56 protein-coding genes and 2 pseudogenes (2 of these 58 cut by a window edge) are annotated in these 55255 nt (G+C 70.7%); 28 read left to right on the forward strand and 30 right to left on the reverse strand.

From position 1 onward, the window contains the following. The 4 genes in view from KME78_RS24260 to KME78_RS24275 are tightly spaced (at most 32 nt apart) and all read right to left on the reverse strand, a layout consistent with a single transcriptional unit that may run on beyond the window. Window positions 1-970, reverse strand: partial view of an NAD(P)H-hydrate dehydratase gene (locus tag KME78_RS24260; protein ID WP_219531449.1) — the 5' portion only. It extends 491 nt beyond the left edge of the window; the window shows 970 of its 1461 coding nt (coding positions 1-970); its start codon is at window positions 968-970; its stop codon lies off the left edge, out of view. A gap of 9 nt (window positions 971-979) precedes the next feature. Beyond that, the gene (locus KME78_RS24265) at window positions 980-1330 is read right to left on the reverse strand and encodes a holo-ACP synthase (RefSeq protein WP_219531451.1); all 351 of its coding nucleotides are present in this window, start codon (window positions 1328-1330) and stop codon (window positions 980-982) included. A 22-nt stretch (window positions 1331-1352) separates the two neighbouring features. Then, complete coding sequence (locus KME78_RS24270) at window positions 1353-1892, reverse strand: hypothetical protein (RefSeq protein ID WP_219531452.1); 540 nt, start codon at window positions 1890-1892, stop codon at window positions 1353-1355. A gap of 32 nt (window positions 1893-1924) precedes the next feature. Further along, window positions 1925-3316 (reverse strand): aminotransferase-like domain-containing protein, encoded by a 1392-nt coding sequence (locus KME78_RS24275; protein WP_219531454.1) that lies wholly within the window; start codon window positions 3314-3316, stop codon window positions 1925-1927. Between KME78_RS24275 and KME78_RS24280 the strand changes: the two genes are divergently transcribed. Next, window positions 3315-4538, forward strand: coding sequence for an aminotransferase class V-fold PLP-dependent enzyme (locus tag KME78_RS24280; protein WP_219531456.1), 1224 nt, complete (start codon window positions 3315-3317; stop codon window positions 4536-4538). The two genes, KME78_RS24275 and KME78_RS24280, sit on opposite strands and share 2 nt — an antisense overlap. On the opposite strand, the gene KME78_RS24285 is transcribed toward KME78_RS24280, so the two are convergent. After that, a complete protein-coding gene (locus tag KME78_RS24285; protein WP_219531458.1) occupies window positions 4535-5953 on the reverse strand; it encodes an alkaline phosphatase PhoX in 1419 nt (472 codons plus the stop codon). The two genes, KME78_RS24280 and KME78_RS24285, sit on opposite strands and share 4 nt — an antisense overlap. A gap of 198 nt (window positions 5954-6151) precedes the next feature. On the opposite strand from KME78_RS24285, the gene coaA reads away from it, so the two are divergent. Further along, window positions 6152-7069 carry a type I pantothenate kinase gene (gene coaA, locus KME78_RS24290; RefSeq protein WP_219531459.1) on the forward strand — a complete coding sequence of 306 codons (918 nt, stop codon included), beginning with the start codon at window positions 6152-6154 and terminating at the stop codon, window positions 7067-7069. Here the strand turns inward: coaA and KME78_RS24295 are convergent. Further along, window positions 7041-7178 carry a hypothetical protein gene (locus tag KME78_RS24295; RefSeq protein WP_219531460.1) on the reverse strand — a complete coding sequence of 46 codons (138 nt, stop codon included), beginning with the start codon at window positions 7176-7178 and terminating at the stop codon, window positions 7041-7043. The two genes, coaA and KME78_RS24295, sit on opposite strands and share 29 nt — an antisense overlap. Before the next feature lie 63 nt (window positions 7179-7241). Between KME78_RS24295 and KME78_RS24300 the strand changes: the two genes are divergently transcribed. Genes KME78_RS24300 through KME78_RS24320 form a run of 5 tightly spaced genes read left to right on the forward strand, consistent with a single transcriptional unit; the run spans window position 7242 to window position 11597 of the window. After that, window positions 7242-8168, forward strand: a complete 927-nt coding sequence (locus KME78_RS24300; protein ID WP_219531462.1) for a DUF389 domain-containing protein — start codon at window positions 7242-7244, stop codon at window positions 8166-8168. Between the two features lie 40 nt (window positions 8169-8208). Then, entirely contained in the window at window positions 8209-9117 is a 909-nt protein-coding gene (locus tag KME78_RS24305; RefSeq protein WP_219531463.1) for an ABC transporter ATP-binding protein, read from the forward strand. Further along, window positions 9110-9970, forward strand: coding sequence for an ABC transporter permease (locus tag KME78_RS24310; RefSeq protein ID WP_219531465.1), 861 nt, complete (start codon window positions 9110-9112; stop codon window positions 9968-9970). The genes KME78_RS24305 and KME78_RS24310 overlap by 8 nt, the downstream gene beginning before the upstream one ends. Then, complete coding sequence (locus KME78_RS24315; RefSeq protein WP_219531467.1) at window positions 9967-10881, forward strand: ABC transporter ATP-binding protein; 915 nt, start codon at window positions 9967-9969, stop codon at window positions 10879-10881. The genes KME78_RS24310 and KME78_RS24315 overlap by 4 nt, the downstream gene beginning before the upstream one ends. Next, on the forward strand, window positions 10881-11597 hold the full coding sequence (locus KME78_RS24320; RefSeq protein ID WP_219531468.1) for an ABC transporter permease: 717 nt from the start codon (window positions 10881-10883) through the stop codon (window positions 11595-11597). The genes KME78_RS24315 and KME78_RS24320 overlap by 1 nt, the downstream gene beginning before the upstream one ends. Here the strand turns inward: KME78_RS24320 and KME78_RS24325 are convergent. The 6 genes from KME78_RS24325 to rplM are packed head-to-tail and all read right to left on the reverse strand — an operon-like array spanning window position 11581 to window position 17680. Continuing rightward, window positions 11581-13065: a class I adenylate-forming enzyme family protein gene (locus KME78_RS24325; RefSeq protein WP_219531470.1), complete on the reverse strand. Its 1485-nt coding sequence runs from the start codon at window positions 13063-13065 to the stop codon at window positions 11581-11583. The genes KME78_RS24320 and KME78_RS24325 overlap by 17 nt on opposite strands. Window positions 13066-13074: 9 nt before the next feature. Next, entirely contained in the window at window positions 13075-14178 is a 1104-nt protein-coding gene (locus KME78_RS67270) for a GNAT family N-acetyltransferase (RefSeq protein WP_219531471.1), read from the reverse strand. Next, on the reverse strand, window positions 14175-15284 hold the full coding sequence (locus tag KME78_RS24335; RefSeq protein ID WP_219531473.1) for an ATP-grasp domain-containing protein: 1110 nt from the start codon (window positions 15282-15284) through the stop codon (window positions 14175-14177). Before KME78_RS24335 ends, KME78_RS67270 begins: the two co-directional genes overlap by 4 nt. A 57-nt stretch (window positions 15285-15341) precedes the next feature. Continuing rightward, window positions 15342-16688: a phosphoglucosamine mutase gene (gene glmM / locus KME78_RS24340; RefSeq protein WP_219531474.1), complete on the reverse strand. Its 1347-nt coding sequence runs from the start codon at window positions 16686-16688 to the stop codon at window positions 15342-15344. Window position 16689: 1 nt separating this feature from the next. Beyond that, window positions 16690-17211, reverse strand: a complete 522-nt coding sequence (gene rpsI, locus KME78_RS24345) for a 30S ribosomal protein S9 (protein ID WP_219531476.1) — start codon at window positions 17209-17211, stop codon at window positions 16690-16692. Window positions 17212-17236: 25 nt separating this feature from the next. Continuing rightward, entirely contained in the window at window positions 17237-17680 is a 444-nt protein-coding gene (gene rplM, locus KME78_RS24350) for a 50S ribosomal protein L13 (protein ID WP_219531477.1), read from the reverse strand. 319 nt (window positions 17681-17999) lie between these two features. On the opposite strand from rplM, the gene KME78_RS24355 reads away from it, so the two are divergent. The 4 genes from KME78_RS24355 (at window position 18000) to KME78_RS24370 (ending at window position 22519) form a co-directional block, all read left to right on the forward strand. Beyond that, a complete protein-coding gene (locus tag KME78_RS24355; RefSeq protein ID WP_219531479.1) occupies window positions 18000-18752 on the forward strand; it encodes a CAP domain-containing protein in 753 nt (250 codons plus the stop codon). A gap of 24 nt (window positions 18753-18776) precedes the next feature. Further along, window positions 18777-19709: a hypothetical protein gene (locus KME78_RS24360; RefSeq protein WP_219531480.1), complete on the forward strand. Its 933-nt coding sequence runs from the start codon at window positions 18777-18779 to the stop codon at window positions 19707-19709. A gap of 424 nt (window positions 19710-20133) precedes the next feature. Further along, window positions 20134-22326, forward strand: coding sequence for a hypothetical protein (locus tag KME78_RS24365; RefSeq protein ID WP_219531482.1), 2193 nt, complete (start codon window positions 20134-20136; stop codon window positions 22324-22326). Window positions 22327-22363: 37 nt separating this feature from the next. After that, window positions 22364-22519 (forward strand): hypothetical protein, encoded by a 156-nt coding sequence (locus KME78_RS24370; protein ID WP_219531483.1) that lies wholly within the window; start codon window positions 22364-22366, stop codon window positions 22517-22519. Here the strand turns inward: KME78_RS24370 and KME78_RS24375 are convergent. The 7 genes and pseudogenes from KME78_RS24375 to KME78_RS24400 form a co-directional block, all read right to left on the reverse strand. Further along, window positions 22516-23139: pseudogene (locus KME78_RS24375) on the reverse strand (tRNA pseudouridine synthase A); the annotation flags it as partial. The gene KME78_RS24370 and the pseudogene KME78_RS24375 sit on opposite strands and share 4 nt — an antisense overlap. A 483-nt stretch (window positions 23140-23622) precedes the next feature. Next, a pseudogene (locus KME78_RS68450) lies at window positions 23623-23838 on the reverse strand (tRNA pseudouridine(38-40) synthase TruA); the annotation flags it as partial. A gap of 82 nt (window positions 23839-23920) precedes the next feature. Next, on the reverse strand, window positions 23921-24463 hold the full coding sequence (gene rplQ / locus KME78_RS24380; protein WP_219531485.1) for a 50S ribosomal protein L17: 543 nt from the start codon (window positions 24461-24463) through the stop codon (window positions 23921-23923). Then, complete coding sequence (locus KME78_RS24385; protein ID WP_246651763.1) at window positions 24426-24797, reverse strand: aldehyde dehydrogenase family protein; 372 nt, start codon at window positions 24795-24797, stop codon at window positions 24426-24428. The genes rplQ and KME78_RS24385 overlap by 38 nt, the downstream gene beginning before the upstream one ends. Then, window positions 24794-25600, reverse strand: a complete 807-nt coding sequence (locus KME78_RS24390; protein WP_219531487.1) for an acetoacetate decarboxylase family protein — start codon at window positions 25598-25600, stop codon at window positions 24794-24796. Before KME78_RS24390 ends, KME78_RS24385 begins: the two co-directional genes overlap by 4 nt. Window positions 25601-25613: 13 nt before the next feature. Then, window positions 25614-26822 (reverse strand): NAD(P)/FAD-dependent oxidoreductase, encoded by a 1209-nt coding sequence (locus tag KME78_RS24395; protein ID WP_219531489.1) that lies wholly within the window; start codon window positions 26820-26822, stop codon window positions 25614-25616. 2 nt (window positions 26823-26824) lie between these two features. After that, the gene (locus KME78_RS24400; protein ID WP_219531490.1) at window positions 26825-27013 is read right to left on the reverse strand and encodes a ferredoxin; all 189 of its coding nucleotides are present in this window, start codon (window positions 27011-27013) and stop codon (window positions 26825-26827) included. A 192-nt stretch (window positions 27014-27205) separates the two neighbouring features. Between KME78_RS24400 and KME78_RS24405 the strand changes: the two genes are divergently transcribed. From KME78_RS24405 to KME78_RS24420, 4 genes are read left to right on the forward strand one after another with little or no spacing between them, the layout of a single operon-like run. After that, a complete protein-coding gene (locus KME78_RS24405) occupies window positions 27206-28564 on the forward strand; it encodes a glutamine synthetase family protein (protein WP_219531492.1) in 1359 nt (452 codons plus the stop codon). 17 nt (window positions 28565-28581) lie between these two features. Next, on the forward strand, window positions 28582-29844 hold the full coding sequence (locus KME78_RS24410) for a cytochrome P450 (RefSeq protein WP_219531493.1): 1263 nt from the start codon (window positions 28582-28584) through the stop codon (window positions 29842-29844). Window positions 29845-29895: 51 nt separating this feature from the next. After that, on the forward strand, window positions 29896-30204 hold the full coding sequence (locus tag KME78_RS24415) for an ArsR/SmtB family transcription factor (protein WP_219531495.1): 309 nt from the start codon (window positions 29896-29898) through the stop codon (window positions 30202-30204). A 2-nt stretch (window positions 30205-30206) separates the two neighbouring features. After that, window positions 30207-30782: an SRPBCC family protein gene (locus KME78_RS24420; protein WP_219531497.1), complete on the forward strand. Its 576-nt coding sequence runs from the start codon at window positions 30207-30209 to the stop codon at window positions 30780-30782. 16 nt (window positions 30783-30798) lie between these two features. Here KME78_RS24420 and KME78_RS24425 read toward each other — a convergent pair whose 3' ends face one another. After that, complete coding sequence (locus KME78_RS24425; protein ID WP_219531499.1) at window positions 30799-31338, reverse strand: DinB family protein; 540 nt, start codon at window positions 31336-31338, stop codon at window positions 30799-30801. A gap of 51 nt (window positions 31339-31389) precedes the next feature. Beyond that, window positions 31390-31929, reverse strand: a complete 540-nt coding sequence (locus KME78_RS24430) for a CGNR zinc finger domain-containing protein (protein ID WP_219531500.1) — start codon at window positions 31927-31929, stop codon at window positions 31390-31392. A gap of 71 nt (window positions 31930-32000) precedes the next feature. Here KME78_RS24430 and KME78_RS24435 point away from each other — a divergent pair, with 71 nt between their 5' ends. Together KME78_RS24435 and KME78_RS24440 are read left to right on the forward strand one after the other, a co-directional pair. Then, window positions 32001-33404: a DHA2 family efflux MFS transporter permease subunit gene (locus KME78_RS24435; protein WP_219531501.1), complete on the forward strand. Its 1404-nt coding sequence runs from the start codon at window positions 32001-32003 to the stop codon at window positions 33402-33404. Beyond that, complete coding sequence (locus tag KME78_RS24440; RefSeq protein WP_219531503.1) at window positions 33391-34164, forward strand: SDR family NAD(P)-dependent oxidoreductase; 774 nt, start codon at window positions 33391-33393, stop codon at window positions 34162-34164. Before KME78_RS24435 ends, KME78_RS24440 begins: the two co-directional genes overlap by 14 nt. On the opposite strand, the gene KME78_RS24445 is transcribed toward KME78_RS24440, so the two are convergent. Beyond that, window positions 34161-35159, reverse strand: coding sequence for a phosphotransferase enzyme family protein (locus tag KME78_RS24445; protein ID WP_219531504.1), 999 nt, complete (start codon window positions 35157-35159; stop codon window positions 34161-34163). The two genes, KME78_RS24440 and KME78_RS24445, sit on opposite strands and share 4 nt — an antisense overlap. 317 nt (window positions 35160-35476) lie before the next feature. Here KME78_RS24445 and KME78_RS24450 point away from each other — a divergent pair, with 317 nt between their 5' ends. The 10 genes from KME78_RS24450 (at window position 35477) to KME78_RS24495 (ending at window position 47707) form a co-directional block, all read left to right on the forward strand. Further along, window positions 35477-35845, forward strand: a complete 369-nt coding sequence (locus KME78_RS24450; protein WP_219531506.1) for a hypothetical protein — start codon at window positions 35477-35479, stop codon at window positions 35843-35845. Beyond that, complete coding sequence (locus tag KME78_RS24455; protein ID WP_219531507.1) at window positions 35836-37041, forward strand: DUF6395 domain-containing protein; 1206 nt, start codon at window positions 35836-35838, stop codon at window positions 37039-37041. Before KME78_RS24450 ends, KME78_RS24455 begins: the two co-directional genes overlap by 10 nt. 41 nt (window positions 37042-37082) lie before the next feature. Further along, window positions 37083-37925, forward strand: a complete 843-nt coding sequence (locus KME78_RS24460; protein ID WP_219531509.1) for a M55 family metallopeptidase — start codon at window positions 37083-37085, stop codon at window positions 37923-37925. A 428-nt stretch (window positions 37926-38353) separates the two neighbouring features. Beyond that, the gene (locus KME78_RS24465) at window positions 38354-39904 is read left to right on the forward strand and encodes a flavin monoamine oxidase family protein (RefSeq protein ID WP_219531510.1); all 1551 of its coding nucleotides are present in this window, start codon (window positions 38354-38356) and stop codon (window positions 39902-39904) included. A gap of 59 nt (window positions 39905-39963) precedes the next feature. Further along, window positions 39964-40476, forward strand: coding sequence for a YbaK/EbsC family protein (locus KME78_RS24470; protein ID WP_219531512.1), 513 nt, complete (start codon window positions 39964-39966; stop codon window positions 40474-40476). Window positions 40477-40597: 121 nt separating this feature from the next. Next, window positions 40598-42652, forward strand: a complete 2055-nt coding sequence (locus KME78_RS24475; protein WP_219531513.1) for a serine/threonine-protein kinase — start codon at window positions 40598-40600, stop codon at window positions 42650-42652. A 16-nt stretch (window positions 42653-42668) separates the two neighbouring features. After that, the gene (locus KME78_RS24480) at window positions 42669-44459 is read left to right on the forward strand and encodes a serine/threonine-protein kinase (protein ID WP_219531667.1); all 1791 of its coding nucleotides are present in this window, start codon (window positions 42669-42671) and stop codon (window positions 44457-44459) included. A gap of 34 nt (window positions 44460-44493) precedes the next feature. Then, a complete protein-coding gene (locus KME78_RS24485; protein ID WP_219531515.1) occupies window positions 44494-45732 on the forward strand; it encodes a serine/threonine-protein kinase in 1239 nt (412 codons plus the stop codon). A gap of 220 nt (window positions 45733-45952) precedes the next feature. Continuing rightward, complete coding sequence (locus KME78_RS24490) at window positions 45953-46732, forward strand: electron transfer flavoprotein subunit beta/FixA family protein (protein ID WP_219531516.1); 780 nt, start codon at window positions 45953-45955, stop codon at window positions 46730-46732. A 21-nt stretch (window positions 46733-46753) separates the two neighbouring features. Continuing rightward, window positions 46754-47707, forward strand: coding sequence for an electron transfer flavoprotein subunit alpha/FixB family protein (locus KME78_RS24495; RefSeq protein WP_219531518.1), 954 nt, complete (start codon window positions 46754-46756; stop codon window positions 47705-47707). A gap of 2 nt (window positions 47708-47709) precedes the next feature. Here KME78_RS24495 and KME78_RS24500 read toward each other — a convergent pair whose 3' ends face one another. The 8 genes from KME78_RS24500 to KME78_RS24535 all read right to left on the reverse strand — a co-directional run bounded on the left by KME78_RS24500 (window position 47710) and on the right by KME78_RS24535 (window position 54715). Next, the gene (locus KME78_RS24500; protein ID WP_219531520.1) at window positions 47710-49146 is read right to left on the reverse strand and encodes a sensor histidine kinase; all 1437 of its coding nucleotides are present in this window, start codon (window positions 49144-49146) and stop codon (window positions 47710-47712) included. Beyond that, entirely contained in the window at window positions 49143-49850 is a 708-nt protein-coding gene (locus tag KME78_RS24505; RefSeq protein ID WP_246651765.1) for a response regulator transcription factor, read from the reverse strand. The genes KME78_RS24500 and KME78_RS24505 overlap by 4 nt, the downstream gene beginning before the upstream one ends. Window positions 49851-49907: 57 nt before the next feature. Next, on the reverse strand, window positions 49908-50675 hold the full coding sequence (locus tag KME78_RS24510) for a hypothetical protein (RefSeq protein WP_219531522.1): 768 nt from the start codon (window positions 50673-50675) through the stop codon (window positions 49908-49910). Next, window positions 50672-51571: an ABC transporter ATP-binding protein gene (locus KME78_RS24515; protein ID WP_219531524.1), complete on the reverse strand. Its 900-nt coding sequence runs from the start codon at window positions 51569-51571 to the stop codon at window positions 50672-50674. The genes KME78_RS24510 and KME78_RS24515 overlap by 4 nt, the downstream gene beginning before the upstream one ends. A gap of 123 nt (window positions 51572-51694) precedes the next feature. Next, entirely contained in the window at window positions 51695-52198 is a 504-nt protein-coding gene (locus KME78_RS24520) for an HIT family protein (RefSeq protein WP_219531525.1), read from the reverse strand. Then, window positions 52144-52818 carry a rhomboid family intramembrane serine protease gene (locus tag KME78_RS24525; protein WP_219531527.1) on the reverse strand — a complete coding sequence of 225 codons (675 nt, stop codon included), beginning with the start codon at window positions 52816-52818 and terminating at the stop codon, window positions 52144-52146. Before KME78_RS24525 ends, KME78_RS24520 begins: the two co-directional genes overlap by 55 nt. Before the next feature lie 77 nt (window positions 52819-52895). After that, window positions 52896-54086 carry an MFS transporter gene (locus tag KME78_RS24530; RefSeq protein ID WP_246651766.1) on the reverse strand — a complete coding sequence of 397 codons (1191 nt, stop codon included), beginning with the start codon at window positions 54084-54086 and terminating at the stop codon, window positions 52896-52898. Window positions 54087-54208: 122 nt separating this feature from the next. After that, window positions 54209-54715, reverse strand: a complete 507-nt coding sequence (locus KME78_RS24535) for a TetR/AcrR family transcriptional regulator (protein ID WP_219531530.1) — start codon at window positions 54713-54715, stop codon at window positions 54209-54211. Window positions 54716-54768: 53 nt separating this feature from the next. On the opposite strand from KME78_RS24535, the gene KME78_RS24540 reads away from it, so the two are divergent. Continuing rightward, a protein-coding gene (locus KME78_RS24540; RefSeq protein ID WP_308127117.1) for a cysteine desulfurase family protein crosses the window boundary here: on the forward strand, window positions 54769-55255 show its start. Its footprint extends 677 nt past the window's final position; 487 of the gene's 1164 nt are visible here — the first part of the coding sequence; its start codon is at window positions 54769-54771; the stop codon falls past the right edge of the window.

Here is a 55255-nt window from a genome sequence, read left to right on the forward strand (position 1 = left end):
CACTGGCCAGCACCCTGGCGGCCAGCTCGTGCGCCCAGTCGCCGGTGCCCAGACCCGGTCCCAGCACCCAGGCCTGCACGCGCCCGACCTCGTCGATCGACGGCTCGCTCAGCTCGGTGATGACCGCCTCGGGCCAGCGGGCGCGTACCTGGGTCACCGGCTCCCCCGGCCCCACGTAACGCACCATCCCCGCGCCCGCGCGCAGCGCCCCGCCCACGGCGAGCACGGCGGCGCCGGTGTAGCGGTCACTGCCCGCCGCCACGCCCAGGACGCCCCTGCGGTATTTGTCGGACTCGCCCATCGGGCGCTTCAGCAGGCCGTAGACGTCATGGTGGGAGAGCGACACCACGTCGGGGTCGGGCAGGTACGGGCCGAGCCCGATGTCGATCAGCTCGAGCTCGCCCACGTGGCTCGCGCCCGGATCGACGAGCAGCCCGGTCTTGCGGGCTCCCATGGTCACGGTCACCTGGGCCGCGACGGCCGCCCCGGCCACCTGACCGGTGCTCGCGTCGACGCCGCTGGGCACATCCACCGCGACGACCAGGCCGGGCGCGGCGTTGGCCGCCTCGGCCAGCCGTGCGTACGGCTCCCGCAACGCGCCGGTCGCCCCGATGCCCACCAGCCCGTCGACGATCAGGTCGGCCTGGTCGAGGGCGTCCGGCCCGGCGATCGTGCCGCCCGCCCGGCGGAACGCCTCCAGACCGGCCTCGTGGGTCTTGGCGCCCGCCAGGACGGCCTCGACCCGGGCGCCCCGTCCGGCCAGCCGGGCTCCGGCGTAGAGGGCGTCGCCGCCGTTGTCGCCGCTGCCGATGAGCAGCAGGACGCGCGTGCCGTACACCTTGCCCAGCAGGCCGGCGCAGACGGCGGCCAGCCCGGCGGCCGCGCGGTCCATGAGCGTGCCGTCGGGCAGCCGCGCCATCAGCGCGCGCTCGGCGGTCCTGATCTGGTCGGCGGTGTAGGCGGTAGGCATGACCCGAAGCTATCCTTCCGCGATCACGTAGGCCATCGCCACCCCGGCGTCATGGCTGAGCGAGACGTGCCAGCGCTTGACGCCCAGTCCGTAGGCGACTTCGGCGGCCTTGCCGGTGACGTGGAGCGAGGGCTTGCCGGTCTCGTCGCAGCGCACCTCGGCCTCCAGGTGCCCGAGCCCTCTCGGCGCGCCGAGCGCCTTGGCGACAGCCTCTTTGGCGGCGAACCTGGCCGCCAGGGAGTGCACCGCGAGCGGCCGTTCGACCTCGGTGAACAGCCGCTCGCGCAGCCCCGGCGTGCGCTCCAGCGCCGACTCGAACCGCGCGATGTCGACGACGTCCACGCCGATGCCCAGGATCATCCCCCCAGGTTAACGGGCGCGCCTACAACCAACTGGCCCGGACGCTGTCGGCCGGGCCGTCATCGGGCGGCGTGCCGAGCTCGCCCTTTCCCACCCTGGCGAGCAGGCGGCTGACGCTGTCGATGATCTCGGGCACGTACCCGCGCAGCTCGGCCACGTCCGCGGCGATCGACTCGTCGCGCTCCACCCCCGCCTTCTCCAGCACGGTGTCCAGGTCCGCCAGCTTGCCCGCCAGCCATTGAAGGGGGTCACCCGACAGTTCCCGGTCGAACACACGTGGGCCCGGGTTCCATTCGGTGAAGGCCGGATGGTGATGGGTCCGGTCGAAGCTGCCGGGGCGGCCGTCGACCGATTCCAGCAGATCGACGCGCCAGATGGGCCGGTCCACGTTGATGGGCCGTGCCGAATAGATGGACCCTTTCAGCGGCGCTTGTTCGAGCATCCGCACTTCGAGACGTACGCCGTGCTCGGCTCCCTCCTGGCCCTTGCCCGGGTTCGGGTCGACGAAGTACAGATCGCTCACGGCCACGCCGATCCGCTCGAAACCGAAGATGTACAGCATGCTTCGGAGTATGAACAACCGCTTGGCCGCCTTCAACCGACGCGTGCCAGCCTCCGTACGCCCTCGACCAGCTCGGCGGTGTCAGCCGTGGCGGCGAACCCGAGGCGCAGCCACGCGGCGGGCACCTCGGTGGCGAAGTAGCGGCTGCCCGCGCTGACCGCGACCCCGAACTGCCGGGCGGCGCCGGCGACCGCCGGGTCGCTCAGCCCGTCGGGCAGGCGGACCCACAGGTGCAGCCCGCCGGTGGGCACTCGCGTGATGGTCCAGCCGGGCAGTTCGCGCGCGATGGCGGCGGCCAGCTCGCCGCGCCGCTCGCGCAGGGCCGTGGCCAGCGTGCGCAGGTGCCGTTCCCAGGCCGGCGAGCTGACCAGCTCCAGCGCGGCCTCCTGGAGCGGCCGGGTGACGAAGAAGTCGTCGACCAGGCGGACCGCCCGCAGCCGCGCCATCACGGGCCCGCGGGCGATCAGCGCCCCGATGCGCAGGCTCGGCGCGGCCGGTTTGGTGAGCGAGGTCAGGTGGACGACGGTGCCGTCACGGTCGGCGGCCACCAGCGGAGGCGGCACGGGCCCGCCATGGCCGAGGTGCCGGGCGAAGTCGTCCTCGATCACGAACGCGCCCGCCGCCCTGGCCACCTCGACCACCTGGCGGCGCCGTTCGGGCGCCAGCACCGCGCCGGTCGGGTTGTGGTGGGCCGGCTGGCAGTACAGCACCCGCGCGCGGGTCAGCTCGAACGCCTCGGCCAGCAGGTCGGGCCGCAGGCCGTCGGCGTCCATGGGCACCGGCACCGGGCTGAGCCCGGCCGCGCGGGCGGCGGCCATGGCTCCGGGGTAGGTGGGGGACTCCATCAGCACCGGGTTGCCGGGGCCGGCGATGGCGCGGAACGCCATCGACAGCGCGCTCTGCCCGCCCGCCGTGATCAGCACGTCGTCCGGGGTGACACCGCCGCCCGCCATGGTGGCGAACACGGCGCGCAACGGCGACAGACCGGCCGCGGGCGCGCGGTCCCACGCGTCGGGGCGGCGGGCCGCGCGGCCCAGCGCCGCGGTCAGTGCCCGCGTCGGCTGCAGCGATCGATGCAGGTAGCCGCCGTCCAGCATGATCGTCCCGGCGGACGGCGGGCCGAGCGCGTCGGTCAGCGAGCGGGTGTCCACGGCCCGGTCGGTGAGCGCGACCGTCTGCCAGGCGGTGTCGGCGACCGCGGCGCCCGCCCTGGCACGCGGCGCCACGAACGTCCCGCTGCCCGGCCGGGTGATCACCGCGCCCTCGGCGGCCAGCGCGGCGATGGCCTGCGACACGGTCACCGGGCCCACCCGGTAGCGCTGGACCAGGTCGCGGCTGCTGGGCAGGCGGTCACCCGGCGCCATCCCGGACAGCAGGGCCCGCAGCCGCACCGCCAGCTCCGCCGAACTGCTACTATCTGACATGAAACTGGATAATAGCGCTTTCGGCAGAAACCTTGAACCGCTACTCGACGTCGAGGCCCTGCGGGCCGACACTCCAGGGTGTGAGCAGGTCGTGCACTTCAACAACGCCGGGTGCGGGCTGCTGGCCGCTCCGGTGCTGGCCACGATGCTCGACCACCTGCGGCTGGAAGCCCAGATCGGCGGCTACGAGGCGGCGGCCGCCCGCGCCGGCCAGGTCCGCGAGTTCTACGCGGAGCTCGCCGGCCTGATCAACTGCCATCCGGAGAACATCGCGTTCGCCGGTAGCGCCACCCACGCCTTCTCCACGGCCCTGTCCGCGATCCCGTTCGAGGCCGGCGACGTCATCCTGACCACGCGCAACGACTTCATCTCCAACCAGATCGCGTTCCTGTCCCTGCGCAAGCGCTTCGGCGTGCGCGTCGTGCACGCGCCGGACGCGCCGGAGGGCGGCGTGGACGTGGCGGCGATGGCCTGGCTCATGCGGAAGCACCGCCCCCGGCTGGTGAGCGCCACCCACATCCCCACGAACTCCGGGCTGGTCCAGCCGGTCGCCGAGATCGGCCGCCACTGCCGCGAGCTGGACCTGCTGTACATGGTCGACGCGTGCCAGTCGATCGGCCAGCGCCCCATCGACGTGGCCGAGATCGGCTGCGACCTGCTCACCGCCACCTGCCGGAAGTTCCTGCGCGGACCGCGCGGCTCCGGCTTCCTGTACGTGTCGGACCGGGTGCTGAAGGCGGGCTACGAGCCGCTGTTCATCGACATGCACGGTGCCCGCTGGACCGGGCCGGACCACTACCAGCCCGCCGAGTCCGCCTCGCGGTTCGAGGAGTGGGAGTTCCCGTACGCGACCGTGCTGGGCTGCGCGGCCGCCGCCCGCTACGCCCGCGGGGTCGGCGTCGAGGCCATCGCGCGGCGCTCGCCCGCGCTCGCCGCCCGGTTGCGCGTCCAGCTCGACGCGGTTCCGGGGGTACGGGTGCTCGAACAGGGCCCCGAACTGGGCGCCATCGTCACCTTCACCATCGAGGGCTGGCAGCCGGAGCCGTTCAAGGCGGCGATGGACGCGCGGCGGATCAACTCGGCGCTCAGCTTCCGGGAGTTCGCGCAGTTCGACTTCGGCGACAAGGACGTCGACTGGTGCCTGCGCCTGTCACCGCACTACTACAACACCGAGGAGGAGGTGGACCAGGTGGCCGCCGCGGTCGCGGAGCTGGCCGTCTAGAACGAGCCCCGCGACCAGGGTCCCCAGATGGCGAAGGACATGCCCTCTTTGGACTGGATGTTGACGTACAGGGTGTGACCGCCGGGGCCGAAAGTGGAGCCCGCGAACTCCGCGCCAGGGTCTCCTTCCACCGGCTCCAGGCGGGCGAAGTCGAAGATCTCTCCCTTTTTGGTGAGGCCGCGCAGGAAGTTGTCGCCGTCGCCGTCCTCGCAGAGCACCAGCGTGCCGCGGGGGCTGGCCGTCACGTTGTCGGGCAGGTCCAGCACGGACGAGCGCGGCGACTCGTACACGAGCCTGAGCCGCCCGGTCCACGTCTCGTACGCCCACACCTGCCCGCGTCCCTTGCCGAACCCGGACGGCGGCGTGTCACCCTCGGCGGTGGCGCCGCCCTGGGTGGAGCAGAAGTACACGACGCCCTGGTGGTAGATGGCCCCTTCGAGCCGGGAGAAGATCGCCGCGCCCTCGGCCCGGCCCTGCTTGCCGACGGCCTGGACGGCCTCGTCGTTCGCCGGCTTGCCGGTGAAGGTGGGGTCGGGGTCGTCGATGGTCACCCATACCGTGTTGTACGTGACGCCGGCCCGCTGTCCCTTGGACAGGTCCTTGCGCGGGGAGCCCTTGATCGCGAGCATCTGCAGCCGGCCGCCGTCGAGCAGCCGCCCGGCCTTGAGCGGGTGCTTCGGCGGCGTGTAGCGGTAGAAGCCGGAGGCGAACGCGAAGCAGTCCTCGGTCAGGTAGAGGGCCCCGGCCTGCGGGTCGAACGCGGCCGACTCGTGCGCGAACCGGCCGGCCGCCTTGATCGGCTTGGCGTTGGAGGTGCCCGACACCGGCACCTCGAAGATGTAGCCGTGCTTGCGGGTCAGCTTGCTGTTGTCGTTGCCGTTGAAGTCGTTGGCCACGTCGGGGCCGTTGACGGTCTCCTCGCAGCTCACCCAGGCGTTCCAGGGCATGGGTCCGCCCGAGCAGTTCATCATGGTGCCGTTCAGCGACGGCGCGCTCTTGAGCACCTCGCCGTAACGGGTGACGTGGAGGGTCGAGGTGCCGCCGCCGGCCGCCGGGTCGTAGGCCTTGTCCTTGTTCCCGAACGCGCCGACCGGCCCGGCCACCTCGTGGTTGCGCACCAGGATCGCGGTGTCGCGCGGCCCGCGGAACGCGGCCATCCCGTCGTGCTTGCCCGGCACGATGGAGCCGTCGGAGTATTTGCTGCCCGCCGGGCTGAAGGAGCGGTACTTGAACCCCTCGGGCAGGTGCAGCCGGACCTTCCCGTCACGCGCGTCGCGCACCGCCTTCAGCGGCCCGTACCCGGTCGCCTGGGCGACGCCGCCCCTGGCGCCCGCGCAGGCGACTCCGGCGAACGGCCCGGCGATGCCGGCCGCGGCGGCCAGACCTGCTCTGGTCAGAAAGCGACGACGATCCACAAGGCCTCCCAGGGCTAGGTATCCGAACAGTAGCCTCTGACAAATCGCCGCATGCCCCGTTTCACCGAGATCCCAGGCGGGAGCCGCCGTCCATACCCAGATCTGCGACAAAGTAATCCCATGTCTTTATCCACAGGCTGTGGACAAAGACCGGCACCCGTCGAGAACGCATTTGGACCTCGTCGCTACGCTGCCAAGGTGAACAACGGCTACGTTGAACTGAGCAGGGAGCAGTGGAGCGAACTCCGCAAGAACACGCCCTTGACTCTCACCGCGGCAGAGCTGGAAGAGCTGCGTGGCGTCGACGACCCCATCGACCTCACCGAGGTCACCGACATCTACCTCCCGCTGACCCGGTTGCTGAACCTCCACTTCACCGGGTCCAAACAACGCAGTAGCGTGCTGAGCGCGTTTCTCGGGCATCCGGGGCAGCGCGTGCCGTACATCCTGGGCATCGCGGGCAGCGTCGCGGTCGGGAAGTCGACGACGGCGCGGCTGCTGCACACGCTGCTGGCCCGCTGGCCGGAGCACCCGCACGTGGAGCTGCTCACCACCGACAGCTTCCTCTACCCCAACGCGGTGCTGGAGTCCAAGGGGATCATGCATCGCAAGGGATTTCCGGAGAGCTACGACCGCAGGGCGCTGGTCAGGTTCGTGGCGGAGGTCAAGGCCGGACAGTCCGAGGTGTACGCCCCGGTCTACAGCCACCTCGAATACGACATAGTCCCCGGCGCAAAACAAGTGGTGAAAAATCCGGATATCTTGATCATCGAGGGGCTGAACGTGCTTCAGCCCGCCCCACCCACGTCCCTCGCGGTCAACGACTACTTCGACTTCTCGATCTACGTCGACGCCAAGGTGGAGGACATCCGGTCCTGGTACGTCGACCGCTTCCACAAGCTCCGCCGCACCGCCTTCGAAGACCCGCAGTCGTACTTCAAGTACATCGCCGAGCTGTCCGACGAGGAGGCGACGGAGTTCGCGGTCAACGTCTGGCGCGACATCAACGAACGCAACCTGGTCGAGAACATCGCCCCCACCCGCGGCCGCGCCAGCCTGGTCATGCAGAAAGGCGCCGACCACTCCGTCAGGCGGGTACGGCTTCGCCGAACCTGAACGCCTCCTCGAACAGGTAGGCCGCGAACCTGCCGGCGCACCCCTGATCGTCGATGTCGGCGAACCAGCAGTCCTCGCCCTCGTCGTGGCACCTGAACGTCTCCCTCATGCGAGAAACCCTCGCGTACCACTGTCAACACATCATCAACATCCGATCGACAAGAATGACCCCGTGCTGCACCTGCGATTGATCTGCCCGTCCGCCCGTACCAGCGAGGTGACGACCGTGCTCGACGAGTGCACGGGCGTCACCAACGTCGCCGTGCTGCCCGGCGCGGCCCGCGAGCCGGCGGGCGATCTGATCCTCTGCGACGTCGCCCGCGAGGCGGCCAACGAGGTGATCAGCAGACTCAAGTGGGTGCAGGACGAGGGGTCCATCGCCGTCGAGCAGATCCACCTGGCCCTGTCCAAGGTGGCCGCGGACGCCGTCGAGGAGGCTCCCGGCGACCCCGACGACGCGGTCGTCTGGGCGGAGCTCGCCCACAAGGTGCAGGCCGAGTCGCGCATCACGTGGGCATACCTCGCCTTCCTCGCGATCGCCACGCAGCTCGCGGGCATCGGCGTCCTGCAGAACTCCCCCATCCTGATCGTCGGCGCGATGGTGCTCGGCCCCGAGTTCGGGGCGATCGCGGCCATCTGCTTCGGGCTGCTCCGCTTCCGCGGCCGTCTGATCATCACCTCGGCCAGGACCCTGGTCGTCGGGTTCGCGGTGGCGATCGCGATCACGTTCGCCTGCGCGCTGGTCTCGCGCTGGCTGGGCTGGATCGACCTGGGCAACCTGCGGGTCAACGAGGAGGTCCAGTTCATCGTCAAGCCCGACCGCTGGTCGTTCATCGTGGCGCTGCTGGCGGGCGCGGCCGGGGTGCTGTCGATCACGGCCGGCAAGTCGTCGGCCCTGATCGGCGTCTTCATCTCGGTCACCACGGTCCCCGCCGCCGGCTACGTGGCCGTGGCGCTGGCGCTCAGCGACTGGGGCGAGGTCGCGGGGTCGGTCGCGCAGCTCGCGCTGAACATCGTCGGCATGCTCATCGCGGGCACGGTCACCCTCGCGGTCCAGCGGAAATTCTGGCCTCAAGTAGGACATCGTTCATCCGTGTGAACGAGGCCACACCCCATCATCGGCCGGTAGGGTCCCGACCATGCACATCCTCGCTACCGAGGGGCTGACCAAACGCTTCCCGACCGTCACCGCACTCGACCAGCTGACGGTCACCGTCGGGGCCGGCGTCACCGGCCTGGTCGGGGCGAACGGCGCGGGCAAGTCGACGCTGATCAAGATCCTGCTGGGCCTGCTGCCACCGACCGGGGGCGGCGCGCGCGTGCTCGATCTCGATGTGACCACGCAGGGCGCCGAGATCCGCAGGTTCGTCGGTTACATGCCCGAGCACGAATGCCTCCCCCCTGACGTGTCCGCCACCGAGTTGGTCGTCCACCTCGCCCAGATGTCCGGGCTGCCGCGCACGGCCGCCCGAGAGCGCGCCGCCGACGTGCTGCGCCACGTGGGGCTGGCCGAGGAGCGCTACCGCGCCATCGGCGGCTACTCCACCGGCATGAAGCAGCGCGTCAAGCTCGCCCAGGCGCTCGTCCACGACCCCAAGCTGATCTTCCTCGACGAGCCGACCAATGGGCTCGATCCGCGTGGCCGCGACGAGATGCTGGCTCTGATCAGGCGCATCGGCACCGACTTCGGCATCAGCGTGCTCGTCACCTCGCACCTGCTCGGCGAGCTGGAGCGGATCTGCGACCACGTGATCGTCATCGACGCGGGCCGGCTGCTGCGCTCGTCCGCGATCGCCGAGTTCACCCAGGCCACGCAGACCGTCACGGTCGAGGTCGAGGAGGGCACACAGCCGCTCGCCGAGCGGCTGTCCGAGCTCGGCCACACGGCCACCCAGCACGGCCGCCTGCTGGTGGTCGAGGTGACGGGTCCGGAGACGTTCGACGCGATCCGCGACGCGACCGTCGATCTCGATCTCTGCCTGATCCGGCTGGAACAGGGCCGACACCGCATCGAGGACGTCTTCAGGGAGGAGGCGGCGAATGTCTGAGATCTATGACATCGGTTACCGCCACTACGACGGTCCGCGACTGGGCCGCGGCTACTCGACGCGCGCTCTGACCGTCCACAGCCTGCGCGGCGTCTTCGGCCTCGGCCGTACGGCGCGCAGCAAGATCATGCCGTTCGCCCTGGGCGTCATCATGCTGCTGCCCGCGGTCGTGTCGATCGCGATGATGGCCCTGATGAAGCGGCACGGAATGAGCTACAGCAGCCTCGCGGTCTCCATGCAGACGGTCCTGGCGATCTTCCTTGCCTCGCAGTCGCCGACGGTCGTCGCGCCCGACCTGCGCTACCGGGTGTTGCCTTTGTACCTGTCACGGCCGGTCACGATCGCCGAGTACGTGACCGCCAAGGTCATCGCCATGACCGTGGCGCTGTTCCTGCTGATCGCGCTGCCACTGACGCTGATCTACGTGAGCGAGCTGGTCATCGACCTCGACGGGCCGCCACAGACCAAGGAATACCTCGGGGCCATGGCCATGGCTCTGCTGCTGTCGATCCTGCTGTCGTCGTTCGGCCTGGCCCTCGCCTCGCTGACGCCCAGGCGCGGGCTCGGCGTCGCCTCCATCATCGCCGTCTACCTGCTGACCTCGGCCTCCGTCCCGGTCATCTACGGCACGCTGGAGTCGACGGGCAACGACTCGGGGGCCCTCTGGGCCTGGCTGGTCAACCCGTTCTGGCTGGTGGACGCCGTACAGGTGTGGCTGTTCGACACCACGCCCAACGCGCTGGACGGCAGCGGCTACCCGCCGGGGCCCGCCCCGGCGATCATCGTGGTGGTGCTCATCGCGATCGGACTGGGGGCGCTCGCGGCGCGCTACCGGAAGGCGGCCGCCCGATGAACATCGAGCTCGCACAGGTCTCGCGCTGGTACGGCAACGTGGTGGCGGTCAACGACGTCACGATGACGATCCGCCCCGGCGTCACCGGCCTGCTCGGCCCCAACGGCGCGGGCAAGTCGACGCTGCTGCACATGATGGCCGGGTTCCTGGCCCCCTCGGGGGGCACGGTGACGATGGACGGCACCCGGATCTGGAAAAATCATCACATCTACCGGAACATCGGCCTGGTTCCTGAACGGGAGGGTGTCTACGGGTTCCTCACCGGCTGGCAGTTCGTCCTGTCCGCCGCCAGACTGCACGGCCTGCCCGATCCGATCGAGGCCGCCCGCAAGGCGCTGGCCACGGTCGAGATGGAGGAGCCCAAGGACCGCCGCGTCGAGACCTACTCCAAGGGCATGCGCCAGCGGGTGAAGGTCGCCGCCGCGCTCGTCCACGACCCGCCGGTGCTGCTGCTCGACGAGCCGTTCAACGGCATGGACCCGCGCCAGCGGATGCACCTGATGGACCTGATCCGCTCCATGGGCACGGCGGGCAAGACGATCCTGTTCAGCTCGCACATCCTGGAAGAGGTCGAGCGGGTCGCCCAGCAGATCGAGGTACTGGTCGCGGGCAGGCACGCCGCCTCGGGCAACTTCCGCGAGATCCGCCGCCTGATGACCGACCGGCCGCACCTGTTCAGGATCCGGTCGAGCGACGACAGGAAGCTCGCCGCCGCCCTGATGCTCGACAGCTCGGCGGGCGGCGTGGCGCTCGGCCCCGACGGACTGGAGGTCCAGGCGGCCGAGTTCCGGCGCTTCGCGCGACTGCTGCCCCGCGTCGCCCGGACCGAAGGCATCCACCTGCACCAGGTCTCCCCCGCCGACGAGGACCTGGAGAGCGTGTTCGCCTACCTGATCAACCGGAGTACTTGATGAATACGGTGGTTGCAGGGATCACGTATAGGGCGCTGTTGGGCCGGCGCAGGATCGTTCTGCTGCTTCTGCTGCCGCTTGCGCTGATCGCCTTGGCGGTCATGCTGCGCCTGTTCGGCGGCAACGACCCGCACTCGGCCCAACTGCTGATGGACAACTTCGCCATCGCTGTAATGCTCCCGTTGCTCGGCCTCATCGCGGGAACCGGGGTGATCGCCCCGGAGATCGACGACGGCACGATCATCCACCTGATGTCCAAGCCGATCTCGCGGCCGGTCATCACGCAGACGAAGTTCCTGGTGGCCGCCTCGCTGATAGCGGTGTTCGCGGCGGTCCCGACGTACTTCTCGGCGTGGCTGCTGGTGGGCAACGAGGACGGCCTCGCGGCGGGCTACGCGCTCGGCGCGCTGGTCGCGGGCATCGCCTACGTCGCGGTGTTCCTGCTACTCGGCACCATCACCCGCCACGCGGTCACGATCGGGATCATCTACGCGCTGCTGTGGGAGACGGTGGTCGGCACGGTCGTGCCGGGAGCTCAGAAGTTCTCCATCCAGCAGTGGGGCAAGACGATCGCGATCCAGATCTCCGACAACCCGTTCCTGACGGCCAACGTGACGCTCGGCTTCGCCATCCCGGCGCTGATCATCGTGACGCTGGGCGCGGTGCTCTGGGCGGGACAGCGGCTGCGTGTCTTCGCCCTCACGGGCGACGAATAGCCGCACGCAGCGCCGCCCGGTCGAGCTTGCGCCTGCTGGATCGCGGGAAGTCCGCGAGCACCGCGATCCGGTCGGGCAGCGCGCCCGCGTCGACCAGCGCGGGCAGCCGGGCGCGTACGGCCGCCTCCTGGAAGCCGTCGCCGGGCACCAGCGCCAGCACGACCTCCTCGTCACCGGTGACCGGATCGGCCAGGCCGACGATCGCGGCGTCGGCCACGCCGGGCAGCGCCGCGATGGCCGGTTCGTACAGGCTCGGGTAGATGTTGAACCCGTCGCGAAGGATCATGTCCTTCTTCCGGCCGAGCAGCACGAGGCGGCCCTGTCCGTCCAGACGGACCAGGTCACCGGTGGCCACCTCGTCGCGCGGCGGCTCGCCCAGATAGCCGCGCGCCAGGTGCGGGCCGCTGACGACCAGCTCCTGGTCCTCGGTGAACCGCACGCCGACCCCCGGCAGCGGCGCGCCGAGCAGGTCTCCCTCGGCGCAGGCCAGCTTCTCCGCCGCGCTCGCCAGTGCGATCGGCAGCGCCTCCGTCATGGCGTAGATGCTCAGCACGTCCGCGCCGGGCGCGGCGGCGATCGCCTTCCGCAGTACGGCCGGCGGCGCGGGAGCCGAGCCGAGCAGCAGGTGACGCAGGCTCTCCGGCAGCCGCTCCACCCGCTCGACGAGGGCGGCCAGCTCGACGGGCACACAGTACAGGTGGGTCACCCCGCGCTCGAAGATCAGCTTGTCCGGGCCGGGCATCGACCAGGTGGCGCCGCCGATGAGCGCGGGCAGGCCCAGCATCAGGCCGTCGGTGTGGACGACGTCGCCGGGCTCGACGGGGAAGCGGTCCCTGAAGATCTCCAGCCCGGCGGCGAGGGACGAGCGGGTGTGCACGACGGCCCTGGGGTGCGCGGTGGTGCCGGAGGTGAAGATCACCGCCGCCGGATCGTCCGCGCTCGTGTCAGTGCCGGTGCCGGTCGGGGGTCCGTTCAGGCCGCGTAACCGTACGGCGTCCTTGGGCACGCCGGGCAGCCAGCGACCGGTGTAGGCGTGACGCAGCCCCAGCTCCGGCAACGGATCGCGGAGACCGGGCAGGAGCACACCCCGGCGCCTGGCCAGGGCGCGCAGTGGCGCGAACGACGTGACGGCGTACAGCAGCGACCCCGCCACCACCCAGCGCGGCCGGGCCAGCCGGAGCCGGGCCTGCAGGATCTCCGGCGCGAGACCGGGATCGGCGAGCACCAGCACCCCGCCTGCGGCGACCACGCCCAGCGCCACGGCGATCGCGTCCGGCGAGGGCTCGACGGCGTAGAGCACGCCGTCCCCGCGCGCGAGCCCCTCGGCCACCAGCCGGTCGCGGATGCGCAGCGCCCGCTCACGCAGCCCGCCGAACGTCAGCTCCCGTCCCCGCGCCCCCACGATCGCCGTCGCCCCCGGCGTACGCTCGCAGGCGGCGAACACCTGAGCCAGCAGATCGCTACCCATCCCACTCCCTCAAAGCTCGTAACGCCGCATGACCGGCACCGCGACCCGATCGAGCAGCCAGGCCAGCACCACCCAGCCCGTACGACGCCGCCACGGCAGATGCCCGACATGCACGGCCCGGTACTCGGTCTCCGGCACCCCGCCACGCAACCGCTTGAACTCCCCCGCACCAGCACTGTCGTTGACCGCGAGCCCCTCGTCCACCGCGATCTGGTAGACCAGCGCGCTCAGCATCCGATACAGCCCGACCTGCTGCGGCAGCGCGGTGTCGTACCCGAAGATCGGCGTGGTCAGCGTCCCGTCACGGTGGAAGTAGCCGAGCACCCCGGAGATCCGCCCGTCCCTGGCCAGCGCCCAGTAGGTGATCGTCCCCGCCCGCATGGTCTCGCGGACGAACCGCTCGGTGAACTGCGGATTGTTCCGCGAGTACTTATCCAGATAAAGCAGGTTATAAAGCTCGACCACCCGAGCCGCGTCATCCTCGCCCGGCCGCACCACCTCATACCCCCGGCGCTCGATCAGCCGCAGATCACGCCGCCACTTCTTGCGCTGCCTGGCCCCCTGCTCCCCCGGCCGCACCAGGTAGATCCGCCGCCCCGGCACCATCACACAGCCGTCGATCCGCCGGTTCACCGAGCAGAACCCGACGGCGTGCCCGGGGAACCGCTCGCGCAGGAACCGGATGGCCGCCTGCTCGTGGGCGGGCTCGATCGCCGGATAGAGGTTCGTGGACAGCAGCCAGTTGTTGACCAGCACCACCCGGTCCAACTCCGACCACCGGCACAGCGCCCCCAGCGCGGACAGCGCCGCCGCCAGCACCGCGCGCAGCACCCCGCTGCCGAGCACGCGCAGCTCCTCACCGGCATAGGTCACATAATGCGTGTACGGCGAGCACACCCACGCGTTCCCCTGCTCACCGTCGTTGACCGACACCGGCAGCACCACGCGCCCGTCCACCAGCAGAACCCCGTAGGTCGTGGCCACATTGCCGACGAACGCCTCGGTCCCGCCCTCGACCAGCGGCACCAGGTAGTCCCGCGCGTAGGCCCCGTCCTCGGTCTCGGGCCAGGGCAACTCGCCGAGGTCGTCCCTCGTGTACAGCTCGGCCTTCACTGACCGTTCCACTCGATGTCGTACGTCGAGCACTCGATCAGCGACCGCCGCGTCCACAGCGAGCGGATCCAGTTCTCCCACAGCACCCCGAACTGCGCCGCGAACGGCCCCCGATCGCCCTTCACCGCGATCACGTCGTCAGCGGACGAGACCACGCTCGCCCACCGGCGCAGCTCCGGCCAGGACCGCACGCCGGCCAGCCCGAACCCGAGCATCGCCAGCCCGATCATCGCCCGCGCACCGGGCGCGGGTCGCAACGGCTCGTCCGGCAGGTCACCGAGCAACACCCCGGCCAGCTCGTCACCCAGCAGATGGACCCCGCTGGTGGCCCGCGGATTGCACTCCATCGGCACCACCCGGTCACCGGCCATGAAATCGAAGGCGATCTGCCCGCTGAACCCGGCCCGCTCCACGAACCGCGTCACCCAGCCATCCACCTCGGCATGCTCCACCGGCTCAAAACTGACACAAGCCCCGGAAGCCGTGAACTCCACCGCGTACGCGGCATGAGCCACCACCCTGCCCTTGACGGCCACGGAGTACGTGCAGATCTGCTCCCCACCGAGCAACTCCTGAGCCACCCAGGGCCCCTCGCCCGCCCTTAACGCGATATTTCCCCGCACCACCTGCACCTTCGTACCAAAGCGCGAAAAAACCGGCTTCAGGACGAAGGGACGTTGAACCCCCACCAGGGCGTCCTGCGACGTCACCAGCACCGTCTCCGGCACCGGCAGCCCGAACCCCTTCGCCAGCTGGACGAACTCCCACTTGCTGTGCAACGCCCGCAGCGTCCCGAGCGGCTCGGCCAGCACCTCGCAGTGCAGCCGCTTCCGCCCACGGGCGACCCAGAAGATCTCCTCGCAGGTGGGTACGACCAGCCGCACGCCCTCCAACTTGACGATGTCGGCCAGCGCGTCGGCGAACGCCTCAGGGGCCCGGTTGGGCGGCGGCACCCGATGGCTCACCGCCACGGCCGCGGACCGCGCGCAGAGCTGCGCCCGCGAGCTCTCGGCCACCACGACCCGCACGCCCGACCTGGCGAACTTCCTGGCCAGGTCCAACGCCACAGGGGCCCGCCCACCGGTGATCAGCACAGTCACGCTCACCAGCCGCAGGATACGCGTGGGGGGCACGGCGGTGCCGTGCCCCCCACAGGAAGAACCTCAGACGCAGGCGACCCGCACCACGTCGGCCAGCCGGCCCGCGACCTCGGAGGCGTGCTCCTCGGACGAGGCCTCGACCATCACGCGGATCATCGGCTCGGTGCCGCTGGGCCTGATCAGCACCCTGCCGGTCTCGCCCAGCTCCTTCTCCGCCAGCGCGACGGCCTCGGTGAGCTCGGGCACCGACGCCTTGCCCCGGTCCACGTCCTTGACGTTGATCAGGATCTGCGGCAACGGTGTCATCACCGCGGCCAGCTCGCGCAGCGACTTGCCCGACCTGGCCACGACCGAGAGCAGGTGCAGCGAGGTGAGCAGACCGTCTCCGGTGGTGGCGTGGTCGAGCATGATGACGTGACCCGACTGCTCGCCACCGAGGTTGTAGCCGCCGGACTTCATGCGTTCGAGCACGTAGCGGTCGCCCACCGCGGTCTCCACCACGTGGATGCCCGCGTCACGCATGGCCAGCTTGAAGCCCAGGTTGGACATCACGGTCGCGACCACGGTGTCGTTGGCCAGCGTGCCCTCGGCGTGCATGTCGGCCGCGAGGATCGCCATGATCTGGTCGCCGTCGATGATCGCACCGGTGTGATCGACCGCCAGGCAGCGGTCGGCGTCGCCGTCGTAGGCGATGCCGAGGTCGGCGCCGCGTGAAACGACCACCTGCTGCAGTTTGGGCAGGTGGGTGGAGCCGTAGCCGGCGTTGATGTTGAGGCCGTCGGGCCGCGCGCCGATCGCCTCCACCCTGGCTCCGGAGCGCACCAGCGCCTCGGGGGCGACCATGTGGGCCGCGCCGTGAGCGCAGTCGACGACGATGTCGAGCCCGTCGAGCCGGCCGCTGACGGTGGTCAGCACATGGGAGATGTAACGGTCGGCCTCACCGTACGCGTCGCGCACCCGGCCCACGGCGGAGCCGACGGGAAAGGTCCAGTCCTCGCCGAGCCGGCGCTCGATCTCGTCCTCGACCGCGTCGGACAGCTTGAAGCCGCCGCGGGCCAGGAACTTGATGCCGTTGTCCGGCGCCGGATTGTGCGAGGCCGACAGCATGACGCCGAGGTCGGCGCCGAGTGCGGCGGTGAGGTAGGCGACGGCCGGGGTGGGCAGCACGCCGAGGCGCAGCACATCCACTCCGGACGACGCAAGGCCGGCGACCACGGCGGCCTCGAGGAACTCCCCCGAGGCACGCGGGTCCCGGCCTACGACGGCCACAGGACGACGTCCTGTGGCCGCGAACGCGCCCGCATCGCCGAGGACGTGAGCCGCCGCGACCGAAAGGTCCATGGCGAGCTCCGCCGTGAGATCGCGACCAGCGACCCCACGAACCCCGTCGGTGCCGAAAAGGCGCGCCAATTTAGCGCTTGCTGTACTGCGGAGCCTTGCGGGCCTTCTTGAGGCCGTACTTCTTCCGCTCCGTGGCGCGGGCGTCACGGGTGAGGAAGCCGGCCTTCTTGAGAGGCGCTCGGTTGACATCGACATCAAGGATCGCCAGCGCACGGGACAGGCCCATGCGGAGCGCGCCGGCCTGGCCGGTCACGCCGCCACCGTCGATGCGCGCGATGACGTCGAACGCCTCTTCGGCACCGAGCACCACGAAGGGCTCGTTGACGATCTGCTGGTGGACCTTGTTGGGGAAGTAGGTGTCCAGCGAACGACCGTTGATCGTCCACTTGCCGGTGCCAGGGACGATGCGCACGCGGGCGATCGCCTCCTTCCGGCGGCCGGTTCCGTACGAGTTGCCCGTGGTGACGGGCTTACGCACGGGAGCGTCAGCGCTGGCGGTGGACTCGGTGGTGTACTCGGAAGGGAACTCCTCGCCGGAGAAGCCTTCCACCTCGGCCTCGACGGCCGTCTCGACACCGGTGGGCTCAGCCACGGTTCTCCTCTAAATCTTTCGGAAACTACTGGGCGATCTGGGTGATCTCGAACGGCACCGGCTGCTGGGCCTGGTGCGGGTGCTCGGACCCCGCGTAGACCTTCAGCTTCTTGGCCATCTTCCGGCCGAGGGAGTTCTTCGGCAGCATGCCCTTGACGGCCTTCTCGACGGCCTTGTCCGGCCGCTTGTCCATGAGCTCGCCATAACTGACGGAACGCAGACCGCCCGGGTAACCCGAGTGACGGTAGGCCTTCTTCTGCTCACGCTTGTTGCCGGTGAGCGCGATCTTGTCCGCGTTGATGACGACAACGAAGTCACCGGTGTCGACATGGTTGGCGAAGATCGGCTTGTGCTTGCCGCGGAGCAGGATCGCGACGTGGCTGGCCAGCCGGCCCAGCACGACATCGGTCGCGTCGATGACGTACCACTGACGCTGGACGTCGGCGGGCTTCGGTGAGTACGTGCGCACGGTCGTAGCCTTCTTATGCTCGCGTCTTCGGCGCTGTCGGAAGTGACAGCTCTAGGGTCGGTCGGTGCGGGCACACGGCAGCCCGGACCTTCCGTCTCCCCGCCCGATGGGCTGATGATGGGAGATGACGCCGGACGCGCCGCGCATTGGTCACGCTGGACCTATGCACACAACGATTGATTAGGCTACCCGCACTTAAGGGTGCTGGTCAAAAGACCGGTAACCCGAAGGCGAGTCTACCTGACACAGAACGGTTCGATTTCGGTTCCCTGGGATCCCTTCTTTCCCAGGACCAGACATCTCTATCGTTGACTGCGGCATGTGGCACAACTCTCTCACCCGGCACACCCAGCGGAGCGCACGGCGCCGGAACCATCTGGGGGTGCTCGCCTGCCTCATGGCGGTTCTCTTCACGGGTGTGTTGATCGGGCGGATGACCGACGAGGCGGATCCCGCCGACCACATCTACCTCAACGAGACGGCCCCGCCCGCCGCCGCGGCCAAGGTCAAGGCCACACCCAAGCCCAAGAAGGCGCAGCCGTACGCCGGGCGCATCGCCAGGGAGACCACCACCGGGATCCCGCGCGGCCGGGCCAGCATCCGGCCCACCAAGCGCCCGGACAAGAACACGGTGCCCGGCTACACCGCGGAGGACCCCACGCGGGTGCTCGGCGAGCAGACCGTCGAGGTGTCGCCGGCGATGGGGGCCAAGGTCGTCAGCCTCACCAACGCCGCCAGGGTCAAGCGCGGCTGCGCCCCGCTCCGGACGGACGCCAGGCTGACCCGCTCGGCCCGCGCGCACTCCATCGAGATGGCGGAGAGCGGCCGCTTCACCCATGACTCCCCCGACGGCTCGTCACCGTGGGACCGGATGGAGCGCGCCGGATACCGGATGGGCGCCGCCGAGAACATCGGCCGCGGCTACACCTCGCCGGAAGAGGCGGTCCGCGGCTGGCTCGACAGCGCCGACCACCGCCAGAACATCCTCAACTGCCGCATCGAGTCCATCGGCGTCGGCGTGGTGGCCGGTCCCGGCGGACCTTGGTGGACCCAGGACTTCGGTTATTCATGACCACCTTCACGGTAATGTCGCCGCATGGGTTTTCCCGACGAACGTGACACCAGCACGGAGAGCACTCCCCGCCGTTCTCGCAGGGCCCGTGACACGGCCGAACCTAGCGGCACCCGCAACCCCTTCGAGCCGGTCGCGGCCAGCTCCTCCCGCAGGGCCAAGGACAAGGACAAGGCCCCGGCGGCGGCCGAGCCGGCCGCCGAGCCGGTGGCGCGCAGCCGCACCTGGAGCCCCTATGACGAGGGCAAACGCTCGCGCGGACCGCTCTGGGCCACGCTCGGCGGCCTCGCGGTGCTCGGCGTGTTCGTCGCGGGCCTCGTGGTGATGTTCAAGTCGGGCGACTCCCAGCAGGCACAGACCGAGGCGGCCCGCCGCACCTCCGCGCCGCTGCCGTCGGCGCCGCCCGGCAAGTACAGCTACGCGTCCGACCGCAAGACCGACCCCGACCCGCTCACGGTCAAGGAGCTCTTCGCGACCAAGAAGGTCACCGTCGCGGGCCGCTCGTACACGATGACGACCACCAGCAAGGTCAAGAAGTGCGCCGACGGGGCCACCGGCGGCAAGATCCAGAAGGCCCTCAAATCCGGCAAGTGCACGCAGATCATCCGCGCCACCTTCCGCGACAAGGCGGGCAAGGTGATGGGCACGGTCGGCGTGGCCAACCTCACCTCCACCAAGGCCGCGACCAAGGTGCGGTCGGTCGGCAGCAAGACCGACTACGTCAAGCCGCTGGCCGGCAAGGACTCGCTCACCAAGAGCCTGGGCACCGGCAGCGGCGGCACCCAGATCTGGATGTACGGCCACTACGCCGTCATGATCTGGTTCCAGAACAAGGACGGCAGCAAGCCCGACAAGAAGGGGCAGAAGAAGCTCTTCCAGGCGGTCGACGACATCACCAAGGCCACCGTCTTCAAGGCTCTCGACGCCCGCACGCTGACCGGTCACTCGGGTGCGTAAACGCGCTTAAACCTATTCATAAGTACTCAAATAGCATCGATGATCCAGTCGGGAACGCCCATACCGGCATAACGATCTCGCGACTCTCGCTAGGCTCCCCCTTATGCGTGGCCAGGAACCTGGGTCTGAGAACGATCGTAGGGAATCCGACGGCTCGGCCGCACCGGCGACGCCCCCGCCGAGCTTCGGCCAGCCCCTTCAATATCCCGAGTCCCGGGCGTCCCAAGAGGCGCCCGGGTCCCATCAAGCATCGCCGCCTCCGGCCGAACCCGGCTCGGGCGCTGATTCCGGCTCTGACAGCGCCGGGTATAGCGGTGACCATGACGACTCCGAAACCCGTCCGGGCGGCCACTCGCCCTTCGGCCCCGCTCCCACTGCGGAGCGGCTGCCTGCCTTCCCGGGCACACCGGATGCCGAGCGGACGGTGACCGGGGCATCGGCCTTCGACGGGTCGGCCGACTGGCAGCCGTTCGAACCACAGCCGGTGGAGCCGGCATCGGATGAGGCCGAGGACCGGCCCGGCCTGCCGGCCTTCCCCGGCGCGCAGCCGTGGGAGGTGGCCGGCGACGACGGCGCCCAGTACGACTGGTTCGCCGACCCTCAGGGCCCGCCCCGCCCCATGCGTGGCCGGCTGCCCCGCAACCTCGGCGCCCAGCCCGGCACCCCGTCGCCCTCCCCGCGACCGCCCGGCGGCCCCCAGTCCGCCGGCCCCGGAGCGCCACGACAGCCCGCCGCACCGGCACCGGGCGCGCAGCCCATCGCGCCGCAACCTGGCGCCCAGCCCCTGTCGCAACCCGGCGCGTCCCTGCCCGGCGCCCAGCCTCCGTCGCTGCCCGGCGCCCAGCCTCCGTCGCAGGCCGCGGAGCCGGAACCAGACCCCCAGACGCCCGGCCAGTCCGGCGTCTCGTGGTCGTCGACGAGCGGCCCGTGGCCCGCGCCCATCCCGGAGGAGCCCGCCACCTGGGCGGTCGATCCCGTGGTGCCCGGCGCGCCGGCTTGGGAGCCGCCGCCGGCCTTCACCGCCGCGGCCGCGGGCATGCAGGTATGGCCCGCGCCGGTCTCCGATCCACCCGTCATGCCCTGGCCCGCCGCCACGGGCGAGCTCGCCGTGGAGCTGGACGCCGACGACGCGGCAGACCAGATGTCCTCCTGGAACGTCCCATCGGAGAGTTCGGACGACCCACCGGACGACGCCCCCACCTATCCGGGCGGCATCATCCCACCGGTCACATCCGGCGACTCCCCGTCAGGCGCCAAGAGCTCCGTGTACGGCGGCCCCACCACCAAGGGCCCCGCATTCGGGGAGTCCGCACCCGACTACGACGAGGCCGACCCCTCGGAGGATGACGCCGAGGACTTCGAGACCGACCCGAACCTGACCGCCCCCCACCCCTTCGACGCGAGGGGCGCCTCCTCCCGGCCCTTCGCCGCCAGGGACGCGGCCCAATCCGGCTTCGACGCGAACATCACCGATCCCGACTTCGGCGCGAACACGACCGCACCCGGGTTCGACGCGACCACTCCGGTCGCCTCCACCCCCACCACTCCGGCGCCCGCGTTCGACCCCAATTCCCGGGCGCATGCCTTCGACACGGGCCCGGCTCCGTCCGCGTCCGACCCGCACTCCGCCTCCGCCGCACACCCGGTGGAGCCCAGCGATGTCCCAGTCTGGCCCCCGCTCCCCCACGGCGTACCCGAGCAGGAGAGCCGAGTCCCCGACCTCCCCTTCGAGGTATGGGGCCAGAAACCCACTCCCGCGCTGCCTCCGGGGTCGCAGGAGCGCGGCTCCACGCCACCGCAGGGCCTGCCCGTCGCCTACGGCGGACAAGGACCGTTCAAGCAGTCGCCGTTCCAGGCGACAGCGCCCGTCGGCAGCCCGCCCGGCAAGCCGGCAGGCCGCAAGGCGCTCTTCATCACCCTGGGCATACTGGCTCTGGCAGGCGTCGCCACAGGCGGCTTCTTCGCCTACAAGTCGGTGAGCGCGCCGTCCCCGCCCACCGCCACGGCGGTCGCCAAGCAGCCGCCGACGACGCCCCCGAGCATCGTCAGCACCGACACCACCACGACCCCGGTCGTCCCGGCCACCTCGATCCTCAACTCCGAAGAGACCGACCCGCGCAAGATGTCGCTCTCCGAGGCGTTCCCGCAGAAGAAGATCGAAGCGAATGGCGCGGTGTTCTCCAAGGTCAAGACCGACATGACGGCAAGCTGCGAGAAGGCCGCCTCCGGTCCCTTCGCCGACGCGCTGCGCGACCAGAAGTGCAGCCGGATCGTACGGGCGACCTATGTCGACTCCAAGCGCCGCTACGCCGTGACGACCGGCATCGCCGTGCTGCCGACCAAAGAGGCGGCCATGAGCGCCGACAAGGCCAAGAACCTCGGCCGCAACATCTGGTTCCGCGGCCTCCCCGCGGCGGAGGGCACGGGCGGCGAACGCGTGGAGATCGCCGGCGGCTACGCGGCGGGCCTGGTCTGGGGCCGGTACATCGTCTTCAGCTACGCCACGTACGCCGACGGCCACACGCCCGGCACCAAGGAGAAGACACTCGACAAGGTCAGCGGCGCCTTCCGCGACCAGACCTCACAGGTCCTGGAACGCCGCCTCACCAACGACTGACCGACCACGACTACGGCCCAGCCGGCGGCGGCCGGAGATGGGCTTAGTCGGTGGCAGGCGGGATGTCACCCGACGTGCGGACAGGCCGGGCCGCGAAGACGCGCTCAGCGAGTTCCGCGTCCGGCGGGAGACCGCCTTGATCGGTGGCACGCCGGAGATCGCCTTGATCGGTGGCACGCCGGAGATCGGCTAGCCGGTGGCGGGCGGGACATCGCCCAGCGTGCGGACACGCCGGGTCGCGAGGGCGCGCTCGGCGAGTTCCGCGTCCGGCGGGTAGCTCACCTCTTCCAGACACAGGCCGTGCGCGGGCGCCACGTGCACCCCGGAGTCCCGCACGGCCCGCGCCAGCACCTGGCCCGGCCACTCCATGGGCCGGCGCCCGTCGGCCGCCGACAGCAGGGACCCGACCAGCGAGCGCACCATCGAGTGGCAGAACGCGTCGGCGACCACGGTGGCGACCAGTACTCCGTCGCCCTCCCGCACCCAGTCGAGCCGTTGCAGCCGCCGGATCGTGGTGGCCCCCTCGCGCTTCTTGCAGAAGGCGGCGAAGTCGTGCTCACCGAGCAGGTCTCCAGCCGCCGCGTTCAGCGCGTCGAGGTCAAGCGGGCGGTTGTGCCAGACCACCTCCCGGCGCCGCAACGGATCCACCCCACCGGGTGCGTCACTCACCCGGTACGCGTACCGGCGTGACAGCGCGGAGAAACGCGCGTCAAAGCCCTCAGGAGCCACGGAGACCCGATGAACCCGCACATCCGACTCCAACACCCCAGCCAGCCGCCGCAACAGCGTAGCGAGCCGCTCATCCACGTCCAGCCCCCCTACGGCGCCCACCGACACCAAGCCGCTCGGCACCGCAGGCCCGGCCGATGCGGAACCGGTCACCGCAGGCCCAGTCACCCCGGACCCAGGCACCGCGGGCCCAGGCACCCCGGCCCCAGACACCCCGGCCCCAGACACCGCGGGACCAGTCGGCGCAGGGCCGGCCGATGCGGGACCAATCACCCCGGAGCCGGTCACCGCAGGGCCAGTCGGCGCAGGGCCGGTCGATGCGGGCCCGGTCGACACCGAGCCGGTCGGCGCGGGACCAGTCGCCGCAGGGCCGGTCGATACGGAGCCAGTCGCCTCGGAGCCAGTCGCCTCGGAGCCAGTCGCCTCGGAGCCAATCGCCTCGGAGCCAATCGCCGCGGAGCCGACTGGCGCCGGGCCGGTAGGTGTGGGGCCGTCAGGCGGGAAGGTTGCCGAGGGTTCGCGGACGGCGGATCTCCGGTGGTTGCGGTCGAGGGCGGAGAGCGCCTCCACCGGGAGATCCACGTGCGCCACCTGCCCGCGCGCGTGCACCCCGGCATCCGTACGCCCGGCGACGGTCAGCGCCGGCGGCTCGGTCAGCCGCAGGATCCGGCCGAGCGCCTGCTCGATCTCCCCCTGGACCGTACGCAGCCCCGGCTGCCTGGCCCACCCGGAGAAATCCGTCCCGTCGTAGCCGAGATCAAGGCGGAGCCGTACCACGATCATCCTCTCCCCAGACCACCTGAAACGCGAATGGGCCCGAACCCCCACAAGAGGGGTCCGAGCCCGATTCAACCGACCTGACGGATCAGGCCTCGTCCTTCTTCGCCTCGCCAGCCTCGCCGGCCTCAGCGGCCTCCGCGACGGGGGCCTCAGGGGCCTCGTCCGACGCGGCGGTCTCGGCAGCGGGCTCCTCAACAGCAGCGGGGGCCTCAGCAGCGGGAGCGGCAGCGGCGGCCGGAGCCTCCGAGCGCGAGACACGCACCGGGTTCAGCGGCTCGGTCACCAGCTCGATAACAGCCATAGGAGCGTTGTCACCCTTACGGGCGCCCACCTTGGTGATCCGGGTGTAACCGCCGGGACGCTCCGCGAACGTCACCGCGAGCTCCGTGAAGAGGTGGTGGACGACGCCCTTGTCCTTGACGACCGTGAGCACCTGGCGACGGTTGTGGATGTCGCCCTTCTTCGCCTTGGTGATCAGGCGCTCCGCCAGCGGACGGACGCGCTTGGCCTTGGTGACCGTGGTGCGGATCTTGCCGTGGCGGAACAGGTCCGTGGCGAGGTTCGCCAGGATCAGCCGCTCGTGCGCCGGGCTACCACCAAGACGTGCACCCTTGGGAGGCTTGGGCATTGCGTTCTCCTTGTGAGTTAACCCGCCCCGGCCGTACCAGGTACCGAAGTCGGGCCGGGTCGCAGTCGTTCTCTGTGCGACCCGTTATCGTCGCCCGCGCCGGGCGGCTGAGCCGTCCGGCGCGCGGCGTGGCGGCCCAGACGGGGAAGGCGGCCGCGGCCGCGGCGACGGCCGCCTGCGCCTCGGCCTGCCCGCCGCGGGCGATCTCGGCGAGGACGCGGCCGTCGATGGGCGACTCGTCGGTGAAGGTCGTGGGGGAAGCGACGCGCTCTCCGCCGATCCAGTGCCGGGTGTCGACGGCGACGCCGCCGACGGTCGCGATGTGCTGTGTCATGAACGGTCCTTCGCAGGGGATTCGAGCAGGGTGCCGCCGTCCCAGACGACGCCGACCTGGCGGTAGTACGCGGCGATGGGCTCGCGGACCTCCAACCTGGCCAGTTCCTCGGTGGGCGCCTCGAACAGCTCCAGATCGGCCTCGCCGCGCCAGGGCACGCCGCCTTCGACCGCCGCGGCTCCGGACTCGACGAGTTCGTCGAGCGCGAGCCCGCCGCCCTTTTCGATGGAGGGCAGGAGGCGGTGGTGCGCCATGGGGTGGCCGTTGACGAAGCCGTTGCTCCGCGCGGGCTCGCGCAGCGTCACCACGGCCTGGGCCAGCCTGCGGTCGGCCGCGGCGAGCGTGGCGCCGAAGCGGGCGCCCGCCTCGATCTTCGGCGCGGGACCGTACGGGTGGGGGCGGGTCAGGTGGATCGAGCCGAGCTTCTTGGGGTAGCCCTGGTGGATGCCGCGGGCGATGGCGAAGTCCTTGTCCACCCAGATGTAGACGCAGCGCGAGTAGGTACGCCCTCTATAGGAGCAGCGCACGACCGCGAACGCCTCCTTGTACTGGGCGCGCACCGGGTCGAGCAGCTCCTCCCGCGAGGTCGCGCAGGACTGCCAGTCCGCCCAGATCAGCGCCACCGCGCCCGGGTCGTCCTGGGCGAGCTCCAGCGGCTCGGGCAGCAGTTCGCGCACCCGGGCCGGGTCGGTGCGGTACTCGACGGTGAGCAGGTCACCCGAGTAGTGCCACGGCGGTGAGGGGATCAGGGAGGAGCGTCCCGTGGCGGTACGGGGGTAGAGGAAGCCGCTGACTGTGGTCATGTGGTGCGATTCCTTACGGAGTGAGGGCGGGTTGCTTGAGCAGGCCGGCGCGATGGCGGGCGGCCGCGGCGGTGGCGGCGGGCCCGCCGAGCGCGACGACGCCGGCCAGCCGTCCGCCGGCGTGGTAGCCGACGACGACGTCCCCGCCCAGGTCGCCCTCGAGCACGCGGATGTCGTCGAGGCCCAGCGTGGGGGCGCCGAAGGACTGCAGGCGGAAGTCGTGCTGGTCGCTCCAGAAGGTGGGCAGCGGTGCGAACGGCTCGGGGTCGGGCTCGGTGCCCGTGAGGTGGGCGGCGAGGGTTCTGGCGGCGCGCTTGGCGGTGTCGCCGGGGATCGACCAGTGCTCGATCCGGCGCGGCACGCCGTCGTAGCGGGCGTTGGGGAAGCGGGCCACGTCGCCGACGGCCACGACGTACGGCAGACCGCCCACGCGCAGCAGCTCGTCGGTGAGCACGCCGTCGGCGAGGTCCAGGCCGTTGCCGGCCAGCCACTCGGTGTTGGCCACCGAGCCGACCGCCTCGACCACCACATCGGCGGGCAGCGTCCGCCCGTCCGCCAGCACGACGCCCGTGACACGGTCGGCACCCTCGAAGGTGGTGACCCCCGTGCCGAGGGCGAAGCGCACACCGCGGGCCTCGTGCCGCGTGCGCAGCTCGCGGGCCAGCGGCTCACCGAGCGGGCGGAGCATGGGCAGCCGCTCCGGGTCGGCCACGGTCACCTCCGCGGCCCCGAGCGCGACGGCGGTGGCGGCGACCTCGCAGCCGATGAACCCGGCGCCGACCACCACGACGCGAACGCCGGGCCGGGTCAACTCCGAGCGCAGCGCGCGAGCGTCGGCCATGGTGCGCACGGTGTGGCGGCCCGGGGCGGGCCCGGGACAGCGCAGCCGCCGCGGCCGCATTCCGGTGGCCACGACCAGGCCGTCGAAGGCCAGCTCGGCGCCGTTGCCCAGGCCGGCGACACGGCGGGCCAGGTCGGCGGACGTCACCGCGGTGCCGAGGAGCCATTCCACGTCGGCGGTGCTCGCCCGGGGCCGGAAGGCCAGCGACTCGAAGGACTCCCGGCCGGCCAGCACCTCCTTCGACAGGGGCGGCCGGTTGTAGGGCATGGCCGGCTCGTCGCCGACCACGGTGATCGCCCCGGTCCAGCCTGCGGCGCGTAGCTGCTCGGCCGCGCGCAGGCCGCCCATCGACGCTCCGGCCACGACGACGCGAGGTGACATGGTCAGTCCTCGATCGTGATGGCCTGGAGCGGGCAGACGTCGGCGGCGTCCTCGACGTCGGCGCGCAGCGACTCGTCAGGCTCGGCGACGTACGCGAGGTGCCCGGCGTCGTCGAGACGGAAGACGTCTGGAGCGGCGAAGACGCACTGCCCGTGGTCCTGGCACTTGGTCAGGTCGACGACGACCTTCATGAGCCGCACCTCCTATCGTTTGGGTCCAAACAACATAAGAAGCCACCCAGGGCCTGGTCAAGAGCCTGGCCGGAGATGATGGATTTACATCGCCCCCTATTGCGGGGTCGATGGCCCGTCCGTATCGTTTGGCCTCAAACGAATTGTGGAGCAGTGCCGCCGTACCTCCACCGCCCGCCCGAGGGGACGCCGATGAGTGCACACGACACCTCGTACGACCAAGAGCACATAGCGCGCCTCGCCGCCCAGAACGTGGACGTGGTCCGCGTGGTCTACCCCGACCTGATCGGCACCGATCGAGCCAGGGACGTCCTGATCGATCACCTGGCCGGCGCCTGCGAGCACGGACTGGCCTTCTGTCGCGCCGTCTACCACACCACCCCGCAGGGAGACGTGGTGCCGGTCGAGGGCGGCCTGGACGCCGGGCTGCCCGATGTCGTGGTCCGGCCCGATCTCGGCACGCTCAAGCCGCTGCCGTGGGAGCCGGGGGTCGCCTGGTGCCTCGGCGAGGTCCTCGATCCCGTCGCCGGCGTGCCGGTCCCGGAGTCGCCGCGCGACCTGCTGCGCGGCGTGCTGGGCCGGTGCGGCGAGCACGGGCTGCGCCCCGTGGTCGGCCCCGAGCTGGAGTATTTCCTGTGCGACCCCGACCCCGGCTCGCCGGCCGGCTGGCGTCGCTACGCCGAGGCACCGGGCAACGTCTACACCGCAGGGCGGCGCGGTGACCCCGACGGCCACCTCCTGCGCACGCTGCGCCACCTGCGCGATCTCGGCGTAGGCGTGAGCATGGGCAACCACGAGTTCAGCAGCGGCCAGTTCGAGATCAACCTCATGCATTCCGGCGCCCTGGACGCCGCCGACCGGACCTTCCTCTTCAAGTCGGCGATCAAAGAACTCGCCCGCGCCGAGGGACGCCTGGCCACCTTCATGGCCAAGCCGTTCAACGACGAAGGCGGCTCCGGTTTCCACGTCCACCTGTCCTGCACCTCGGGTGACGATGACGCCAACGCCTTCGATGACCCGTCGGCGCCGTACGGGCTTTCGGCCACCGCCCGCCACGCCATCGCCGGTGTCCTGGCGCACGCCCCGGCGCTGGCGGCGCTGGCCAACCCCACCGTCAACTCCTACAAGCGGTTCGGCCCCGACACACTCGCGCCGTGGCTGATCGACTGGGGTCTGGACAACCGCAGCGCCATGGTGCGCGTCCCGCCCGAGCGCGGCCCGGGCGCCCGTTTCGAGCTGCGCCTCGGGGACGCGAGCGCCAACCCGTACCTCCTGCTGGCCGGCACGATCGCCGCCGCGCTGCTGGGGGTGCGGGCCGGCCTGGAGCCGCCCGCCCCGCTTGAGGGCTACGGCTACGACACCGCCCGTGCCGCCGTGCTGCCGATGACGCTCGCCGCCGCGCTCGACGCCTTCGAGGCCGATGACGAGCTGATCGAGCTGCTCGGCAAGGGCTTCGCCGCCTCTTTCCTCGCCTACAAACGCAACGAGATCGAACGCTTCCATCGGCACGTCACCGACTGGGAGTTCACCGAGTACGCCTACCACCTGTGACGCCGAGGAGCACCACCATGATCCCCGAGCCCTTTCCCCTGGACGAGATCGACCTCGCCGACCCGGGGAACTTCACCGACGGTCTCACCCCGTGGCGGATGTTCCACACGCTGCGCCACGAGGACCCCGTCCACTGGCAGCCGGAACCGGCGCCCAACGCCGGCTTCTGGGCCCTGGCCCGCCACGAGGACATCGCCCGTGTGGACCGCGACAGCGAGACCTTCACCTCCACCAAGTTCGTCAACCTGGAGGAAGTGGACGACGACCAGATCAAGCGCCGCGCCTCCATCCTGGAGCTGGACGGCGTGCGCCACCGCGCCCTGCGCGGCCTGATGCAGCGCCAGTTCGGCGCCGCGGTCATCGGCCAGTACGCCGACTTCCTGCGCGGGCTGACCGCCACCACCCTCGACGCGGCCTTCGCCAAGGGCGTCTTCGACTTCGTCGCCGACGTCTCCGCGGACTTCCCCATCAACGTGCTGGCCCGGCTGCTCGACGTGCCCGATGACGACACCAAGCAGCTCATCGACTGGGGCAACCGCATCATCGGCAACACCGACCCCGACTACGCCGACGTGCTCCTGGGCAGCGAGGAGAGCGAACAGTACCGGCACCTGCCCTTCCGCTCACCCGCCTCGCTGGAGGTCTTCGAGTACGGTCGCGAGCTGGCCAGGCAGCGGCGTGGCGGCACCGGCGTCGACCTGGTCTCCCGGCTCGTCAACGAGACCCCGCGCGACGGTGTCCCCCTGTCGGCCCAGGACTTCGACAACTACTTCCTGCTGCTCGTCGTCGCCGGCAACGAGACCACACGGCACGCCATCTCGCACACCATGCTGGCCCTCATCAAGCACCCGGACCAGCTCGACCTGCTACGGCGCGACCCGTCGCTCATCCCCGGTGCCGTCGAGGAGTTCCTGCGCTGGGCCTCACCGGTCTACCACTTCCGCCGCACCGCGACGCGCGACGTGGAGCTCGGTGGCAAGCAGATCAAGGAAGGCGACAAGGTCGTCATGTGGTACGCGTCGGGCAACCGCGACGAGAAGGTCTTCGCCGATCCCTACAGCTTCGACGTCACCCGGACCAAGAACGACCACGTCACCTTCGGCAAGGGCAGCCCGCATCTGTGCCTGGGCAATCTGCTGGCCCGTACCGAGATCCGCATCATGTTCGAGGAGCTCATTCCCCGGATCGCCGACATCCGGCTCACTGGAGCGGTGCCGCGCGTGCGCTCCAACTTCGTCAACGGCATCAAGAAGCTCCCCGTGGAGGTCACTCTCGCCTGAGAGAGTGCATATACCTTGACAGGCATATGCACGATGGGGAATATAGAGGTCATGTCCGTCGATGCGTTCTCCGTGCTCTCCGAACCGACCCGGCGCCGGATTCTCGACCGGCTCCTGGTGGCCGAGAGCAGCGTGAACGAACTGGTCGACACGCTCGGCGTCAGCCAGCCCACGGTCTCCAAGCAGCTGAAGGTGCTCAGGGAAGCCGGTTTCGTCACCTGTCGTACGGAGGCGCAGCGGCGGATCTACCGCATTCACGCGGCTCCCTTCCAGGTGCTCGACGACTGGCTTCAGCCGTATCGCACCCTGTGGGACCGGCATCTCGACGCTCTCGAGCGCCACCTAGACAATCTGGAGTAGGCATGACCTCCGACGCATACCGTCCGAGCCCGCTGGCCCAGGTCGACAGCGAGGCGACGGAAGACCGCTGGACGCTGGTCTTCACCCGCGACCTGCGCCATCCGCCCGAGAAGGTGTGGGCCGCGCTGACCGAGCCCGAACAACTCGCCGCGTGGGCGCCGTACACCGCTGACCGCGATCTGTCCAAGGCGGGCGACGCCACGCTCACGATGATCGACGACGAGAACTCCCAGGACCTGGCCGCCGAGGTCGTACGCGTCGAGCCGCCGACGCTGCTGGAGTACACCCTCGGCACCGACCTGCTGCGCTGGGAACTGGCGGCCACCGACACCGGCTCCCGGCTGACCCTGCGGCACACCGTCAAGGACCGCGACTGGCTTCCCAAGGTCGCGGCCGGCTGGCACATCTGCCTCGACGTGGCCGAGAAACTGCTCGACGGGCGGCCGATCCCGCCGATCCGCGGCGCGGCGGCCGTCAAGTTCGGCTGGTCCGAACTCAACGATCAGTACGCGCGGAAGTTCGGCATCCCCAATACCGGCCTGCCCGAACATCTGGAGGGTGGGGACAAGGCTTCCTGATTGATCGGGAAGTCGGCTATTCGCCGGTCAGCCCGTCCACCGACTCCCGGATGAGGTCGGCGTGGCCGTTGTGCCGCGCGTACTCCTCGATCAGATGGACCAGGATCCATCGCAGGCTGGGCGTGTTGCCATCGGGCCAGGAACGCCGGGCCGGCTGCTCCAGGCCGCCGTCGGCAATCGCCTCCGCGATCAGGGCGCGGGTGTGGGCCACGGAGTCCTGCCAGAGCGTGTGGAGCTGCTCGGGGGTGTCCTCGGCGGCCGAGTGCCAGTCCCAGTCGGGGTCAGCCTTCCAGTCCACGGCGTTCCACGGGGGCTCGGGGTCTCGCCCGTGCAGCCACACCGAGATCCAGTCGCTCTCGACGTAGGCCAGGTGCTTGAGCATCCCGCCGAGGGTCATCGGGGAGGCGGCGACGGTCGCCTTCAGGCCGGCCGCGTCCAGTCCCGAGCACTTCCACGCCAGGGTCGCGCGCTGGTAGTCCAGGAACCCCAGGAGTGTGGCGGTCTCGTCGCCCGCGAAAGGAGGTTCCGGGCGTCCCTGCTCATCCACGTCGATCATGCGCAGTGAGTCTACTGGCACTGCGTCGAGTCGATTTCCAGCCCCGAGGGCTCACGAGGTGCGGCTGCGGTACGCGCGGGTTTTCATCCGGTTGCCGCAGCCCGCCGTGGAGCACCAGCGGCCGTTGCGCGGTTTGGCGTGGTCGTAGAAGATCCAGCGGCAGTCCGGTGCGGCACACTCCTTCATCCGGGCCCAGGACCCGTCCGCCGACGCGACGATGACGTCGGCCAGCAGGTTCGCGAGCGTACCCGGAACGCCGCCGTCCGCCGCGGTGACGCCGAGCAGGCCGCCGCCGTCGGACAGCGCCCGTAGGGGCAGCGTCGCGCCCACTTCGTCGAGTTCGCCCGCCGCGGCCGGGTCGAGCTCGCCCGTCCGGTTGGCCCGCGCCATGGCGCGGAGTGCCCGGCGCAGCGCGAAGGCGCGCTCACGCTCGGCCGGCTCGCAGTCGCCGAGCCACCCGGCGAGCTCGTCGTCGGGCTCGTGCCCGCCGAAGGTCCGCAGATCGCAGGTGTTGAGGAAATCGAACACCGCGACCAACCGGGCCGGTACGCGGTGATATTCCGCGGCCGGCTCGTCCCTGTCCCACCCCATGTCGACACCACCTAACGGTTTAAGTATAGTCCAACACCAGCAAAGCCGTTTACTAGTGTCAATGAGGGGCGATGACATTCCAGGCACGATCAACTCCGGGGCTGCCGGCGCTGGGCGGCGTCCTCGGCTTCGGCGCGTTCCTCGCCCTGCTCAACAGCACGGTCGTGGTCGTGGGGATCGATCGGCTCTCCGGAGCGCTGGCGGCGCCGCTCGGCCAGATCCAGTGGGTCACCACCGCCTACCTGCTCGCCCTGGCGGTGGCCATCCCGGTCGCGGGATGGGGCGCCGACCGATTCGGCGGCAGGACGCTCTGGCTGGCCGCGCTGGGCGTCTACCTGGCGGGTAGCGCGCTGGCCACTGTCGCCGACTCCCTGACGGTGCTCGTCGGGGCCAGGGTGGTGCAGGGGTTCGGCGCCGGCATGCTTGAGCCGATCATGCTGGCGATGCTCACCACGGCCGCCGGTCCGCACCGGGCGACCAGGGTGCTCAGCCTGATCCAGATTCCGATCACCCTCGCTCCGGCACTCGGCCCGCTGGCCGGCGGATTGATCATCGACCACCTGTCCTGGCGCTGGTTGTTCGCGATGAACCTGCCGCTGGGACTGCTGGCGATGGTCCTGTCGCTGAGGGTGCTGCCTCGCGACCGCCCGAAAACCGGCACGACGCGACTGGACGTCCTCGGCCTCCTGCTGCTCCCGCCCGGCCTCGCGGTGCTGCTCTACGGCCTCACCCGTGCCGGTGACGGTTTCGGCGCCGACTCGGTCGCGGTTTTCGCGCCGGTGCTCGGCGGAACGGCGCTCCTGCTCGGCTATGCGGCGCACGCTCTCCGGCGAGGGTCCGGCGCGCTGATCGACCTCCGGTTGTTCGCCGACGCGCGGTTCACCGCCTCGGGGCTGATCGCCTGCCTGTTCGGCGCGTCGGTGTACGGGATGATGTTCCTGCTCCCGCTCTATGCCCAGCAGGCGAACGGCGCGCGCGCCTGGGTGGCCGGGCTGCAACTCGCACCCCAGGGAATCGGCACGATCCTGGCGCTGCCGTTCGTCGCCGCGTTGAGTGCCCGATTCGGCGCCAGGGCCACGGTGGCCGGCGGGATGTCGCTGGCCGCGCTCGGCACGCTGCCCTTCACGCAAGACGGCCTGCACGCGGGCACCGGTCTGCTCGCCGTGTCGTTGCTGGTCCGCGGGATCGGACTCGGCGCCGTGCTCGGCCCGGCGCTGGCCGCCGCTTTCGGCGCGATCGCACCGGACGCCACCGCGCGGGCCAGCAGCGCTCTGGTGGCGCTGATCCAGATCGGCGGCGCGGCCGGCACCGCGCTCCTCGCGGTCGTCCTGCAACGGCAACCCGGCGGCGCCGGCGTGGCCGCGTTCGCAAGCACGTTCTGGTGGGCTCTGGCGATCTGCGTGCTCGGCTCGCTGCTCGCCCTCCGCCTGCCCGGAAAGATCAACGAGAGAGAGGTAACTCATGTCGGAAAATGAGAAGTTCGCCGTGGTCACCGGAGCCAGCAAGGGCATCGGCCTGGCCGTGGTGCGGGCGCTGGCGGAGGACGGCTACCGGGTGGCCGCGGGAGCGCGGACGATCAGTACGGAACTGAAGGAGCTCGCGGCACTCCCCATCGAGGTCGATCTGGCCACGCCCGAAGGGCCCGGACGGCTCATCGACGCGGCGCTCGGCGAGTTCGGCGGGATCGACCTGCTGGTGAACAACGTCGGCGGCGCCGAACCACGACTCGACGGCTTCCTGGCGACCACCGACGAGGACTGGCAGCGCACCTTCGATCTGACCCTGTGGAGTGCCGTGCGGGCCACCAGGGCGGCACTGCCGAGCATCCTGCGGCGGCGCGGCCAGGTGGTGAACATCGGCTCGGTCAACTCGCGCCTGGCGCTCCCCTACCTGGTGGACTACTCGGCCGCCAAGGCGGCACTGGCCAACTTCGGCAAGGCGCTCGCCGAAGAGTTCGGGCCCCAGGGCGTGCGGGTGAACACGATCGCCCCCGGACCGGTGCGCACCCCGGTCTGGACCGCACCCGGCAGCAACGGAGCGACGCTGGCCCGGCAGGCCGGCGTGTCGCTCGAGGAATTCGTCGAAGGCATCCCGGCCGCGACCAACCTGTCAACCGGGCAGATGACCGAGCCGGCCGAAGTCGCCGCCCTGGTGGTGTTTCTGGCCTCCGGCAAGGCGCCGAACATCAGCGGCTCGGAACTGGTCATCGACGGCGGCATGCTGAAGCAGGTCTAGCGGGCGCGGGCCAGTTCCAGCACGTCGGTCAGCTGTCGTGGGGTGGGCAGGATGCGCAATCCTTCGTCGATCTCGCGTTCCGCCCACTCGCGGTGCCGCCGCTCGGCGCGCGGGTCGAGCGCGACGCGCGCCTGGACCCGCAGGAAGTTCACGCGGGAGGCGAGGAGCATCGAGAAGTCCGCCGGATCGGTGATGCGACCTGGGCCGCCCCCACGCACGTACGCCTCGTACATGGCGCGCATGGCGTCGAGGTCGGCGATCGAGTTGTCGCAGAACCAGTCGAACAGCGCCCGGGCCAGCTCCCGGCCCGGCTCGGCCGGACCGAGGTTGTCCCAGTCGACGACCACCATTGCGCCGGTGGAGTCGGCGAGGACGTTCTCCGGGTGCAGGTCGCGATGGCAGACGATCAGCTTGGTGGGATCGGCGGGCGCGACGGCCGCGCACAACTCGGGCAGCGTGGTCAGCAGATCGGCCAGTCGCACGGCCCACACCACGCCCGACGCGGACGCTTCCGCCCACTGAGCGGACGCTTCTGCCCACTCACGCGCGGTGGGAACGCGGTCGTACCAGGGATCGGGTGGTCCGCCGCCCGCCTCGGTCGTCGCGGCCGGGGCGCATCGGTGCAGGCGGGCGAGCAGATCGCCGAGCTCCTGCGGCGTGGCTCGGGCCGTCAGGTCGAGCGGCCGCAGGTCGAACCAGTCGTACAGGCGCAGCCAGGTCCCGCCGGGCGGCGTGAGCAGGTGGCGCCCCTCGCGGTCGGGATGGCTTGCGGGCAGCCGTACGCCCGCCTCGGCTGCCCGCCGGGCGAACGCCAGCTCCGTCTCGATCAACGCCTCCGACGGCGGCTCGGCGAAGATCTCCTTGAGCGCGTAGCGTGCCGGGCCGACGTCCAGTCGCCAGATCTGCCCCAGCGCGCCCCGCGGCCCCGGGGAGGCCGTGACGTCCTCTTTCCACCCGTACGCCTCTCGCATGTACGCGATCAGGTCCTCGACCACGGTCAGACTCCCGAGGACAGCGGGACGGCCGACGGTGGCCGGCGGGTGAGCACCGTGAAGATCTGGGGGACGAGGTTCACACCACCGAGTATGGACCGCACAGGTGGCGCACCGGCCCGGACGTCTCAGGAAGGGGCGTCCGGGCCGCGCCCAGGATTTCTCCCGGCTTTATGATCATGAATCGCACGATAAGTGCGGGGTTGGTAATCCCGCTGCGACCCGTCGCGACAAGTGATGTTGACTCCAGTTATATAGCTTGGTTGCCATTCGGAAACAGCGTCCTGAAGGCCGAAGATTTGCCACTATCGTGGCGTTTTATGATGCGCGTCCTGGTCCCCGCCCGCCTGCGCAAAGCCGTGCGCACGTGGTTCGATTCCCGCTATATCTCCATCGGCGATCATCGCCAGGACATCAGGGACGCCCTCTGGGAGGTCCAGACCCTGCGCCGGGAGATGGCGAGCTTGCAGGACGAGGTCGAGCGCCTCAGGAACGCCAGACCCGCCACCGCGGCCACCACCGACAAGGCCAGGCTCGACGACACCCACCGCCTGGCTCAGGAGACGGCCAAGGCGCTGGACGGCGTGCTGCAGAACGAGGTTCTTCTCTGGCAGGCGATCGACGACCTCAAGTCGCGGACGCCGGGCCCCGGTGACGGTGTTCAGGTGGAGGATCAGTCATGCGCGTGAGCTGGGCCGGAGGCGAGCTGACGTTCCGCCTCGGAGCCGTTGACGAGATCACCGGCAAGGCCGCCGACGAGCACCCGGTCAAGCTGGCCACCAACTCCTGCACGGTCGCCGGCGTCCCCGAGGACGCGCACCCCGATCTCTTCGCCGTCGCCGCGTGGACCGTGGTGGCGCCGTGGACGCGCAGGGAGATCGTGTTCGACCGGGCCATCTCCCCGGAGGTGGCCGCGGCGCTGCACGACGGGTGGGGCGTCGAAGCGGGGCCGGTAGGCGCGGAGGCCCGTCGCACCGGGACGAACTTAGCGATCTCCTACAGCGGTGGCGCGGACTCCGTTGCGGCGGCGGCCATCTATCCCGAGGCGCCGTTCGTGCACTTCCGGCGGGTGGCGCATCCCCGTGTGCCGAATCGGTGGCCGCACTACCGCTCCGACGTCCTGGCCAGGCTGGCCAAGCGGACCGGACGGGAACTCACCATCGTGGACTCCGATCTGGAGTTCACACTGTCCGAGCCCCGGCCCGGGTACCCGGAGCACCACGCGGTCGCCGTTGGGGCACTGCTGCACGCCGACCGGATGGATCTCGGGGGACTGGCGTTCGGCTATGAACTGGGTTCACGGTGGCTCGGCGGGGATCGCTATCTGCTGCGTTACACGCCCGACAACCTGATGTGGGCGCCGCACGGGGCGTGGGGACGGTTGTTCGCGGCGGCGGGGGTGCACATCGTGCTTCCCGTGGGCGGCGTGAGTGAGGCGGTCACCATGCGGCTGGCGCTGAACTCGGAGCTCAAGGAGCACGTCCGATGGTGCCTGCAGGGCACCGACGGCCCGTGCCGTACATGCGGCAAGTGCCTGTACAAGGAGCTCATCCAGGCCGCGGTCGAACGGCGGCCGCTCGACACGCCCTTCACCGCCGAGGACCCCCGGGCGCGCAAGTGGCTCCAGCCGCCGCCGTACGGGGGACAGGAGATGGTCGAGTACGGCCTGGCGCGGGTGCCCGGCATCGAGAACACGCTGTTCGGGAAGGCGCTCGACTACTTCGACGCCACCGAGGAGTCGACGAGCTGGCTCGACCACTGCTACCCGCCGGCGCTCGCCGAGATCCCCGCCCCGTGGCGTTACCAGGCGGCCGAGTTCATGACGTCCGAGGTCGGGCTCATGACCGAGGCCGAGGTCCGCCGCGTGGAGACATGGGGCGCGTGAGATGTTGGCGTGCTTGGGCTGAGTTAGGTGAGGAGTGGGCTGTGAAGGTGTATCTGTCGGTCGACATGGAGGGCGTGACCGGGCTCACCGACCCCGAGGAGATGCACGCCGGTAAGCGTGGTTACGAGCGGGGCTGCGAGCTCATGACCGCCGACGCCAACGCCGCCGTCGAGGGGGCGTTCGAGGCGGGGGCGACCACGGTGCTGGTGAACGACGCGCACGGGTCCACCAAGAACCTGCGGATCGACCTCCTGGACCCGCGTGCCACCCTCATCCGCGGGCCGGGCAAGGCGCAGCGGATGGCGCAGGGGGTCGACGGGTCGTTCCAGGCCGCCTGTTTCGTGGGCTACCACGCTCGCGCGGGGGTGTCCCACGGCGTGCTCAACCACACCTGGATGGGCAAGGAGATCCAGAACGTCTATCTCAACGGCGAGGTGTGCGGCGAGACGCGGCTGGTGGCGGCGTGCGCCGGGTCTCATGGTGTTCCGGTCGTGGTGGTGACCGGGGACGAGGCCGTCGGTGAAGAGGCGCGCGAGTTGCTCGGCGATGTGGAGACGGTGGCGGTCAAGAAGGGGATCGACAAGTTCTCGGCCGAACTGCTGCCGCCGAGCGTCGCCCAGGCGCGGATCCGTGAGGCGACGGCAAGGGCGTTGGGGCGGTTGAGCGACTTCACGCCTTACCGGGTGGCGGCGCCGTACACGCTGGGGGTGGAGTGGAACTCCACTGCCATCGCGGCCGCTGTGGGGCTGGTGCCCGGCGTGAAGTCGGTCGGGGCGCGACACACCGAGTTCACCACCGATGACTTCGCACAGATCATGGCGTTGTTCGGTATCTTCGCCACGATCGGTGGCCAGGTCGCCTGTGGCAGCGGTCCGTACGGCTGAACGTCCGCAAGGGAATGCGGCCGTGCGACGGCGCCCGACAAGTGACGGCGCCGTCCGACAGGCGAGGTCGTGCGACGGCGCCCGACAGGTGACGTCGTACGGCGACGCCTGGCAAGTAGCGGCCCGTCCGATAGGTGAGGTCGTGTGGCGGTGCCCGAGCAAGTGAGGTCGTGTGGCGGCGCGCGAACGAGTGAGGTCGTGTGGCGGTGCCCGAGCGAGTGAGGTCGTGCGGCGGCGCGCGGACGAGTGAGGTCGTGTGGCGGCGCCCGATAAGTGGCGGCGACGTTCGATAGACGAGACGCGCGGCTGTCGGACCCGCGAAGATGGGCCGCGAAAAGTGAAAAAGGCGCGCGACAGCGGGCCGGCAAGGGGCGGGCGCGCAAAGGTGAGCCCGCGGACGGTAGGCCCGCACAGTGGGGAGCAGGGGCATGGAGGGCGCGGCGCTGACCCGGCGGAGCTTGCTCGTCGGCATCGGGGCGGTGGGTGGCGCGGGAGCGATGTACGCCGCCATGGGCGCGCTGGGTCTGGCGCCGTCCGGGCAGGACAAGGACTTCGCCGCCCCTCGGCCGGGTGACTTCTCGCTGCGCGGCAAGGCGGCGGCCAAGGTGGTGATCATCGGGGCCGGCGTCGCGGGGCTGACCGCCGCGTACGAGCTGGGCAAGGCCGGCTACGACTGCACGCTGCTGGAGGCCAGGGACCGGGCCGGCGGCCGGAACCTCACGCTGCGCGGCGGCGATCGGCTGGCCGAGCTGAACGGCCCCGCGCAGGACGTGAAGTTCGGCGAGGGCGTCTACTTCAATGCGGGCCCGGGGCGGATCGCGCCGTGGATGGTCACGCTCGACTACTGCCGCGAGCTGGGCATCCCGATCGAGACGTTCATCAACAACAACGGGCAGGCGCTCGTCCACACAAACGGCCAGACAATCCGGGCAAGAGCCGCACGTGCTGATATGTACGGATATGTCGCGGAGCTGCTGGCTAAAGCGACAAATGTTGGCGCGCTCGACAAGCAGATCGGCAAGGACGACCAGGAACGCCTGCTGGAGTTCCTCCGCAGGTTCGGCGACCTGGGCCCCAAGCTCGGCTACGAAGGCTCCGACCGCCGCGGTTTCATCAAATATCCGGCACTGGACGGCGGCACCCCCATCCCGGCCCCCGGCACCCTGCACGCCGTCCTCGCCGCCGGCACCGGCCGTTCGATCACCAATGACTTCGGCTACGAGCAGTCCACCCCCATGTTGCAGCCGGTCGGCGGCATGGACGCCATCGTCACCAAGCTCAAGGAGGCGGTCGGCGAGGACCGGATCAGGACCGGCGTCAAGGTCAACAAGATCACCAACCTGGCCGACGGCGTCGAGGTCACCTGGGACGGCGGCTCGCTCAAGGCCGACTACTGCATCGCCACCCTCCCGCCCCACCTGCTCGCGAAGATCCCGCACAACCTCGGCGACCCCGTCACGGCCGCCCTCGAGACGCCCATCCCGGTCGCGAGCGGGAAGATCGGGCTGGAGTACGGCCGGCGCTGGTGGGAGCTCGAAGACCGCATCTACGGCGGCGTGACCGAGACGGACCTCGACATCACCCACATCTGGTACCCGTCGGCCGGCTTCCACGCCGAGCGCGGCGTGCTCGTCGGCTACTACAACACCGACAAGAACGCCGAGCTCTACGGCGCGCTCACCCCGGAGGACCGCAGGCGCCGCGCCCTCACCCAGGGCAGGAAGATCCACGGCGACAAGTACGGCAAGGACCTGCTCTCCAGCGTCTCCATCTCCTGGGACCGTCAGGAGCACATCCAGGGCGGCTGGGTGCGCTGGCCCGCCATTGATTCGTCGTTCACTCTTCTGCAACGCCCCAGCGGAAGGGTCTACTTCGCGGGTGACTGGCTCACCTACCTGATCGCGTGGCAGGCGGGCGCCATGGAGTCGGCCCGCGGCGCCGTCACCCAGCTGCACCAACGGGTGTTGCAGTCACCGTGACGTCGCGCGCGACTCCGGGGACCGGCGTAAGGTCCTCAGAGAGCGATCGAGGAGATGGGATGACGTTGGACTGGGTGGCCGCGACCGACCGGATCGACCTGCTGGCCGAGCCGGTGGCACGTGCCGTGCAGGGACTCGGCGGCGTCGACGTGGCCGAGATCGACCCCGAGCTGGCCGACACGGCGGCGTTCTGCGAGCGCTACGGCGTGACACTCGACGAGTCGGCCAACTGCGTGGTCGTCGCGGCCAAGCGCGGCGGCGAGACGCGTTACGCGGCGTGCATGGTGCTCGCGACGATGCGGGTCGACGTGAACGGCGTCGTGCGCAGGCATCTCGACGCGCGCAAGGCGAGCTTCGCCCCGATGGCGGAGGCGGTCGAGCTCACCGGGATGGAATACGGCGGCATCACCCCGCTGGGCCTGCCCGCGGACTGGCCGATCCTGGTGGACACGAAGGTGGCGGAGCACCACAGAGTGGTGATCGGCAGCGGGGTGCGGCGGTCCAAGTTGGCCATCGCCGGAACCACACTTGCCGGACTTAAGGGTGCAGAAGTCCTCCCTCTGGCGAACTGACGCCAATTCGAGACCGTTGAACTGGAAACCGATGGGCCCCTTCGGGACGTTGTACGAGTGGGAATGTGGCCTCATGGTTCATCTCGTGGGCGGGGATTAAGCCGGTATGGTGCTTCATGCCATGAACGATGACCGACTCGGCCCTTACCGGCTGCTCAGGCGGCTCGGTGAAGGCGGAATGGGCGTTGTCCACCTCGCTGTCGACCCACAGGGGAGACAGGTGGCGGTCAAGGTCCTACGCGCCGAAGTCGCCGGCGACGAGGTCGCCAGGCGGCGGCTCTCGCGCGAGGTCGAGACGATGCGCCGGGCGCGCAGCAAGTACATCGCCGAGGTGCTCGACGCCGATGTGACCGGTCATCGGCCGTACATCGTCACGCGTTACGTCCCCGGACGGCCGCTCGACGAGATCGTCAAGGACGACGGCCCGCTCGACCTGCCCGCGCTGGTCAGGATCGCGCACGGGGTCGCCACCGCGCTGGCCGCCGTGCACGCGGTCGGGGTGATCCACCGCGACCTCAAGCCGGGCAACGTGCTGATCATCGACGGCGAGCCGGTTCTGATCGACTTCGGCATCGCCCAGGCGGTCGACGCGACCCGGCTGACGCAGACGGGGATGTTCATCGGCACGCCCGGATACCTCGCCCCCGAGATCATCGAGGGGCAGGAGGCCGGCCCCGAGGTCGACGTGCACGCCTGGGCGGGCACGCTGCTGTACGCCGGCACCGGCCAGCCGCCCTTCGGCAAGGGCACGCTGGAGATGATCTTCTACAACATCACCGCGGGCAAGGCCGACGTGAGCGCGGCTCCGGCGGAGCTGCAGCCGCTGCTCAAGGCCGCCTTCCAGCGCAACCCCGCCAAGCGGCCCAAGGCCGCCGAGCTGGCCGAGCAGACCGCCAGGATGCTGCCCAGGCCGCCGGGCGGCGTGGGCGACGAGATCTCGACCGTGCCGCGCTCCGACCGCTCCAACCCGTCGCTCGAGCTGCCGACGCCGCAGCCGCTGGCCGACAAGCCGTCGTACGACGTCTCGACGCCGCCCATGACGCCGCGCAAGCTCGTCGACGGCCAGCTGCGCCAGCAGCCGGGACAGCCACAGCCGGGACAGTCACAGCAGGGGCCCGGCCAGAACCGGCCGCCCCAGGGCCGGCCGCCCCAGCAGCCGCCGCCGGACCAGCAGTACGTCTCGCTGCTCCCCGAGCAGCAGGGCGACCCGTGGCCGACCCGCAGGGTGACCCCTGAGGAGCTGCGCAAGATGCAGCGCGAGGCCACCCCGCAGCCGTGGCAGGTCTCCGCCCAGCACAACAGCCACACGCCGCCGGCCGACGCCGACGTGCCGACCCGGCGCGTCCGCCCGACGGACCCGCCCGACGTCCCCACCCGCCGGGTGCGTCCCGACGCGCCCGACTACGGCAGGGGCAACCCGGTCCAGCCGCCGCCCTACATCCCGGTCCAGGGCCAGTTCCCGCCCGACCCTCAGGCGAAGCGCGACCCGTACCTCCCGCCGGACCAGCAGGGCCAGCAGCCCGACCTGCGGACCAAGCGCGAGCCGTTCATCCCGGGCGCCCGGCCGGGGCAGGCGCTCCAGCGGTCCAGGGCCTATGGCCTGGCCAGCGCGATGCTGCTGATCCTGATGATCGTGGCGGCCGTGGTGGCGCCCGTGCTGGTGGCCCTGGTGGCGATCCCGGTCGTGGTGCTGCTGCGCGCGGCCGACCTGGCCCAGCCGGAGCTCGTCGCGCGCCGGTCCACCGGATCGGCGGCGCTCGACGTGGTGCGGGTGTTCGCCTTCCCCAAAGCGCTGGTCAAGTCGGTGGGCATCACCTTCGCGCTGACCTTCTACGCGCTTATCCTGGGACTCCCGGTGACGTTGCTGCTCGCCGTGGTCGTCAAGATGAACCCTTACAACGCGCTGGCCTGGGGAGCGGCGATCGCCCTGTGGACCGTCTGCTCGGGCCCGGGCGTCGAGGGACCTGGAAGGCAGATGCGCAGAACCCTCTCATCGCTCGTACCCTCGAGAACAGCGGCGATGGTGATGGTGGGAGTTCTCGCGGCGGGGGCCGCGCTCTCCCTGATCCTCGCTTACGGCACGTTCGACAACGCGAGGAGGGCCGTATGGGCTCCGCTGAACGTCGGACCTGTGGTGACCCAGCTCAACGGACTGAAGGGGAACCCCGGGGGATGATGCTGGGACGGTGGCGATGAGCACCCAGGCGCCGGAACGTCTCGGCCCCTACCGGCTGGTCAGGAAGATCGGCGAGGGCGGCATGGGCGTGGTCCACCTGGGCCTCGACTCCGAGGGCCGCGAGGTGGCCATCAAGGTGCTGCACCCGCACGTGGCGGCCGACCTGAAGGCCCGTGACCGGCTGACCCGCGAGGTCGAGACCATGCGCCGGGTACGCAGCCCGTACGTGGCCGAAGTGGTCGACGCCGAGCTGGTCGGCGGCCAGCCGTACGTCGTGACCCGCTTCGCCCCCGGCCGCACGCTCGAGGAGACCGTGCTGGCGGAGGGCGCGCTGGAGGCGCGGCAGATCATCAGGCTGGCCCAGGGCCTGTGCACGGCGCTGGTGGCCATCCACGCGGCCGAGGTGATCCACCGCGACTTCAAGCCGTCCAACGTCATGCTGGTCAACGGCGAGCCGCTGGTCATCGACTTCGGCATCGCGCATCTGGTCAACGCCACCAGGCTGACCCAGACGGGGATGTTCGTCGGCACGCCCGGCTACCTGGCGCCCGAGATCATCCGCGACTCGGAGATCACCCAGGCGGCCGACGTGCACGCGCTGGCCTCCACGGTGTTCTTCGCCGCGACGGGCGCGCCGCCGTTCGGCACGGGCACCTTCGAGGCGGTCTGCTTCAACATCATGGAAGGGCGCGCGCAGATCGACAAGGCGCCCGCCTGGCTGCGCGGCTGGCTGAGCCGGGCACTGCGCGTCGAGCCCGGCGCCCGGCCCAGCGCCCAGGAACTCCTGCGGATGGCCAGGTCGCTGGACCCGACGGTGACCTCGTTCCACGAGACACCCTCCGACGGGCCGACCGGCACCAAGCGGATGGGCAACCGGACGCGGGTCATGGACAACTACGCCGACGTGCTGCCGCCGGTCACGTACGGCAGCCCGCCCGCGCCGTCGCCCGCGCCGCCGCGCGAGGAGAAGCCGCCGCCCTACGTCCCGGCGCCGATGCCGGACAGGCACCCGGCCCCGCGCGTCGACCAGCGGGTCGCCGGCTATCCGGCGCCGCCCACCCACCCGCCCGCCTACCAGCCCACGCAAGGGGGTCGGCCGCCCCAGCAGCCGCCTCCTTACTCGCCCGCGCCGCCGGCCGAGCGCAAGCGTTATCTGGTCGGCAGCCAGTTCGTCGGCCTGTTGCTGCTGGTCACGCTGACCGCGCTGGCGGTCATGCTGCCTGTCGCGGTGAGCGCGGTGGCTGTGGCGCTGGCGCTGGTGCTGCGGGTCGGCGAATACCTCTTCGGCGACATGGTCAAGCGCCGGCAGGTGCGCGGGAGCAGCGCGGCCGACCCGCTGCTCGTCCTGGTCGGCACGCCGTGGGCGCTGGTCAAGGCCGCGCTCGTGACGCTGGTCCACGTGCCGCTGGCGCTGATGTTCGGTGTCTGCGTGTGGGGTGTGCTGCGCTGGGGCGGCGGGATGAGCGTCAACGACGCCGCCGCGTACGGCGCGGGCGCCTTCTCGGCCGGGCTGTTCGTGCTGCCGGGCGGCGGCGCGCCGCGCAAGGCGGTCACACGCTCGCTCACCGGCGTCCTGCGCACTCCCGGCGCGGCCCTGGTCGCCGCCCTGGTCGTCGGTACGGCCGCGTTGCTCGCGGTGATGTTCGCGATGGGCCAGAACCCGTCGTGGGTGCCCTGGCGGGCTCCGGAGACGGTGATCGACGAGCTGACCAGCCAGGCGCGGCACAGCACGATGGGGTTGATCACCGGCCTGATCGACAGTCTGCTCAACGGCATGGGAATGGGATTCCTGTCACCCTGGTCGTAAGTGTCTTGGCCCGCTCCGGGGGGAGAACAGGGGTATGACCCAGAAGCTGGGCCCGTATCAGTTACTCTCCCGGCTCGGAGCGGGCGGGTTCGGCGTGGTGCACCTGGCACTCGACCCCGAGGGCCGTACGGTCGCAGTCAAGGTCCTGCACCCGCACGTGACGGCCGACAGCGGCGCGCTGGCCCGGCTGGCCCGCGAGGTGGAGACCATGCGGCTGGTGGGCGGGCCGCACGTGGCCGAGGTGCTCGACGCCTCGCTCGACGTGGCCGAGCCCTATCTGGTGACGCGGTACGTCCAGGGCAGGCCGCTCAGCGCGGTCCCCACGCCGGTGGCCGAGCTGCGGCTGCTGGCCTCCGGGCTGGCCGACGCGCTGCTGGCCATGCACGAGGCGGGGGTCGTGCACCGGGATCTGAAGCCGGCCAACGTGATGATGGCCGAGGGCGAGCCGGTCGTCATCGACTTCGGCATCGCCAGCGCGCTCGACTCGCTCTCGGTGACGGCCTCGGGAGCCGTGGTGGGCACACCCGGCTATCTGGCGCCCGAGGTGCTGGAGGGCAAGGAGTCGGGGATGGCGGCCGACGTGTTCTCGTTCGGGGCCACGCTGGCCTACGCGGCCACGGGACGCCAGCCGTACGGGCAGGGGCCGGCGTCGGCGGTCGCCTACCGGGTCGTGCACCACGACGCCGACCTGGAGGGGGCGCCGGACTGGCTGGCCCCGCTGCTGCACGAGTGCCTGGCCATCGACCCGGCCGCGCGGCCGACGGCCGCGCAGATCTGCGCCCGGCTGGGCGTCGAGGCCGTCCCTCGGGCCCACCACGCCTCCCTTCCGCCCGCCGCCACCGCCCTGCGTTCCCGGCCGGGCGAGACGCACGACCTGGAGACCCGCGAATGGCGGCCGGGCCAGGAGCGGCACCGTCCGCCGGTCGAGGAGTCCAGGGCCAGGCACCGGGAGTCGGTACGCAGGCGCTGGCTGATCGGCTCCGGGCTGTTCGTGGCGCTGCTGGCCGCCGCCGCGCGGGGGCCGCTGCCTGAGGTGGCGCTGTTCCTGCTGGCCGCGTACGCGCTGGTGGCCGTGATCGACGCGGGGGTGGCGCTGTTATCGCGCGGCCTCTTCCGGCTCTTCAGGACGAGCCGGATCATTTACGATTTCGCGGCGATGCTCGGGGCCGTGGGGCTCTGCCTGGGGCTGAGCACGTTCTTCAGCACGTTCACGCTCGCGCTGTTCGCCGGGACGGCGCTGGTGGTCGGGATCGTCTTCCTGCTGTCGGCCTGAGCTCGGGCAACGGAATAAAGTTCGGTAGGGTGGTGGATGCTTTGTCGGCAAGCCCCGCGCTTGCGACTAAGCTACTCATGGGTAACATGACGGCAAGGCGGGAGGGAGCCCACCCCCTGTCACCGCCCCCCATGGGGCACCTGGCAGTCTGTCAGCATGCATCAGGCGCCGGTCGCACCGAGCGACGGCGTACGCGAACACGGGAGGTCGTCCACCGGCCATGAACATCGTCGTCTGCGTGAAGCAGGTCCCCGACACGGCGACCGAGCGCAAGCTCCGGTCCGATGACAAGACGCTCGACCGTGACGCCGTCGACGGCGTGGTGAACGAGCTTGACGAGTATGCGGTCGAGGAGGCCCTGAAGCTCAAGGAAGCCCACGGCGGTGAGGTGACCGTTCTCACCATGGGGCCGAGCCGGGCCACCGAGACCATCCGCAAGGCCCTGGCCATGGGCGCCGACAAGGCCGTCCACCTGACGGACGACGCGCTGCACGGCTCCGACGCCCTGTCGACCTCCTACGCGATGGCGCAGGTGCTCAAGAAGATCGGGTTCGACCTGGTCATCCTGGGCTCGGAGTCGACCGACGCGCGTACGGGCGTGCTGGCCGCGATGCTGGCCGAGCGCCTGGACGCGCCGCAGCTCACGCTGGCCAAGAAGGTCGAGGTCGAAGGCTCGCAGATCGTGATCGAGCGGATCACCGACTACGGGTTCGACAAGGTCGCGGCCGAGCTGCCCGCCGTCGTGTCCGTGGTGGAGAAGATCAACGACCCGCGCTACCCGTCCTTCAAGGGCATCATGGCGGCCAAGAAGAAGCCGGTCGAGACGCTCGCCATCGCCGACGCGGAGATCGCGGCCGACCAGGTCGGCCTGGGCGCGGCCTGGTCCGAGGTCGTCGACTTCGCCGCGGCCCCGCCGCGCGCGGCCGGCACGATCGTCAAGGACGAGGGCGACGGGGGCTCCAAGGCCGCCGACTTCCTCGCGTCCAAGAAGTTCATCTGAGCCCGGGAGAGAACAGCTGATATGTCGGAGATTCTCGTTCTCGTCGAGCACGTCGACGGAGAGGTCAAGAAGGTCACGCTCGAACTGCTGACTCTGGCCCGTTCGCTCGGCACGCCGGCCGCCGTCTGGGCCGGCCCCGGCATCACCGACGGCGCCAAGGCCAGGCTCGCCGAATACAGTGCTGACAAGATCTACGTCGCCGGAGCCGACGAGATCGTGGACTACGTCGTCGCGCCCAAGGCCGAGCTCCTCGCCCACCTGGTGGCCGACAAGTCGCCCGCCGCGGTGCTGGTGGCCGCCACGACCGAGGGCAAGGAGGTGGCCGGCCGGCTCGCGGTCAAGACCGGCTCGGGCGTCATCACCGACGCCGTGGGCCTGGGCGAGGGCTTCGTGGCCGACCAGTCCATCTTCGGCGGCGGCGTCAACGTCCGCTCGAAGGTGAGCAAGGGCACGCCGATCATCGCCGTCCGCCCGAACTCGACGGCCCCCGAGGCCGCCGCGGGGGCGGGCACCGAGGAGCAGGTGTCGATCACGCTGACCGGGTCCGCCAGGGCCGCCCGCGTCCTCGAGCGGGTGAAGCAGGAGAAGGGCGCGCGCCCCGAGCTGACCGAGGCCGCGATCGTGGTCTCCGGTGGCCGTGGTGTCGGCTCGGCCGAGAACTTCTCGGTCATCGAGGGCCTGGCCGACGCCCTGGGCGCGGCCGTGGGCGCCTCGCGCGCCGCCACGGACGCCGGCTGGTACCCGCACCAGTTCCAGGTGGGTCAGACGGGCAAGACGGTGTCGCCGCAGCTCTACATCGCGGCCGGCATCTCCGGTGCGATCCAGCACCGGGCCGGGATGCAGACCGCGAAGACCATCGTCGCGATCAACAAGGACCCGGAGGCGCCGATCTTCGAGCTCGCCGACTACGGCGTCGTGGGCGACCTGCACCAGGTCGTGCCTCAGCTCACCGATGAGGTCACCAAGCGCAAGTAGGTTCACGGGTCGATGGCGGGGAGCAGGACGTGGAAGGCCGCTCCCCGCCCCGGCGCGGAGCGGACCTCCACGCGCCCCCCGTGGGCGGCGACGATGGAGCGCACGATGGCCAGGCCGAGTCCCGCCCCACCGGTGGACCTGGCCCTGGAGCCGTCGGCGCGGTAGAAGCGGTCGAAGACGCGGGCCGACTCCTCCGCGCTGAGCCCCGGCCCCTCGTCCTCGATGACCAGCACCGCCTGCCTGCCCACGGTGCCGACGCCGATCCTGACCGGGGAGCCCGCGGGCGTGTGGGTGACGGCGTTGCCGACGAGGTTGCTGACCACCTGCCGCAGCCTGGCCTCGTCGCCCAGCACCGGAGCGCTCGCCGCGGGTCCGTCGCCGGGCCCGGTGAACGCGATCGGCCTGGCCGGGTCCAGCGCGGCGAAGTCGTGCCGCGCGTCGGCGGCCAGCGTACGCAGGTCCATGGGCGTCAGATCGAGCCGCGACCCCGCGCCCTCGGGTTCGTCGAGGAAGGCGAGCAGCAGCAGGTCGTCCACCAGCCGGGCCAGGCGCCCGGACTCGCTCTCGATGCGGGCCAGCGCCGCCTCGGCGTCCGTGCCGCCCATCCGGTACAGCTCCGAGAACCCCTTGATGCCGAACAGCGGCGTACGCAGCTCGTGGCTCACATCGGCGACGAACCCGCGCATGCGGGCCTCGGACTCCGCGCGGGCGGCGAACCCCTGCTCGATCTGGGCGAGCATGCCGTTCAGCGCGTGCGCGAGCCGCCCGACCTCCGTCCCCGGCATGGCCAGGTACGGCACCCGCCTGGTCAGGTCGCCGCCGGCGATCGCCGCCGCGGTCTCCTCCACGCGCCGCAGCGGCGCGAGCCCCGCCCGGATCGCCACACTTCCGATGAGCGCCAGTACGGCCAGCAGCACCGAGCCCGCGACGAAGCAGGCGAGCCGCACCCTGCCGATCGTGGCGTCCATGGCGTCGAGCGAGACCGCGACGACCACACTGGCGTGACCGGAGCTGTCCGGCCGCGCCTTGGGCAGCGCGACCGCCCGCCACCCCACGCCATCGGCACCGCTCACGGTGAACGGCTTTTTCGCGTGGGCGGCGACGGCCGCGGAGTCCAGCCGGGGCAGCCGGGGGCCGGGTACGGTGCTCAGCTCCCGCAGGATCGTGCCGTCGGCGGACAGGTAGGCCGCGTAGCCCTGCCCGAAGAGGTCGAGCTGCGCCGCGGGGTTGCCGGCCGACCCCTGTTGCAGCCGTTCGGCCAGCTCGGGCGGGATCACGGACAGGGCGGTGCCCATGGGCGCCAGCTTCTCGTCGATCCTGGTCAGAAGCTGGGATTCCAGCTGTTGCACGACCACGGAACTGATCACCACCAGCCCGGCGACCAGCAGCGCCACCGTGATGGCCAGCAGCCTGAGCCGCAGGGACAGGCGCCCGATCACTGTTTGGGCCTGCGCAGCACGTATCCGACGCCGTGCACGGTGTGGATCAGCTTCGTGTCCCCGGTGTCCACCTTGCGGCGCAGGTAGCTGACATAGGTGTCGACGATGCTGGAGTCCCCGGCGAAGTCGTAGCGCCAGACGTGTTCGAGGATCTGCGCCTTGGACAGCACCCGCCCGGCGTGGAGCACCAGGTGGAGCAGCAGCCTGAACTCCGTCGGTGACAGCCGTACGGCCTGGCCCGCCCTGGTCACCTGATGGCCCTCGGGATCGACTTCGAGGTCGGCCACGCGCAGCGTGCCGGCGCCGGGAGCCGCGCCGGTGCGCCGGAGTATGGCCCTGATGCGGGCCAGGAGCTCCTCCAGGTCGAACGGCTTGGTCACGTAGTCGTCGCCGCCCAGCCGCAGCCCGTTGATCTTGTCGGCCGTGGCGTCGCGGGCCGTCAGGAACAGCACCGGCACCGGCCCCGGCCGGCCCTCGCCCCGGGGCAGCATCCTGAGCCGGCGGATGACCTCGAAACCATCGAGATCAGGCAGCATCACATCGAGCAGCACCAGATCGGGCGGGTCGAGTCCGGCCGACTCCAGCGCCTGCACGCCGCTCTCGGCCGAGCTCACGGTGAAGCCCGCGAAGCGCAGGGTGGCCGAGAGCAGCTCCCTGACGGTGGGTTCGTCGTCGACCACGAGCAGCCGTTCGCCGTCACGCAACTGACGCCCTCCCTGTCCTGACCGGTTCGAGCCTATGAGTCCGTACGAGCCGTGCGCTCAGAGATCACGGGACTCGAACTTCACGAACGCGACGCCCAGCATCACCGCCGTGAACCCGACGAGGATCCCGAACCCGGCCCAGGGCGGCAGACCGGCGTCAGCCTGGCCCGAGGCGGCCGAGAAGGCCGCCACGTTCGGCCAGTAGATGCCGAGGAGCTCGCGCAGCCAGCCGGGAGAGGACCCGGCGAAGATCGGGATCAGCAGGAAGGCGGTGCTGACGTTCACCGCGGCGGCGGTGGCCCGCATCAGGAAGCCGAGTGCCAGCCCGAAGAGCGCCAGCAGCGTGAGCACGAGCGGGCGGAGCGTCAGGACGCGGACGACGGCGGCGTCACCGAACCAGACGGCCGGCGCCCCGCGAGCGGAAAGTGTCGCCATGCAGGTCAGGACCATCAGCCACACGGCCGCCACGCTCACCGGCAGTGCGGCCAGCAGGGTCATCCCGGTCTTGGCGGTCAGCAGGCGCCGCCGGCCCACGGCCGCGGCGCTCGCCCGGATCGTGCCCGAGCCGTACTCGGACGAGGCCACCAGCGCGCCCAGCCCCGCGACCAGCAACTGCACGATGAACAGGCCCCGCGTGGCCGGGGACATCGGGTCGAAGTCCAGCCGGTCCTGTGCCGAGGCGGCGGCGTACTGATTGGCGCTCGCGGTGCCGAACAGCCAGCCGAACATGGTCGAGATCGCGACGATCGCCGCGGCGAGGACCGTCGTCGACCGGATGGTGGCGAACTTGGTCCACTCGGCGCGCAGCACGCCCGCGGCGGTCATCGGGCCGCCCCGTACTCGACGCTGTCACGGGTGAGCTCCATGAAGGCCTCCTCCAGGCTGGTGCGGCGCGGGGCGAGCTCGAACAGGGGCACGCCCTCGGTGGCGGCCAGCCGCCCGATGTCGGGCGCGGTCAGGCCGGTCACGATCAGCTCGCCGTCGAGGCCCGCCCGCACCCGGGCTCCGGCCAGCAGCAGCAGCCGGGTGAACATGACGTCCTCGGGTGTACGGACGAGCACCCCCTCGCCGGTGTCGGTGAACGTCGCGGTCTCCGCGTCGGCGATGAGCTTGCCCTTGCCGATGACCACCAGCCGGTCGGCCGTCAGCGCCATCTCGCCCATCAGGTGGCTGGAGACCAGCACCGTGCGCCCTTCGGCGGCCAGCCCGCGCATCAGCGTGCGGATCCACAGGACGCCCTCGGGGTCCAGCCCGTTCACCGGCTCGTCGAACAGCAGCACCGGCGGATCGCCGAGCAGGGTGGCGGCGATGCCGAGCCGCTGGCTCATGCCCAGGGAGAACACCCCCGCCCGCCGCCCGGCCGCCTCCGTGAGCCCGACCAGGTCGAGCACCTCGGCCACGCGCCGGTCATGGATCCCGTTGGTCTGCGCCAGGTAACGCAGGTGGTTGTAGGCGCTGCGGTGCGGGTGCACGGCCTGCGCCTCCAGCAGCGCCCCCACCTCCCGCAGCGGCTGGGGCAGGTCGCGGTACGCGCGCCCGTTGACGGTGACCGAGCCCGAGGTGGGCCGGTCGAGGCCGAGGATCATCCGCATCGTGGTGGATTTGCCCGCGCCGTTCGGGCCAAGGAAGCCGGTGACCAGGCCGGGCCGTACGGTGAAGGTGAGGTCGTCCACGGCGAGCACCTCGCCGTAGCGTTTCGTCAGTCCGTTGAGCTGGATCATGCGGCCAGCGTCGTACGCCGGGATGGAGGGCTTCTGAGGAGATCTGTGAGGTTTCTGTGAACCCGAGCCCCCGACCAGCGGATCGCCGAGAGGCTCGGCCGTAATCCACAGAGAACTTCCAGATCACACCCCGGCGAGCGCCTTCCGGATCCGGGTCGCGAGGTCCCGGGCCTGGCCGAGTGACCACGGGATCACCCCGTTCTCGGACATGAGCGCGTGGAACTGCTGCTCCTCGTACGGGGTGCCGGGTGGTAGCGGGGCTATGTGCCAGTGCAGGTGCGTATTGCCCTGCTGGCTGCCGAGCGTGAGCAGGTACGTGCGTTCGGACGGCACCACCGCCTCGACGGCCAGCGCCACCCGCCGTACGACCCGCATGAGCTCGAGGTAGTCGTCCTCGTCGAGGTCGCGGACCGCGTGCTCGACGTGGGCCTTCGGGCACACCAGGACGTAGCCGGGCATGGTCGGGTAGCGGGCCAGGAACGCCAGGTGGCGTTCGTCCTCGTAGAGGATCTCCTCCAGGTCGTGGGCCGGGTCACCGGCCACGATGGCGCAGATGAAGCACGGCCCGTTCCTTACGCGAGCGACGTAGGTCGTGAGGTCGAACGGGACTTTCCGGTCAGAGCCCATGCCGCGATCATGCCACCCAGCAGGGCCACACCATGGAGGTCGGCGAGGGCGGCGAGCATGACGCCGACGACCGCGAGGACGACGGGGAAGACCCACACGGGCAGCCGCTCGCGGTGGACCACCAGCTGGAACCCGGCCAACGCGAGCGCAACTGTCACCACCCAGCTCCAGGTGCCATCGGACGGCGCGAGGGCGGACGCGCCCAGCATCACCGCGTAGAAGGAGCCCACGGAGCGCTCCAGCGACCCCTCGCAGGCGAGGGCCAGGCCCGCCGCCAGGCCGCACAGGGCGATCGAGTTCCCGGCTCCCGGATCGTTGAACAGGTATCCGGCCGCCTGCCCGGCCACGGCGCCCGCGGCGTACAGGATGAGCCAGCGGGCGGGCCCGAGCGAGCGTTCGGCGAGGTAGCCGAGCACCGCCAGGAACGCCAGGTTGAACAGCGTGCCGAGCACGCCGCCGTCCTGAACGACGAGGGAGGTCACCAGCCGCCACCACTGCCCGGCGTCGATGGCCGCCGGGTCCCGCATGAGCGCGGGCTCCAGACCGGGGAGGAAGAACTGGAGCGCACTCGGCACGGCGGTCACCACGAATACCGTGGCGGTGGCGATCGGTTTGACCATGGGCTCAGCCTCGCACTGACTTGCGGATCGGGGCAGTGCAGAATGTAAGCCAATTAACTAGGACAAATGTCCTGGGGTCAGGCGTGGGCCGGCTCGGGCTCCCTGCCCGCGTCCTCGACGGCCGGCCAGACCGTGACCGACATGGGCTCCTGGCGCGGCAGGAAGCGGGCGGCCACCGCGATCGCCACACCCAGCACGACGGCGATCCCGAGCGCGGCCCGCAGTGACGTGACGTCCGTCAGGAAGCCGATCACCACAGGGCCGAGCAGCAGTCCCGCGTAGCCCATGGCACCGGCCTGGGCGATCGCCGGACCGGGGTTGTCGGTGGCGGTCCCGGCCAGCGAGAGCGTCATCGGCGAGATCGTCGCCACGCCGAGGCCGACGAAGAACATCGTCACCACCGCCACCAGCGGCGCGGGCGCGACCAGGACGACGGCGAAGAACCCCGCGGTGGCCACGCCGGAGGCGGTCATGATGCCGCGCACCCCGAACCTGGACCCCAGCCGGTCGCCGGTGAGCCTGGCGACCAGCATGCCCACCTCGAAGACGGGGTAGCCGAGCGCGGCCAGCGCCTCCGGCGCGCCCAAGGTGTCACGCATGAACAACCCGTTCCAGTCGGCGACCGTGCCCTCCACCATGAACGCGAAGAACATGATGGCGCCGAGCAGGTAGACGACCGGGGGCAGCCGGCGTCCGGCCTTGGCGGTGGTCTGCGCGGCCGGGGCCTCAGGCAGGTAGGTGCGGCCCAGCAGGACCGTCACCGGCAGCGAGACCAGGCCGACCAGCGCCAGGTTGGCGGTGAACGACAGGCCCAGGGCGATCGACAGACTGCCCAGGGCGCCCGCCGAGATCGCGCCCACGCACCAGCCGGCGTGCATGCCGTTCAGCAGCGGGCGCCCGTAGGCCCGCTCCACGGTGGAGCCCTGCGCGTTCATCGCGATGTCCACCATGCCGAACGCCATGCCGAAGAACACGGACGCGGCCAGCAGCAGCGGGAGGTTCGGTGCGAAGGCCACGCCCACCAGGCCGAGCGCCGTGAGCGGGCCGCCGATCCGCAGGATCGTCTTGCTGCCCGCGCGGGCCATGATCCGGCGCATGGACTGCATGGTGATCAAGGCGCCCACGCCCCACACGAGCAGGAGCAGGCCGACCGCCGACTCGGACAGGCCGAGCTTGTCGGTCAACGCCGGGATGCGCACGGTCATCGTGCCCACCAGCAGTCCGGCCAGAACGAAAGTAAGAACCGCCCCATAACGGGCAATCCTCAAGTCGCGGATCATGGGAACATACCTCGCAAATCACTCATTCATTGGCATGCGACGCGGCCCGGAGCGCAGCACGCGAGCCCGGACGGCGAAGGAAGTTAAGGGGGAGGGGGAGTTAAGGGGGGCTACCGTTTGAGGAGGGCGCGACAGCGGTCCTCAAGGGCGCGCAGGTCGCTCTCGGCGTTGAGGTCGGGATCGTGGCTCGCCACGTCCCAGAGCCCCTCGCAGGCCAGCCGGACTAGCTGGGACGCCACCCGGTCGGGCTCGTCGTCCAGCCCCTCGCTGTGCCAGCGGGCCATCGCCTCGCGTATCGGCGCGAGCAGGAACATGTTGCCCGAGGCACCGGTGACCACGGCCCATCGTCGCAGCCGGTTGGAGCGCACGGCCTCCAGCGTCGCCGCCAGGTAGCGCTCGGTGTAGGTGGCGCCGCTCTGGGCGGCCATCAGCTGGTCGAAATCGTCGATCAGCCGCTCGACCATGCCCTTGATCAGGGCTTCCTTGGACGGGAAGTGGTAGAGGAGGCCGCCCTTGCTCACGCCGGCCCGATCGGCCACCGCGGACAGGGTCAGCGCGGCCGAGCCCTGGTCACAGAGGAGATCCTCTGCCGCATCCAAGAGCTCATCCCTTCTCATGCCTCTACTGTACCGTCCGGACGGTACAGTGGCAAAGGGGATACGCTTTCCTGGTGAGCAGACCGTCGGCCTACCTTGATCACGCGGCGACCACGCCCATGCTTCCCGAGGCGATCGAGGCCATGACGGAGCAACTCGGCCTGGTCGGAAACGCGTCCTCGCTGCACGCGACCGGCCGCCGAGTGCGCAGGGTGGTCGAGGAATCCCGCGAGGCCATCGCCGACACGCTGGGCGCCAGGCCGAGCGAGGTGGTGTTCACCTCGGGCGGCACCGAAGCCGACAACCTTGCCGTCAAGGGCCTCTACTGGGCGCGCCGGCCGCGGAAGCGGCTGCTGATCAGCTCGGTCGAGCACCACGCGGCGCTCGACCCGGCCCATTGGCTGGCCGACAGCCAGGGCGCTCAGGTCGAGCTGCTGGAGGTCGACGAGCTCGGCCGGGTGCATCCTGACACGCTGCGCGCCGCCATCGCCCGCGACCCCGACGACGTCGCCATGATCAGCGTCATGTGGGCCAACAACGAGGTGGGCACGGTCCAGCCCG

Source organism: Nonomuraea guangzhouensis, assembly GCF_019396345.1.
Lineage (GTDB): Bacteria > Actinomycetota > Actinomycetes > Streptosporangiales > Streptosporangiaceae > Nonomuraea > Nonomuraea guangzhouensis.

What these genes read in the sequence shown, in the direction of transcription:
- KME78_RS24265 (WP_219531451.1), bottom strand. Translation starts at nt 1,330, where the DNA reads ATGATCCTGGGCATCGGCGTGGACGTCGTCGACATCGCGCGGTTCGAG.
- KME78_RS24270 (WP_219531452.1), bottom strand. Translation starts at nt 1,892, where the DNA reads ATGCTGTACATCTTCGGTTTCGAGCGGATCGGCGTGGCCGTGAGCGAT.
- KME78_RS24280 (WP_219531456.1), top strand. Translation starts at nt 3,315, where the DNA reads ATGAAACTGGATAATAGCGCTTTCGGCAGAAACCTTGAACCGCTACTC.
- KME78_RS24275 (WP_219531454.1), bottom strand. Translation starts at nt 3,316, where the DNA reads ATGTCAGATAGTAGCAGTTCGGCGGAGCTGGCGGTGCGGCTGCGGGCC.
- KME78_RS24295 (WP_219531460.1), bottom strand. Translation starts at nt 7,178, where the DNA reads ATGAGGGAGACGTTCAGGTGCCACGACGAGGGCGAGGACTGCTGGTTC.
- KME78_RS24305 (WP_219531463.1), top strand. Translation starts at nt 8,209, where the DNA reads ATGCACATCCTCGCTACCGAGGGGCTGACCAAACGCTTCCCGACCGTC.
- KME78_RS24310 (WP_219531465.1), top strand. Translation starts at nt 9,110, where the DNA reads ATGTCTGAGATCTATGACATCGGTTACCGCCACTACGACGGTCCGCGA.
- KME78_RS24315 (WP_219531467.1), top strand. Translation starts at nt 9,967, where the DNA reads ATGAACATCGAGCTCGCACAGGTCTCGCGCTGGTACGGCAACGTGGTG.
- KME78_RS24320 (WP_219531468.1), top strand. Translation starts at nt 10,881, where the DNA reads ATGAATACGGTGGTTGCAGGGATCACGTATAGGGCGCTGTTGGGCCGG.
- KME78_RS24325 (WP_219531470.1), bottom strand. Translation starts at nt 13,065, where the DNA reads ATGGGTAGCGATCTGCTGGCTCAGGTGTTCGCCGCCTGCGAGCGTACG.
- KME78_RS24355 (WP_219531479.1), top strand. Translation starts at nt 18,000, where the DNA reads ATGTGGCACAACTCTCTCACCCGGCACACCCAGCGGAGCGCACGGCGC.
- KME78_RS24360 (WP_219531480.1), top strand. Translation starts at nt 18,777, where the DNA reads ATGGGTTTTCCCGACGAACGTGACACCAGCACGGAGAGCACTCCCCGC.
- KME78_RS24370 (WP_219531483.1), top strand. Translation starts at nt 22,364, where the DNA reads ATGGGCTTAGTCGGTGGCAGGCGGGATGTCACCCGACGTGCGGACAGG.
- rplQ (WP_219531485.1), bottom strand. Translation starts at nt 24,463, where the DNA reads ATGCCCAAGCCTCCCAAGGGTGCACGTCTTGGTGGTAGCCCGGCGCAC.
- KME78_RS24385 (WP_246651763.1), bottom strand. Translation starts at nt 24,797, where the DNA reads ATGACACAGCACATCGCGACCGTCGGCGGCGTCGCCGTCGACACCCGG.
- KME78_RS24390 (WP_219531487.1), bottom strand. Translation starts at nt 25,600, where the DNA reads ATGACCACAGTCAGCGGCTTCCTCTACCCCCGTACCGCCACGGGACGC.
- KME78_RS24395 (WP_219531489.1), bottom strand. Translation starts at nt 26,822, where the DNA reads ATGTCACCTCGCGTCGTCGTGGCCGGAGCGTCGATGGGCGGCCTGCGC.
- KME78_RS24400 (WP_219531490.1), bottom strand. Translation starts at nt 27,013, where the DNA reads ATGAAGGTCGTCGTCGACCTGACCAAGTGCCAGGACCACGGGCAGTGC.
- KME78_RS24405 (WP_219531492.1), top strand. Translation starts at nt 27,206, where the DNA reads ATGAGTGCACACGACACCTCGTACGACCAAGAGCACATAGCGCGCCTC.
- KME78_RS24410 (WP_219531493.1), top strand. Translation starts at nt 28,582, where the DNA reads ATGATCCCCGAGCCCTTTCCCCTGGACGAGATCGACCTCGCCGACCCG.
- KME78_RS24415 (WP_219531495.1), top strand. Translation starts at nt 29,896, where the DNA reads ATGTCCGTCGATGCGTTCTCCGTGCTCTCCGAACCGACCCGGCGCCGG.
- KME78_RS24420 (WP_219531497.1), top strand. Translation starts at nt 30,207, where the DNA reads ATGACCTCCGACGCATACCGTCCGAGCCCGCTGGCCCAGGTCGACAGC.
- KME78_RS24425 (WP_219531499.1), bottom strand. Translation starts at nt 31,338, where the DNA reads ATGATCGACGTGGATGAGCAGGGACGCCCGGAACCTCCTTTCGCGGGC.
- KME78_RS24430 (WP_219531500.1), bottom strand. Translation starts at nt 31,929, where the DNA reads ATGGGGTGGGACAGGGACGAGCCGGCCGCGGAATATCACCGCGTACCG.
- KME78_RS24435 (WP_219531501.1), top strand. Translation starts at nt 32,001, where the DNA reads ATGACATTCCAGGCACGATCAACTCCGGGGCTGCCGGCGCTGGGCGGC.
- KME78_RS24440 (WP_219531503.1), top strand. Translation starts at nt 33,391, where the DNA reads ATGTCGGAAAATGAGAAGTTCGCCGTGGTCACCGGAGCCAGCAAGGGC.
- KME78_RS24450 (WP_219531506.1), top strand. Translation starts at nt 35,477, where the DNA reads ATGATGCGCGTCCTGGTCCCCGCCCGCCTGCGCAAAGCCGTGCGCACG.
- KME78_RS24455 (WP_219531507.1), top strand. Translation starts at nt 35,836, where the DNA reads ATGCGCGTGAGCTGGGCCGGAGGCGAGCTGACGTTCCGCCTCGGAGCC.
- KME78_RS24465 (WP_219531510.1), top strand. Translation starts at nt 38,354, where the DNA reads ATGGAGGGCGCGGCGCTGACCCGGCGGAGCTTGCTCGTCGGCATCGGG.
- KME78_RS24470 (WP_219531512.1), top strand. Translation starts at nt 39,964, where the DNA reads ATGACGTTGGACTGGGTGGCCGCGACCGACCGGATCGACCTGCTGGCC.
- KME78_RS24475 (WP_219531513.1), top strand. Translation starts at nt 40,598, where the DNA reads ATGAACGATGACCGACTCGGCCCTTACCGGCTGCTCAGGCGGCTCGGT.
- KME78_RS24480 (WP_219531667.1), top strand. Translation starts at nt 42,669, where the DNA reads ATGAGCACCCAGGCGCCGGAACGTCTCGGCCCCTACCGGCTGGTCAGG.
- KME78_RS24485 (WP_219531515.1), top strand. Translation starts at nt 44,494, where the DNA reads ATGACCCAGAAGCTGGGCCCGTATCAGTTACTCTCCCGGCTCGGAGCG.
- KME78_RS24490 (WP_219531516.1), top strand. Translation starts at nt 45,953, where the DNA reads ATGAACATCGTCGTCTGCGTGAAGCAGGTCCCCGACACGGCGACCGAG.
- KME78_RS24495 (WP_219531518.1), top strand. Translation starts at nt 46,754, where the DNA reads ATGTCGGAGATTCTCGTTCTCGTCGAGCACGTCGACGGAGAGGTCAAG.
- KME78_RS24510 (WP_219531522.1), bottom strand. Translation starts at nt 50,675, where the DNA reads ATGACCGCCGCGGGCGTGCTGCGCGCCGAGTGGACCAAGTTCGCCACC.
- KME78_RS24515 (WP_219531524.1), bottom strand. Translation starts at nt 51,571, where the DNA reads ATGATCCAGCTCAACGGACTGACGAAACGCTACGGCGAGGTGCTCGCC.
- KME78_RS24520 (WP_219531525.1), bottom strand. Translation starts at nt 52,198, where the DNA reads ATGGGCTCTGACCGGAAAGTCCCGTTCGACCTCACGACCTACGTCGCT.
- KME78_RS24525 (WP_219531527.1), bottom strand. Translation starts at nt 52,818, where the DNA reads ATGGTCAAACCGATCGCCACCGCCACGGTATTCGTGGTGACCGCCGTG.
- KME78_RS24535 (WP_219531530.1), bottom strand. Translation starts at nt 54,715, where the DNA reads ATGAGAAGGGATGAGCTCTTGGATGCGGCAGAGGATCTCCTCTGTGAC.